The 57,385-nt window shown below is 64.2% G+C and carries 50 protein-coding genes and 2 tRNA genes (1 of these 52 running past the window's edge); 27 read left to right on the top strand and 25 right to left on the bottom strand.

The features are described from left to right. Positions 1–2,057, bottom strand: the 5' portion of a protein-coding gene (locus BXE_RS15290; protein ID WP_011489180.1) for a helix-turn-helix domain-containing protein. It extends 1,798 nt beyond the left edge of the window; the window shows 2,057 of its 3,855 coding nt (coding positions 1–2,057); the start codon lies at positions 2,055–2,057; the stop codon falls past the left edge of the window. A 263-nt stretch (positions 2,058–2,320) separates the two neighbouring features. Between BXE_RS15290 and BXE_RS15295 the strand changes: the two genes are divergently transcribed. Continuing rightward, complete coding sequence (locus BXE_RS15295; protein WP_011489181.1) at positions 2,321–5,200, top strand: valine--tRNA ligase; 2,880 nt, start codon at positions 2,321–2,323, stop codon at positions 5,198–5,200. Between the two features lie 73 nt (positions 5,201–5,273). Beyond that, entirely contained in the window at positions 5,274–6,155 is an 882-nt protein-coding gene (galU, locus tag BXE_RS15300; protein ID WP_011489182.1) for a UTP--glucose-1-phosphate uridylyltransferase GalU, read from the top strand. A gap of 142 nt (positions 6,156–6,297) precedes the next feature. On the opposite strand, the gene BXE_RS15305 is transcribed toward galU, so the two are convergent. From BXE_RS15305 to BXE_RS15320, 4 genes are all read right to left on the bottom strand, one after another. Then, the gene (locus tag BXE_RS15305; protein ID WP_038458668.1) at positions 6,298–6,525 is read right to left on the bottom strand and encodes a sulfurtransferase TusA family protein; all 228 of its coding nucleotides are present in this window, start codon (positions 6,523–6,525) and stop codon (positions 6,298–6,300) included. Positions 6,526–6,632: 107 nt separating this feature from the next. Further along, positions 6,633–7,676, bottom strand: a complete 1,044-nt coding sequence (locus BXE_RS15310) for a Gfo/Idh/MocA family oxidoreductase (protein ID WP_011489184.1) — start codon at positions 7,674–7,676, stop codon at positions 6,633–6,635. Continuing rightward, positions 7,676–8,704, bottom strand: a complete 1,029-nt coding sequence (gene iolG, locus BXE_RS15315) for an inositol 2-dehydrogenase (protein WP_011489185.1) — start codon at positions 8,702–8,704, stop codon at positions 7,676–7,678. Before iolG ends, BXE_RS15310 begins: the two co-directional genes overlap by 1 nt. Next, positions 8,697–9,578, bottom strand: a complete 882-nt coding sequence (locus BXE_RS15320) for a MurR/RpiR family transcriptional regulator (RefSeq protein ID WP_038457609.1) — start codon at positions 9,576–9,578, stop codon at positions 8,697–8,699. Before BXE_RS15320 ends, iolG begins: the two co-directional genes overlap by 8 nt. A 277-nt stretch (positions 9,579–9,855) precedes the next feature. Here BXE_RS15320 and BXE_RS15325 point away from each other — a divergent pair, with 277 nt between their 5' ends. From BXE_RS15325 to iolB, 7 genes are all read left to right on the top strand, one after another. After that, complete coding sequence (locus BXE_RS15325; protein WP_011489187.1) at positions 9,856–10,902, top strand: sugar ABC transporter substrate-binding protein; 1,047 nt, start codon at positions 9,856–9,858, stop codon at positions 10,900–10,902. 148 nt (positions 10,903–11,050) lie between these two features. Beyond that, positions 11,051–12,208: an ABC transporter permease gene (locus BXE_RS15330; protein WP_011489188.1), complete on the top strand. Its 1,158-nt coding sequence runs from the start codon at positions 11,051–11,053 to the stop codon at positions 12,206–12,208. Positions 12,209–12,221: 13 nt separating this feature from the next. Further along, positions 12,222–13,058 (top strand): ATP-binding cassette domain-containing protein, encoded by an 837-nt coding sequence (locus BXE_RS15335; protein WP_011489189.1) that lies wholly within the window; start codon positions 12,222–12,224, stop codon positions 13,056–13,058. 64 nt (positions 13,059–13,122) lie between these two features. Then, positions 13,123–15,165, top strand: a complete 2,043-nt coding sequence (gene iolC, locus BXE_RS15340) for a bifunctional 5-dehydro-2-deoxygluconokinase/5-dehydro-2-deoxyphosphogluconate aldolase (RefSeq protein WP_011489190.1) — start codon at positions 13,123–13,125, stop codon at positions 15,163–15,165. Next, on the top strand, positions 15,162–17,141 hold the full coding sequence (gene iolD, locus BXE_RS15345; protein WP_011489191.1) for a 3D-(3,5/4)-trihydroxycyclohexane-1,2-dione acylhydrolase (decyclizing): 1,980 nt from the start codon (positions 15,162–15,164) through the stop codon (positions 17,139–17,141). The genes iolC and iolD overlap by 4 nt, the downstream gene beginning before the upstream one ends. A 10-nt stretch (positions 17,142–17,151) precedes the next feature. Beyond that, positions 17,152–18,078 carry a myo-inosose-2 dehydratase gene (gene iolE, locus BXE_RS15350; RefSeq protein ID WP_011489192.1) on the top strand — a complete coding sequence of 309 codons (927 nt, stop codon included), beginning with the start codon at positions 17,152–17,154 and terminating at the stop codon, positions 18,076–18,078. Beyond that, the gene (gene iolB / locus BXE_RS15355; RefSeq protein WP_011489193.1) at positions 18,075–18,875 is read left to right on the top strand and encodes a 5-deoxy-glucuronate isomerase; all 801 of its coding nucleotides are present in this window, start codon (positions 18,075–18,077) and stop codon (positions 18,873–18,875) included. Before iolE ends, iolB begins: the two co-directional genes overlap by 4 nt. A gap of 57 nt (positions 18,876–18,932) precedes the next feature. Here iolB and BXE_RS15360 read toward each other — a convergent pair whose 3' ends face one another. The 10 genes from BXE_RS15360 to BXE_RS43355 form a co-directional block, all read right to left on the bottom strand. Further along, a complete protein-coding gene (locus BXE_RS15360) occupies positions 18,933–21,314 on the bottom strand; it encodes a hypothetical protein (RefSeq protein WP_011489194.1) in 2,382 nt (793 codons plus the stop codon). A 368-nt stretch (positions 21,315–21,682) separates the two neighbouring features. Then, positions 21,683–22,396 (bottom strand): ABC transporter ATP-binding protein, encoded by a 714-nt coding sequence (locus tag BXE_RS15365; protein ID WP_011489195.1) that lies wholly within the window; start codon positions 22,394–22,396, stop codon positions 21,683–21,685. Beyond that, on the bottom strand, positions 22,393–23,145 hold the full coding sequence (locus BXE_RS15370; RefSeq protein WP_011489196.1) for an ABC transporter ATP-binding protein: 753 nt from the start codon (positions 23,143–23,145) through the stop codon (positions 22,393–22,395). The genes BXE_RS15365 and BXE_RS15370 overlap by 4 nt, the downstream gene beginning before the upstream one ends. Continuing rightward, positions 23,142–24,428, bottom strand: coding sequence for a branched-chain amino acid ABC transporter permease (locus BXE_RS15375; RefSeq protein WP_011489197.1), 1,287 nt, complete (start codon positions 24,426–24,428; stop codon positions 23,142–23,144). Before BXE_RS15375 ends, BXE_RS15370 begins: the two co-directional genes overlap by 4 nt. Continuing rightward, positions 24,421–25,359: a branched-chain amino acid ABC transporter permease gene (locus BXE_RS15380; RefSeq protein WP_011489198.1), complete on the bottom strand. Its 939-nt coding sequence runs from the start codon at positions 25,357–25,359 to the stop codon at positions 24,421–24,423. The genes BXE_RS15375 and BXE_RS15380 overlap by 8 nt, the downstream gene beginning before the upstream one ends. 4 nt (positions 25,360–25,363) lie before the next feature. Beyond that, entirely contained in the window at positions 25,364–25,813 is a 450-nt protein-coding gene (locus tag BXE_RS15385; protein ID WP_011489199.1) for an acyl-CoA thioesterase, read from the bottom strand. A 55-nt stretch (positions 25,814–25,868) separates the two neighbouring features. Next, complete coding sequence (locus BXE_RS15390) at positions 25,869–27,017, bottom strand: iron-containing alcohol dehydrogenase (RefSeq protein ID WP_011489200.1); 1,149 nt, start codon at positions 27,015–27,017, stop codon at positions 25,869–25,871. 56 nt (positions 27,018–27,073) lie between these two features. Beyond that, positions 27,074–27,604 (bottom strand): NUDIX domain-containing protein, encoded by a 531-nt coding sequence (locus BXE_RS15395; RefSeq protein WP_011489201.1) that lies wholly within the window; start codon positions 27,602–27,604, stop codon positions 27,074–27,076. A gap of 82 nt (positions 27,605–27,686) precedes the next feature. Then, complete coding sequence (locus BXE_RS15400) at positions 27,687–28,718, bottom strand: threonine aldolase family protein (protein WP_011489202.1); 1,032 nt, start codon at positions 28,716–28,718, stop codon at positions 27,687–27,689. A gap of 144 nt (positions 28,719–28,862) precedes the next feature. Then, positions 28,863–30,377 carry a YbfB/YjiJ family MFS transporter gene (locus BXE_RS43355; protein WP_011489203.1) on the bottom strand — a complete coding sequence of 505 codons (1,515 nt, stop codon included), beginning with the start codon at positions 30,375–30,377 and terminating at the stop codon, positions 28,863–28,865. Positions 30,378–30,491: 114 nt separating this feature from the next. Between BXE_RS43355 and BXE_RS15415 the strand changes: the two genes are divergently transcribed. Continuing rightward, positions 30,492–31,409 (top strand): LysR family transcriptional regulator, encoded by a 918-nt coding sequence (locus tag BXE_RS15415; protein WP_011489204.1) that lies wholly within the window; start codon positions 30,492–30,494, stop codon positions 31,407–31,409. A 65-nt stretch (positions 31,410–31,474) separates the two neighbouring features. On the opposite strand, the gene alaS is transcribed toward BXE_RS15415, so the two are convergent. Further along, positions 31,475–34,099 (bottom strand): alanine--tRNA ligase, encoded by a 2,625-nt coding sequence (gene alaS / locus BXE_RS15420; protein WP_011489205.1) that lies wholly within the window; start codon positions 34,097–34,099, stop codon positions 31,475–31,477. 295 nt (positions 34,100–34,394) lie between these two features. Here alaS and BXE_RS15425 point away from each other — a divergent pair, with 295 nt between their 5' ends. Next, a complete protein-coding gene (locus BXE_RS15425) occupies positions 34,395–35,615 on the top strand; it encodes a CaiB/BaiF CoA transferase family protein (protein ID WP_011489206.1) in 1,221 nt (406 codons plus the stop codon). Positions 35,616–35,641: 26 nt separating this feature from the next. Here BXE_RS15425 and BXE_RS15430 read toward each other — a convergent pair whose 3' ends face one another. Together BXE_RS15430 and ggt are read right to left on the bottom strand one after the other, a co-directional pair. Further along, positions 35,642–36,205 carry an RBBP9/YdeN family alpha/beta hydrolase gene (locus BXE_RS15430; protein WP_011489207.1) on the bottom strand — a complete coding sequence of 188 codons (564 nt, stop codon included), beginning with the start codon at positions 36,203–36,205 and terminating at the stop codon, positions 35,642–35,644. An 88-nt stretch (positions 36,206–36,293) separates the two neighbouring features. Next, on the bottom strand, positions 36,294–38,048 hold the full coding sequence (gene ggt, locus BXE_RS15435; RefSeq protein ID WP_011489208.1) for a gamma-glutamyltransferase: 1,755 nt from the start codon (positions 38,046–38,048) through the stop codon (positions 36,294–36,296). 363 nt (positions 38,049–38,411) lie between these two features. Between ggt and BXE_RS15440 the strand changes: the two genes are divergently transcribed. Further along, complete coding sequence (locus BXE_RS15440) at positions 38,412–40,121, top strand: glutamine--tRNA ligase/YqeY domain fusion protein (RefSeq protein WP_011489209.1); 1,710 nt, start codon at positions 38,412–38,414, stop codon at positions 40,119–40,121. A 296-nt stretch (positions 40,122–40,417) separates the two neighbouring features. After that, on the top strand, positions 40,418–41,296 hold the full coding sequence (locus BXE_RS15445) for a transporter substrate-binding domain-containing protein (RefSeq protein ID WP_011489210.1): 879 nt from the start codon (positions 40,418–40,420) through the stop codon (positions 41,294–41,296). 36 nt (positions 41,297–41,332) lie between these two features. On the opposite strand, the gene BXE_RS15450 is transcribed toward BXE_RS15445, so the two are convergent. After that, complete coding sequence (locus BXE_RS15450) at positions 41,333–41,782, bottom strand: NUDIX hydrolase (protein WP_011489211.1); 450 nt, start codon at positions 41,780–41,782, stop codon at positions 41,333–41,335. A gap of 106 nt (positions 41,783–41,888) precedes the next feature. After that, entirely contained in the window at positions 41,889–42,278 is a 390-nt protein-coding gene (locus tag BXE_RS15455; protein ID WP_011489212.1) for an RT0821/Lpp0805 family surface protein, read from the bottom strand. Positions 42,279–42,579: 301 nt separating this feature from the next. Here BXE_RS15455 and BXE_RS15460 point away from each other — a divergent pair, with 301 nt between their 5' ends. Further along, a complete protein-coding gene (locus tag BXE_RS15460) occupies positions 42,580–42,819 on the top strand; it encodes a hypothetical protein (protein ID WP_011489213.1) in 240 nt (79 codons plus the stop codon). Between the two features lie 2 nt (positions 42,820–42,821). Next, positions 42,822–42,971, top strand: coding sequence for a hypothetical protein (locus BXE_RS46550; protein ID WP_158340943.1), 150 nt, complete (start codon positions 42,822–42,824; stop codon positions 42,969–42,971). A gap of 18 nt (positions 42,972–42,989) precedes the next feature. Here the strand turns inward: BXE_RS46550 and BXE_RS15465 are convergent, their stop codons facing one another. After that, positions 42,990–44,375, bottom strand: coding sequence for a cytochrome-c peroxidase (locus tag BXE_RS15465; protein WP_011489214.1), 1,386 nt, complete (start codon positions 44,373–44,375; stop codon positions 42,990–42,992). 248 nt (positions 44,376–44,623) lie between these two features. On the opposite strand from BXE_RS15465, the gene BXE_RS15470 reads away from it, so the two are divergent. Both BXE_RS15470 and BXE_RS15475 read left to right on the top strand, forming a co-directional pair. Further along, complete coding sequence (locus BXE_RS15470) at positions 44,624–46,201, top strand: acid phosphatase (RefSeq protein ID WP_011489215.1); 1,578 nt, start codon at positions 44,624–44,626, stop codon at positions 46,199–46,201. Positions 46,202–46,440: 239 nt separating this feature from the next. Beyond that, on the top strand, positions 46,441–46,824 hold the full coding sequence (locus tag BXE_RS15475; RefSeq protein ID WP_011489216.1) for a DUF427 domain-containing protein: 384 nt from the start codon (positions 46,441–46,443) through the stop codon (positions 46,822–46,824). 105 nt (positions 46,825–46,929) lie between these two features. Here the strand turns inward: BXE_RS15475 and BXE_RS15480 are convergent. Beyond that, a tRNA-Arg gene (locus BXE_RS15480) sits at positions 46,930–47,003 on the bottom strand. 293 nt (positions 47,004–47,296) lie between these two features. Next, positions 47,297–48,127 (bottom strand): undecaprenyl-diphosphate phosphatase, encoded by an 831-nt coding sequence (locus tag BXE_RS15485; RefSeq protein WP_007181041.1) that lies wholly within the window; start codon positions 48,125–48,127, stop codon positions 47,297–47,299. A 653-nt stretch (positions 48,128–48,780) separates the two neighbouring features. On the opposite strand from BXE_RS15485, the gene BXE_RS15490 reads away from it, so the two are divergent. The 3 genes from BXE_RS15490 (at position 48,781) to BXE_RS15500 (ending at position 51,205) form a co-directional block, all read left to right on the top strand. After that, positions 48,781–49,701, top strand: a complete 921-nt coding sequence (locus BXE_RS15490) for an aldose 1-epimerase (RefSeq protein WP_011489218.1) — start codon at positions 48,781–48,783, stop codon at positions 49,699–49,701. A 252-nt stretch (positions 49,702–49,953) separates the two neighbouring features. After that, a complete protein-coding gene (locus tag BXE_RS15495) occupies positions 49,954–50,670 on the top strand; it encodes a peptidoglycan DD-metalloendopeptidase family protein (protein WP_011489219.1) in 717 nt (238 codons plus the stop codon). 208 nt (positions 50,671–50,878) lie between these two features. Then, positions 50,879–51,205 (top strand): hypothetical protein, encoded by a 327-nt coding sequence (locus BXE_RS15500; protein ID WP_011489220.1) that lies wholly within the window; start codon positions 50,879–50,881, stop codon positions 51,203–51,205. 867 nt (positions 51,206–52,072) lie between these two features. Here BXE_RS15500 and BXE_RS15505 read toward each other — a convergent pair. Beyond that, positions 52,073–52,801 (bottom strand): pentapeptide repeat-containing protein, encoded by a 729-nt coding sequence (locus tag BXE_RS15505; protein ID WP_011489221.1) that lies wholly within the window; start codon positions 52,799–52,801, stop codon positions 52,073–52,075. A 107-nt stretch (positions 52,802–52,908) separates the two neighbouring features. On the opposite strand from BXE_RS15505, the gene BXE_RS15510 reads away from it, so the two are divergent. After that, the gene (locus BXE_RS15510) at positions 52,909–53,217 is read left to right on the top strand and encodes a DUF2288 domain-containing protein (protein WP_038457599.1); all 309 of its coding nucleotides are present in this window, start codon (positions 52,909–52,911) and stop codon (positions 53,215–53,217) included. Then, positions 53,214–54,581, top strand: coding sequence for an MATE family efflux transporter (locus tag BXE_RS15515; protein ID WP_011489223.1), 1,368 nt, complete (start codon positions 53,214–53,216; stop codon positions 54,579–54,581). Before BXE_RS15510 ends, BXE_RS15515 begins: the two co-directional genes overlap by 4 nt. 199 nt (positions 54,582–54,780) lie before the next feature. Here BXE_RS15515 and BXE_RS46555 read toward each other — a convergent pair whose 3' ends face one another. Then, positions 54,781–54,951 (bottom strand): hypothetical protein, encoded by a 171-nt coding sequence (locus tag BXE_RS46555; protein WP_167540876.1) that lies wholly within the window; start codon positions 54,949–54,951, stop codon positions 54,781–54,783. A 180-nt stretch (positions 54,952–55,131) separates the two neighbouring features. On the opposite strand from BXE_RS46555, the gene BXE_RS46560 reads away from it, so the two are divergent. The 5 genes from BXE_RS46560 (at position 55,132) to BXE_RS15540 (ending at position 57,019) form a co-directional block, all read left to right on the top strand. Continuing rightward, positions 55,132–55,305: a hypothetical protein gene (locus BXE_RS46560; protein WP_167540877.1), complete on the top strand. Its 174-nt coding sequence runs from the start codon at positions 55,132–55,134 to the stop codon at positions 55,303–55,305. A gap of 502 nt (positions 55,306–55,807) precedes the next feature. Next, entirely contained in the window at positions 55,808–55,966 is a 159-nt protein-coding gene (locus tag BXE_RS44305) for a DUF3309 family protein (protein WP_007181032.1), read from the top strand. Positions 55,967–56,059: 93 nt separating this feature from the next. Further along, positions 56,060–56,136 (top strand) — tRNA-Pro (locus tag BXE_RS15530). Between the two features lie 321 nt (positions 56,137–56,457). After that, complete coding sequence (locus BXE_RS15535) at positions 56,458–56,733, top strand: hypothetical protein (protein WP_038457595.1); 276 nt, start codon at positions 56,458–56,460, stop codon at positions 56,731–56,733. After that, a complete protein-coding gene (locus tag BXE_RS15540; protein WP_011489228.1) occupies positions 56,726–57,019 on the top strand; it encodes a hypothetical protein in 294 nt (97 codons plus the stop codon). Before BXE_RS15535 ends, BXE_RS15540 begins: the two co-directional genes overlap by 8 nt. Positions 57,020–57,385 lie beyond the last annotated feature (366 nt).

The following is a 57,385-nucleotide window of genomic DNA, read 5'->3' on the forward strand; positions in this document are numbered from 1 at the left end:
AGGCGGACGGGGTATTGCGGTTTCAAATCAGCCCCTTTGTTAAACACCCGCCAACTGTCTGTGTCCCGGTCAAAACGGGCGTGATAAGCCTTTCCGCCAAGTTCGATATACCGGTCACCTTTGGCATCCACCAGGATGCCTCGGGTCGGCCCCGGGCGGAGATCTTTCAGCGAAACGCCAGGGTCGGCATAGCTCGCCATCGACCCATAGGGGCTGTCCCCAACGCTCTGGTGCGCAACCAGACTGGTCGGATCCACCGCGGGGCCGGCCTCGGCAACGGTCTGCTCGCGCAGCGCCTGTTCCGCTGCCTGCGCGTCGCGGCTCAAGGTCCGTTCTGCCTGCAGCCCCTCGATCAGGCCTTTACCCGCTGCCTGAACCAGACCTTTGCCGGCAGTGGCGCCGCCCTCTCCAGCCAGGTTGGCCGCCTCGGCATCCCGTGCTGCCGCAGAGACCGCTTTGCCTGCAAGACCGATTTCTCTGGCAATACCCCAGCCTTCCCCACCCAGCATGCCGAGGAGGGCCGAACCATAATCGAGCCCCATGCGGACGTTCTCCGGCAAGGTGGAGGGTTGCAGATCCGCCAGCGGGGCTAAAGGCGTCAGACCGAGAAGCACACGCTCGACGCCTTCCAGTACTTGCCCGGCCGTCCTTTCCGCGCGCGCCGCAGGGGTGATTGAATAGTCTTTGTAAGTGACGTCCTGGAGGACGGCGTTGTACCGGTCGCTGAGATCGCGCACGTAGTCGGCGCTCACCGGCGGCAGGTTGCCGAGAATGTCCGTATATTTTTTGGCCGCGCCCACTGAATGCGCATTGAGTGGGCCGCTGACCTGATCATGCCAGGTATCCAGCTTGTCCCGCAATTGCGGCGAGTCGTGCATGCGCTGCGTAAAAGCCAGAACGACTCTATCTTTCAACTCGTCCTGGCCGGGGTTGATCTGAAAAAGTTGACGGCCAATCAGTTCGTAGCGCTTTGCGGGATCTGTCTGCAGTTGTGCTTCGTGCAGGATGCGGTCCACTTCGCCGTTGGCCTCTTTCCAATGCGCCTGTTCCACGCGCTGGCGTTTGCCGACTTCCACTGAGATTCGCCCCTGCAGTCTGCTTTTGAGGTCGCTGGCTTCGGCGAACAGGTCCTCCCGTTCGCCGGCGTCCTCTGCCTGGAGAAATTCTTCGCGTAATTTCTCCAGGCTGCCGACACGCTCCCGGTCCTCCTTATTCAGATAAGCTTCGCCCACGGGCGGGTTGAACTGCCCCAGCACCCGCTCGACAGGATCGTTGCGAACGCGGTTGGCCTCTTCACGAACGGCGCTCTCCAGCCCGGCCAACTTCTCGTCGATCGCGTAGCGTTTGTCGTTGCCGGTTTCAAGCTGGTAGGCCGCGCCCAACGTCGCAAGAACCCCGCCGTAGAACTGACGTTCGCTATCCGGCAACTCGGCGAGCATCCCTTGCAGACGCGTTTGTTTTTCCTGGAACTGGATGACCTGAGGCGGGTATCCGGTCATTTCCTGCTGGACGCCCGCTTCGATTTGCTGCGCAATCCGGGAGTTGGCCTCGCTGCTGCGGTGAGCGTAGCCATCCACCGTGTCGTACTGCCGGTTGAGCTCCTTGAATTCTTCCGTGCTGGCGCCGGGCAGCACGCCCGTGGGTTGCGTGGTCCGCTGTACATTGGCGGCCCCGGCGGAAAGCATCCTGCTCGAGCCGTCGAGTCCCTTGCTTGCCGTGGCACGGACACGCGCGCGTTCGGCCCTCGCCGAAACGGATTCATTCGATAAAACATCCGCGGCACCGGCTCTCGGAGTCGCCTGCCCCGATCGTGCGATATGCGCCGGCAGCGCCTCGCCGGATGTATGGCGCGAGCTTAGAGCGGCCAATGTGGGACGTGTTACCCGACGCCCGGATGCATCGTTCTTTCGCGGCGTTGCCTGTGGCGCTACCGGCGACGCGATAGCGGGATCCTGCAACGCATTGTCTACTGGCCTGGGTTTATCGGTGTCTTTGCTGGTTTGATCAAAATCGTCCCGGACCGGACTGGTCGAACCGCTCGCTGGGGATATCGTCATTTTTCCATACTCCGCGTAAGGGAAAGAATGGCAGCAGGAATGAGGCGAGGCACGATGCCGCCAGACCCATTCCAGCACGGCCGGAGTCCGCAGATGCGGTACCCGGCTATATCGCCCTGACGGTCGCGCGCGCCCAATACACGACGGCAGAAGGCCGAAGCCGCCGGCGTGCCGGCGAGCGGCGTCTCCACAGCAAAAATCCCCGGCCGCGGAGCGCCGCTTATAATCAGGCATTCCTTGCATTCACCAGCCGAATCGACACAATGAGCGAGACCCCGAGCGACACCACCTCCACGCTTGCCAAAAGCTTCGAGCCCCAGACCATCGAAGCCCACTGGGGCCCCGAATGGGAAAAGCGCGCTTACGCGACGCCCGTCATCCAGGAAAACCGGAAAGACTTCTCCATCCAGCTGCCGCCGCCGAACGTCACGGGCACCCTCCACATGGGCCACGCGTTCAACCAGACGATCATGGACGGCCTCACCCGCTACCACCGCATGCTCGGCGAAAACACCCTGTGGGTGCCGGGCACGGACCACGCGGGTATCGCCACGCAGATCGTGGTCGAGCGGCAACTGGACGCGCAAGGCGTCTCGCGCCACGACCTCGGCCGCGAAAAGTTCGTCGAACGCGTGTGGGAATGGAAGCAGCAATCCGGCTCGACCATCACGAACCAGGTGCGGCGCCTCGGCGCCTCGATCGACTGGTCGCGCGAATACTTCACGATGGACGACAAGATGTCGGCCGCCGTGCGCGACGTGTTCGTCCGCCTGTATGAACAAGGCCTGATCTATCGCGGCAAGCGCCTCGTGAACTGGGACCCGGCGCTGCTCACCGCCGTCTCCGACCTCGAAGTGGTCAGCGAGGAAGAAAACGGCTCGCTCTGGCACATCCAGTACCCGCTCACGGACGGCTCGGGCCATCTGACGGTCGCCACCACGCGTCCGGAAACCATGCTCGGCGACACCGCCGTGATGGTCCACCCGGAAGACGGGCGCTACGCGCATCTGATCGGCAAGACAGTCACGCTGCCGCTGTCGGGCCGAGAAGTGCCGATCATCGCGGATGATTATGTAGACCGCGAATTCGGCACCGGCGTCGTCAAGGTCACGCCCGCGCACGATTTCAACGACTACCAGGTCGGCCTGCGCCACAAGCTGCCGCAAATCGAAATCCTCACGCTCGACGCGAAGATCAACGACAACGCGCCGGAGCAATACCGCGGCCTCGACCGCTTCGAAGCCCGCAAGCAGGTGGTGGCCGACCTCGAAGCGCTCGGCGTGCTCGAATCGGTCAAGCCGCACAAGCTGATGGTGCCGCGCGGCGACCGCACGGGCGTCGTGATCGAGCCGATGCTGACGGACCAATGGTTCGTCGCCATGAGCAAGCCGGCGCCGGAAGGCACCTTCAATCCGGGCAAATCGATCGCCGAAACGGCACTCGACGTGGTGCGCAGCGGCGAAATCAGGTTCGTGCCGGAAAACTGGACCACCACTTACTACCAGTGGCTCGAGAACATTCAGGACTGGTGCATCTCGCGCCAGCTCTGGTGGGGTCATCAGATCCCGGCGTGGTACGGCGAAAACGGCGAAATCTTCGTGGCGAAAACCGAAGAAGACGCGCGCGCCAAGGCCACGGCAGCCGGCTACACGGGCGCCCTCAAGCGCGACGAAGACGTGCTGGACACGTGGTTCTCGTCTGCTCTGGTGCCGTTCTCGTCGCTCGGCTGGCCGAATGAAACGCTGGAGCTCAAGCACTTCCTGCCTTCTTCGGTGCTGGTCACCGGCTTCGACATCATCTTCTTCTGGGTCGCGCGCATGGTCATGATGACCACGCACTTCACCGGCAAGGTGCCGTTCGACACGGTGTACGTGCACGGTCTCGTGCGCGACGCCGAAGGCCAGAAAATGTCGAAGAGCAAGGGCAATACGCTCGACCCGATCGATATCGTCGACGGCATCGACCTCGACGCGCTGGTCGCCAAGCGCACCACCGGCCTGATGAATCCGAAGCAGGCCGCGTCGATCGAAAAGAAGACCCGCAAGGAATTCCCCGACGGCATTCCGGCATTCGGCACCGACGCATTGCGCTTCACGATGGCCTCGATGGCCACGCTCGGACGCAACGTCAACTTCGATCTCGCGCGCTGCGAAGGCTACCGCAACTTCTGCAACAAGCTGTGGAATGCCACCCGTTTCGTGCTGATGAACTGCGAAGGCCACGATTGCGGCTTCGGCAAACCGGAACAATGCGGCGAATGCGGTCCGGACGGACACCTGCATTTTTCGCAGGCCGACTTCTGGATCGTCTCGCGTCTGCAGCGCGTGGAAGCGGAAATCGCCAGGGGCTTCGCCGACTATCGTTTTGACAATGTGGCCAACGCCCTATACAAGTTCGTATGGGACGAATACTGTGACTGGTATCTCGAACTCGCCAAGGTTCAGATCCAGACGGGTCAGCCGAACCAGCAGCGCGCAACACGCCGCACGCTGCTGCGCGTGCTCGAGACGGTGCTGCGTCTGGCGCATCCGGTGATCCCGTTCATCACCGAAGCGCTGTGGCAGAAAGTAGCGCCGTTGGCCGGGCGTTATCCCGAAGGCAAAGCCGAGGGCGAAGCGTCCATCATGGTGCAGCCGTACCCCGTTGCCGAACCGTCGAAGATCGATGAAGACGCGGAGCAATGGGCGGCCGACCTGAAAGCGGTGATCGATGCGTGCCGGAATCTGCGCGGCGAAATGAACCTGTCGCCGGCAGTCAAGGTGCCGTTGCTCGCTGCCGGCAACGCGGAGCGTCTGCGCACGTTTGCTCCGTACGCACAGGCATTGGCCCGTTTGTCCGAAGTGCAGATCATTGCCGACGAGGCAGCGCTGGATGCGCAGGCGGATGGCGCGCCAATTGCTATCGTAGGGAATGACAAGCTCGTGCTGAAGGTGGAAATCGACGTGGCAGTCGAGCGCGAGCGGTTGTCGAAGGAGATTGCGCGGTTGAGCACGGAAATCATCAAGTGCAACGGCAAATTGCAGAATGAAAGTTTCGTTGCAAAGGCGCCGCCGGCAGTCGTTGAGCAGGAGCAGAAAAGACTGGCTGAATTCGAAGCCACCCTGGGCAAGCTGAAGGCCCAGTTGGTGCGTTTGCCGGTCTGATCGACGCTCCGTGCCCGCCCCCTGAGAGGCGGGCAAGGACCGATAGCTAATCCAGAGGATTCAGGGTAATCACATGCTAAAAGTTACAAAGGCAGTTTTTCCGGTAGCAGGTCTTGGCACCCGGTTCCTCCCTGCCACGAAGGCGAGCCCGAAAGAGATGCTGCCGATCGTCGACAAGCCGCTGATCCAGTACGCGGTCGAAGAGGCAATGGCGGCCGGCATCACCGAAATGATCTTCGTCACGGGCCGCAGCAAGCGCGCGATCGAGGACCACTTCGACAAATCTTACGAAATCGAAGCCGAGTTGCAGGCGCGCGGCAAGGACAAGCTGCTGGAACTCGTGCGCAGCATCAAGCCGAGCCATGTGGACTGTTTCTACGTGCGTCAGCCGGAAGCGTTGGGCCTGGGCCACGCGGTGCTGTGCGCCGAAAAGCTGGTGGGCGACAACCCGTTTGCCGTGATTCTCGCGGACGACCTGCTGTACGGCACGCCGCCTGTCATGGCGCAGATGATCGAGGTGTTCGATCACTATCACAGCTCGGTGATCGGCGTCGAAGAGATCCCGGCGCAGGAAACCAAGTCGTACGGCATCGTCGACGGCAAGGAGTGGGAAGATTCGATCATCAAGATGTCGGGCATCGTCGAAAAGCCGGAGCCGAACGTGGCGCCGTCGAATCTTGGTGTGGTGGGCCGCTATGTGCTCAAGCCGCGCATCTTCGAACATCTGCGTGCGCTGAAGCCGGGCGCAGGCGGTGAATTGCAGCTGACGGACGCAATTCAATCGCTGCTCGCCGACGAACAGGTGCTGGCGTACAAGTATCACGGCACGCGTTTCGACTGCGGCAGCAAGCTGGGTTATCTGAAGGCGACGGTTGAATTCGCGCTGCGTCACCCGGAAGTGGCTGCGGATTTCGAAGAATATCTGCGCACGCGTTCGCCGGTACTGGAAGGCTGAACGGGGTTTTGACGCTCGCCTGCCGGTAGCGTCGAGCTGAAGTAGAAAGGCGCTGTGCCCTGCTTTCGCAGGCACAGCGCCTTTTTTTTGTTGCTCAAGGACGCGCGATTGCGCGACTGGAATGCGCGCCGGCGCACCGGATTCAGCGGCGTTTCATCAGGAAGGTGAAAACCTTGTCCTGGGCCGAGGCTTCGACGATTTCATTGCCGGTCTGCTTCGCGAACGCGGCGAAATCGCGCTGTGAACCGGGATCGGTGGCCAGCACCTTGAGAATCTGACCGCTTTCCATGTCGGCGAGCGCCTTCTTGGCGCGCAAAATAGGCAGCGGGCACATCAGCCCGCGCGCATCGACTTCCTTGTGAACCTGAATTTGCATCGACGATGACCTTCGGGGACGGGGCGTCGTTCGCGACGCCGGACGGAGACTTCGATTCTACCGCAGGCGAAGAACCCACGTGTCGGGCGTCGCGGGCACTGCTACACCATCACAGCCTGCCCGGTCAACAACGACTCCCTCAACGCCACCGCAATCCGCGTCGCCTCTAACGCATCAGCAAGCGAAGCCCCGGCCCGAGCGGCGGAAGACGCCACCCCATCCCGCACGGCCACCACAAATGCCCGCGCCTCGAACAGAAACGCGTCCTCGAAGCGATCGAAAAAATTCGCCGTGCATTCGTTCCGGATCCCGGTGGCATCGTAAATCTCGACGCGGTTCGCACGCGGATTATGGCCAATAGCCAGCGCCCCGGCCGTACCCATCACTTCGCTATGCGTATCATTGCCGTGCGCCTGCGTCCGCGACGCGTAAAACACGGCCAGCTTGCCATCTTCGAACTCGCAGATCGCCACGCCGTTATCGACATCGCCGAATTCACGCAGGCCTTCATGCATCACTGCCGCACCCGCTGCAAACACCCGTTTCGCGCGCGGCTTGCCGAGCAGCCAGCGCGCCACATCGATATCGTGCACGGTGCAATCGAGAAAGATGCCGCCCGAGGTCGCCGCAAAGCGCACAAAAAAACCGTCACGATCGTTCTGATCCGCAGTCTGCGAGCGCACGAGAAAAGGCCGCCCGATCTTCCCCGCTGCAATCCTGTCGAACGCGTCCTTGTAGCTCGGATCGAAGCGCCGCATGAACCCGATCGTGGCCTGCAGATGCGGATACCGCGCGGCCTCCGCCAGCACGCGCTCGCATTCCGCAAGATCCAGCGACAAGGGCTTCTCGCAGAACACATGCTTGCCCGCGCGCAACGCGTCGACGATCTGCTGCGCATGCAGCGAAGACGGCGTGACCAGCCAGACCGCGTCCACCTCGCGATCGGCGAGCAACGCCGCGTAGTCGTCGTACAGACGCGGCGCGGGCAATGCCTCACGCGCCCACTCGCGCTCCTCCTCCACCGGACTGCAAGCCGCCACGACCGACGCGCCCGGCACGCGATACGCCAGATTCTCCGCGTGCCGCTTGCCGAGACGGCCGAGCCCAACCACGCCCACCCGAAGCCGTGCCGCAGCCGTCGTCATCACGACGCTTCCCCGAGTTTGACCGCTCGCCCCTCGCGCCACGAGCGGCTCGCGGCTTCGGCGAGTTCGAGCGCTTTCAGACCGTCCGCCACGGTTGTGCGCACGGGCTTGCCATGCGTCACCGCATCGAAGAAATGCGCGATTTCATGTGCGTAGGCGGCCCGATAACGTTCGAGGAAAAACGCTTCGGGCACGTCGCTCGACACTTCGGTTTTCGAATAGGCCGTGACCTCCGTAGGCCGCACATTGCCCGCCTGCAGCATGCCGGTGCTGCCCAGCACTTCGAAGCGCTGGTCATAGCCGTACGCGGCGCGGCGCGCGGTATTGATCTGGCACAGGCGGCCGCGCTTCGTGCGGATCGTCACCGCGGTCGAATCGATATCGCCGGCCTCGGCGATCGCCGGGTCGCTCAGACAACTGCCGGTGGCATGCAGCGTGTCGGCTTCGTCGTCGAGAATCCAGCGGAAGATGTCGAAGTCGTGAATCAGCATGTCCTTGAAGATGCCGCCCGAATGCCGGATGTAGTCGACCGGCGGCGCACCCGGATCGCGGCTCGTCACCACCAGCATTTCCGGCGTGCCGATCTCGCCGGCGTCGAGACGCGCTTTGAGCGCCGAAAACGTGGGATCGAAACGCCGCTGAAAACCGATCATGCACACCACGCCCGCACGCCCGACCGCTTCCGCGCAAGCCTGCGCTCGCGCCAGCGTCAGATCGACCGGCTTCTCGCAGAACACGTGCTTCTTCTGCGCGGCGGATTGCACGATCAGATCCGCATGCGTGTCCGTGCTCGAACAGATCACGGTCGCACCGATCGAGGCATCGCCCATTGCGCCGTCGATATCCGCGACCTGCGCGCCGTGCTCGGCAGCGAGCGCCGCAGCAGCCTCGCGATTCACGTCGACCACATACTTGAGCCGCACGCCCGGCTGGCGCGCGAGATTCGCCGCATGAATCCTGCCGATGCGCCCCGCGCCGAATACCGCCACGTCGATCGTGTTTGTCGCCTGATTTGCCCCATCAGTCATCGTATCCTCCAGTGTCTTTGGATTCTTCAACATTCAATTCGAGCTTGTACGCCAGCGCGATGAACAACGCCTGGCACAAACAGATCGTGCTGGTCAGCGAGCGGAACGCGAACGCGCTGCCCTCTTTCACATACAGCTGCGTGGTCGCATAACGGGCGAGCGGCGATAGTTGGCTATCCGTAATAACCAGCGTCCTCGCCTGATGATGATGCGCAACCCGCAGGCAATACTGCGTTTCCTTTCCATAAGGCGCGAAGCTGATCGCAATCACGACATCACCCTTCTTCACGCTGCGGATCTGTTCGCGGTACATGCCGCCGAAACCGGACACCAGATGCACGCGCTTGGGCGTGTGCTGCAATGCATAGACGATATAGCTCGCCACCGGAAACGAGCGCCGCACGCCGATCACGTAGATGTTGTCGGCCTGCTGCAGCATCTTTACCGCGGCGTCGAACTGCTTGTCGTCGAGCCCTGCTTCGAGTTCTTCGAGACCGCCGCGCGAAGCCGCAATGAATTCGCGCGCCACCGAACCGCCCGACAGCGCGCCCGGCTTTTCGTCGATCAGCTTGCGAATGCGCTGCTGATAACTCGGCGACGAACTGCCCTGTCCGGTGTAAGCCTGACGAAATACCGCCTGCAGATCGGAGAAGCCGGAAAAGCCGAAGCGCTGCGCAAAACGCACCACGGCGGATGGATGCACGCCGCAGCTCGCGGCGATGTCGCTGGTGCGATCCACCATCACGCTGGAGCGGTGCTGTTCGATGTAGGTCGCGACATTCTTCAATTGACGCGGCAACGCATCGTAGTTTTCCGCGATGCGCTGCATCAATTCTTCGACGCTTGGCAATTCTTCTGTGCTCTCTTCCGCCATGACTCTCTCTCGGGTGCTTTATTGCAGTGCGTCAGCCTTTGTGGATGCTCGCCACACGCCGTCCTGACGCTGCCGATTATAGGCAGCAGACCCGCCAAATGGAACGTATTTTCCAATTTTATTTGTAATGAAATTTTCATTGCAACGCCTCGGAAGATGACCTAATCTTGGTCGTGAGCGATGGTGCTTCAGGTGGAAACACCCGGCTTGTATGCGGATAGAAAGCCGCCGGCCAGACGCTCCCTTCAAAAACGACATACCGAGAAAGGTGGAGACAATGAGACTTTGCAAGGGCAAGGCTACGCTCAGGATTCTGGTGACGGCATTGACGTTGGCGACGGGATTCGGCGCGGCCTCCGCCGCCCGCGCGGCCGACGCTCACTTCGTACTGATCAGCCACGCGCCGGATTCGGATTCGTGGTGGAACACCATCAAGAACGCCATCAAACAGGCCGACGAAGACTTCAACGTCGAGACCGACTACCGCAATCCGCCGAACGGCGACATCGCCGACATGGCGCGTCTGGTCGAACAGGCCGCCGCGCGCAACTACGACGGCGTGATCGTCACCATCGCCGATTTCGACGTGCTGAAAAGCTCGATCAGCAAGGTCACCGCGAAGAAGATCCCGCTCGTCACGATCAACTCCGGCACGGAGGAACAGAGCGCGCAACTCGGCGCCATCATGCACGTGGGCCAACCCGAATATGTAGCGGGCAAAGCCGCCGGCGAAAAAGCCAAGGCAGCGGGCGTGAAGTCGTTCCTGTGCGTGAATCACCTCGCCACCAACACCGTGTCGTTCGACCGTTGCCGCGGTTTTGCGGAGGCGATCGGCGTCGACTACAAGTCGTCCACCATCGACTCCGGCCAGGACCCGACCGAAATTCAATCGAAGGTCAGCGCGTATCTGCGCAATCACCCGAACACCGGCGCGATCCTGACGCTCGGACCGACCCCGGCTTCGGCCACGCTGAAAGCGGTCACGCAAATGGGTCTGGCGGGCAAGATCTACTTCTGCACGTTCGACTTCTCCGACGACATCGCCAAAGCCATCCAGAACGGCACGATCCAGTTCGCGATCGACCAGCAGCCGTACCTGCAAGGCTATATCCCGGTGGCCGTGCTGGCGATCGTGAAGAAAGAGCACACCACCGACCCGGTGAAGATCCGCCAGATCCTGGAGGCGAATCCGAAGTTCAAGGCACGGCTCGCCACCTACGGCCTCGCGCCGTCTTATGGCCCGAAGAATATCCGCTCCGGTCCGGGCTTCATCACCAAGGAAAACCTCGACAAGGTCATCAAGTACGCGGGGCAGTACCGCTGATTCTTTTCTCTAGCTAGTCACGCGCACGGCGGGCACCATTTCCACCGTTTCAATACCGGGCCGCCCGCCGCCACCGCGCATTTCACCGGCTGCCGCTCTCGCCATTCATCTGCGAGAGGCAGGCATAACCGGGTTCCAAGGAGCCATCATGGGTGTAGCCGGCAAACACTTCCCACCGCACGTCAAGACGAATACCGCCGAGGCCGCGCCATCGCTGCCCGATTCGGATGAACGGCTGCGCAAGGAATCCAGGTTCGGCCATGTGCTGAACCGCCCCGAATTCGCCGCGATTTCCGGCGCGGTACTGGTGTTTCTCGTTTTCGCGCTGACGGCCGGCAACTCCGGCATGTTCAATCTCGACGGCGTGATGAACTGGTCGCAAGTGTCGGCGTATCTCGGCATTCTCGCCGTGGGCGCATGTCTGTTGATGATCGCGGGTGAGTTCGATCTCTCGATCGGGTCGATGATCGGTTTCGCCGGCATGATGGTGGCGATTCCGTCGGTCTATTTTCACTGGCCGATTTCTCTCGCCATTCTGTTCGCGTTCGCCGGCTCCATGCTGCTCGGCGCGCTGAACGGCTATCTGGTCATGCGCACGCGCCTGCCCTCGTTCATCGTCACGCTCGCGTTTCTGTTCATCTTGCGCGGCCTCACGCTCGCGCTGTCGATCATGTTCGCGGATCGCACCATCGTCTCGGGCGTAGGCGATCTCGCGCAGCAGGACTGGCTCGCGGATACGCTGTTTCACGGCGTCGCGCTGCGCGGTCTCTTTCTGATGCTCGCGCAACACGGCATCGGCACCCTGCTCGATAACGGCCACGCGCTCGTGCCGGGCATTCCGAAGGTGATTCTGTGGTGGCTCGGCCTCGCCGCAGTCTGCGCGTTCGTGCTGGCAAAAACACGCGCCGGCAACTGGATTCTGGCTGTGGGCGGCGACGCCAACGCAGCCAAGAACGTGGGCGTGCCGGTGCGCCGCGTGAAGATTTCGCTGTTCGTGCTGACCGCGTTCTGCTCGTGCCTGTTCGCGGTGCTGCAAGTGTGCGACATCGGTTCGGCCGCGGCCGACCGGGGCTTGCAGAAAGAGTTCGAAGCGATCATCGCCGCGGTGATCGGCGGCACCTTGCTGACGGGCGGCTACGGGTCGGTGGTCGGCGCGTGTTTCGGCGCGTTGATCTTCGGCGTCGTGCAGATCGGCATTACCTACACGAACGTCAGCTCCGACTGGTTCCGCGTGTTCCTCGGCGTGATGCTGCTGATCGCGGTGCTGTTCAATCACTATGTGCGCCGCCGCGTCTCGCAGGCGTAACGGGGAGACGACCATGTCCGATACGAATACCGTCACGAATGCCGTGCACGACGCAAGCGCTGCGCAGGACGACGTGATCCTCGCGCTCGAAAACGTCAACAAATACTTCGGCAAGGTGATCGCGCTAAGCGGCGTGACCTTGCGGCTGAAACGCGGCGAAGTGCACTGCCTGCTCGGCGACAACGGCGCAGGCAAATCGACGCTGATCAAAACCCTCGCCGGCGTGCATCAGCCCTCTTCCGGCCAGTATCTGGTAGATGGCAAACCGGTGCTGTTCGAGTCGCCGAAAGACGCGCTCGACCTCGGCATCGCCACCGTCTATCAGGACCTGGCATTAGTGCCGCTGCTCTCCGTGGCGCGCAACTTCTTCATGGGGCGCGAGCCGCAAAAGAAACTGTTCGGCTTCCTGAGCGTCATGGATCTCGAGACCAGCGCCACCACCGCGCGCGACAAGCTCGCGGAAATGGGCATCAACGTGCGCGACGCGCACCAGCCGATCGGCACCATGTCCGGCGGAGAGAAGCAGTGTCTCGCGATTGCGCGGGCGATTCATTTCGGCGCGCGCGTGCTGATTCTCGACGAACCGACCGCCGCGCTCGGCGTGAAGCAGAGCTTCAACGTGCTGAAACTGATCCATAAGGCGCGCGCGAAAGGCATCTCGGTGATCTTCATCACGCACAACGTGCATCACGCGTATCCGATCGGCGACTCGTTCACCGTGCTCAATCGCGGCAAATCGCTCGGCACGTTCACCAAGGAAACCATCAGCAAGGACGAGGTGCTCGACATGATGGCCGGCGGCGCCGAGATGCAGAAGATGATCGGCGAACTCGAAGGCGCGACGATCTGATTCATTCGCGCGACGAACCGGCGCCGCTGCGCCGGCTGTCGCGCTCAGCCATTCAGGAAACTTCATGGATCATTCCAGCACATCCAGCGCAATCATGTCCGCCCCGGCCCCGGCGGCCAGCCGCTTCGCGCCGGGCCGCAGCCGCGACATCGTCTGCCTCGGCCGGCTCGCCGTGGATCTGTACGCGCAGCAGGTCGGCGCGCGGCTCGAAGACGTGTCGAGCTTCGCGAAGTATCTCGGCGGATCGTCGGCGAATATCGCGTTCGGCTGCGCGCGGCTCGGTCTCGCGTCGTCGATGCTGGCGCGCGTCGGCAACGATCACATGGGCCGCTTTCTCACCGAGACGCTCACCAAAGAGGGCTGCGACGTCAGCCACGTGCGCATCGACCGGGAACGCCTGACCGCCCTCGTGCTGCTCGGCCTGAAAGACCGCGACACGTTCCCGCTGATCTTCTACCGCGAGAACTGCGCGGACATGGCAGTCGATGAAGCGGATTTCGACGAGGCCTTCATTGCATCGTCGAAAGCGCTGCTGATTACCGGCACGCACTTTTCCACCGAGCAGGTGAACCGCACGAGCCGCCGCGCGCTCGATTACGCACGCCGCAACCAGGTGCGCACCGTGCTCGATATCGACTATCGCCCGGTGCTTTGGGGTCTTACCGGCAAAGCGGACGGTGAAACGCGCTTCGTGGCGAGCGAAGGCGTCACCGCGCACTTGCAGCGCATTCTGCCGCTGTTCGATCTGGTGATCGGCACCGAGGAGGAATTCCGCATTGCCGGCGGCAAGACCGAACTGGTCGATGCGCTCGCGATGGTGCGCGCCGTCACGCCGGCCACGCTCGTGCTCAAGCGCGGGCCGCTGGGCTGCCAGATCATCGACGGCCAGGTGCCCGCCTCGCTCGACAATGTGCCGATTCACGGCGGCGTGGAAGTGGAAGTGCTGAACGTGCTCGGTGCGGGCGACGCATTTGCTTCCGGCTTTCTCTCCGGATGGTTGCGCGATCAACCGCTCGAAGCCTGCGCGCGCGCGGCGAACGCGAGCGGCGCGCTGGTCGTCTCGCGGCACGGCTGCGCGCCCGCCATGCCGACGCCCGCCGAACTCGACTACTTCCTGCGCGAAGCGAAAGCCGATCCGCAGCGCATGCGCCGCCCGGATCGGGACGCGGCACTCGCGCGGCTGCATCGCGTCTCGCCGGCCCGCAAACAGTGGGACGAAGTGCTCGGTTTCGCCTTCGACCACCGCAACCAGTTCTTCGAACTCGCGCAGCAGACCGGCGCCGACGAAGCGCGCATAGCGCGCCTGAAAGGCCTGTTCGTCGAAGCCGTCGCGCAAACCGAGAGCGCGTTGGGTCTGCAAAACCGCATCGGCGTGCTGATCGACGACCGTTACGGCCAGGACGCGCTGAACGCGGCCACTGGCCGTGGCTGGTGGATCGGCCGGCCGGTGGAGTTGCCGGGTTCGGTGCCGCTCGTGTTCGATCATGGCCGTTCGATCGGCACCACGCTGATCCCGTGGCCGCAGGAGCATATCGCCAAGTGTCTCGTGCAGTTTCATCCCGACGAACCCATCGAACAGCGCCTCGAACAGGAAGCGCAGTTGCGCGCGCTCTACGACGCGACGCAAGCGAGCGGCCACGAGCTGCTGCTCGAAGTGATTCCGCCGAAACATGCGCATTTGCCGCAAGCACCGGACGTTGTGTACCGCGCGTTGAAGCGCCTGTACAACATCGGCATCTACCCCGAATGGTGGAAGCTCGAACCAATGGACGCCGCGCAATGGCGCAGCGTCGACGCGCTGATCGCGGAGCGCGACCCCTATTGCCGGGGCGTGGTCCTGCTCGGTTTGTCGGCGGGCGTCGAACAGTTGAACGAAGGTTTCCGCGCGGCCGCGCAATCGGCGACATGCCGCGGCTTCACGGTCGGGCGCACCATCTTCCATGAGCCAAGTCATGCATGGCTCGCCGGAGAAATCGGCGACGACGAACTGATCGCGCGCGTGCGCCGCACCTTCGAAACATTGATCGCTTCGTGGCGTGCAACGCGTGGCGCGGGCGCCGCGCAACCCGGCACGCCGAACCCTGTCCATCAGGAGCAAGCCGCATGAATCAGCGCGTATTGCATCATGACGCGGCGTCCGCCAACGACGCCAGCAACGCCCGTGTGGGCGCGGGCTCCGGCGGCACGGTGCGCCTGACGTCCGCGCAGGCGCTGGTCCGCTATCTCGCCGCGCAACAGGTCGCAACCGGGGACGGCCACGGCACCGAGCCGCTGTTCGGCGGCGTGTTCGCCATCTTCGGCCACGGCAACGTGGCGGGGATCGGTGAGGCGCTGTATCAGCACCGCGACGAACTGCCGACCCTGCGAGCCCACAACGAACAGGCGATGGCGCACAGCGCGATCGCCTACGCGAAAGCGCATTTCCGCCGCCGCATGATGGCCGTCACGACGTCGATCGGACCGGGCGCTACCAACCTCGTCACTGCGGCGGCGCTCGCGCACGTGAACCGTTTGCCGGTGCTGCTGCTGCCCGGCGACATCTTCGTTTCGCGCGCGCCGGATCCGGTATTGCAGCAGGTCGAGGACTTCCACGACGGCGGCGTGTCCGCCAACGACGCGCTCAAACCGGTGTCGCGCTACTTCGACCGCATCGTGCATCCGGCGCAATTGCTCAGCGCGCTGCCGCGCGCCGTGCGCGTGCTGACCGACGCCGCCTTGTGCGGTCCCGTGACGCTCGCGTTGCCGCAAGACGTGCAGGCGCAGGCATGGGATTTCCCGCTCGACTTCTTCAAGCCGCGCGTCGTCACGTTTTATGCACCCGCGCCGCGCGCCGATGAAATCGAGGCCGCCTTTGCGCGCTTGCGCCAGGCCAAACGGCCGTTGATCGTCGCGGGCGGCGGCGTGCTCTACGGCCACGCCACCGACGCCCTGCACCGTTTCGCGACCACGCACGGCGTGCCGGTCGCGGAGACGCAGGCCGGCAAAGGCTCGCTCGCCTGGAACGATCCGTTGAACGTGGGCGCGCTGGGCGTGACGGGCTCGCCCGCTGCGAACGCGCTTGCGCACGACGCCGATTGCGTGCTGGCCATCGGCACCCGCCTGCAGGACTTCACTACCGGCTCGAACACGTTGTTCACGCAAGCCGGGGTGATCGCGATCAATGCCAATGCGTTCGACGGTCTCAAGCATCGCGCGCTGGTGGTCGAAGCCGACGCGCGGCTGGCGCTCGATGCCCTTGCCGAACCCCTGCAAGGCTGGCACGCGGAGCGCACGTGGACCGCGCGCGCGCACAAGCTCGCGGCGAGTTGGCGCGATACGGTGAGCACGCTTACCCATGCGCCGCAACGCGATACCGTGCTGCCTTACGAAGGCGATGTAATCGGCGCGATACAGCGGTCGAGCGTCAGTTCGCCGGCAAACGATATCGTCGTGTGCGCGGCCGGCACGCTGCCCGCCGAGTTGCACAAACTCTGGCGCGCCGGCAAACCGGGCGCGTATCACGTCGAGTACGGCTATTCGTGCATGGGCTACGAGATTGCCGGCGGCCTTGGCGTGAAGCTCGCCCGCCCCGCGCGCGAAGTGATCGTGATGGTCGGCGACGGCAGCTATCTGATGATGAACAGCGAGATCGCGACTTCGGTGATGATCGGCGCGAAGCTGATCGTGGTGGTGCTCGACAATCGCGGCTATGGCTGCATCAACCGCTTGCAGCAGGCCTGCGGCGGCGCGCCGTTCAACAACCTGCTCGAAGACTGCAAGCAAGGCCCGCTCGGCGCGCCGACAATCGATTTCGCCGCGCATGCGCGTGCTCTCGGCGCGCAGGCCGAACACGTCGCGAATATCGCGGAACTCGATACGGCTTTGCAACGCGCCCGTGCGGCGGATCGCACTTACGTCATCAGCATCGATACCGACGCCGCGCGCACCACCGACGACGGCGGCTGGTGGTGGGAAGTGGCCGTGCCGGAAGTCTCGGCGCGCCCCGCCGTACGTGACGCCCGTGCGAAATACGAATCGCAACTCGCGGCACGCGCCGAACCGGCCGGCGTGACGCGCAACACCGGCCCCACCGACAACGAATGAGGACGCCCGCATGACTGCTTTCGACGTACGTATCGGCATCAATCCGTTATCGTGGATGAACGACGATCTGCCTTCGCTCGGCGGCGAAACGCCGCTCGAGGTGGCGTTGACGGAAGGCCGCCAGATTGGCTATCAAGGCTTCGAACTCGGCAACAAGTTTCCGCGCGAGCCGCAGGCATTGAAAGCGCTGCTCGCGCAGTACGATCTCGCGCTGGTATCGGGCTGGTATTCCGGGCGGCTCGCGCGGCGCAGCGTGGAAGAAGAAATCGCCGCTGTCGGCCCACACCTGGAGCTGCTCGCGCAGAACGGCGCGACAGCGATGGTGTATGGCGAAGTCGCCGATTCGATTCAGGGCGCAGCGCAGCCGCTTTATCAACGGCCGCGTTTTTTCAGCGACGCGCAATGGGCCGCCTATGCGGCGCGCGTGGACGAATTCGCGCGCTATACGCTGAGCCGCGGCGTGCGGCTCGCGTACCATCATCACATGGGCGCTTATGTCGAGACACCGGCCGATGTCGATCAACTGATGTCACGCACCGGCGAGGCCGTCGGCCTGCTGTTCGACGCGGGACACATCACGTTTGCCGGCGGCGATCCGCTCGCCGTGCTCGACAAACATATCGGGCGGGTTTGCCACGTGCACTGCAAGGACGTGCGCCCCGCTGTGATGAAGCTCGCGCGCAATCGCAACTGGAGTTTTCTCGACGCAGTCATCGCCGGCGCCTTCACAGTGCCCGGAGACGGCGCTGTCAATTTCGCGGCGATCATCGAACGATTGAAGCGCCACGGTTATCGCGGCTGGCTGGTGGTGGAAGCCGAACAGGACCCGGTCGTGGCGCCTTCGTTCGAGTATGCACAGAAAGGCTACCAGACGTTGCGCGCGCTGGTGGATGCGCCGCTCGACGCGGCTGACAGGAGCAGGCAGGAGGCAGCATGAGCTTATTGGTGAAGGCGCAGCGCGAAGGCCAGACAATCGCGCGAGTGACACCGGCGTCGGCATGCTGGCGGTATGTGGGATTTGCCGCTTACCGCCTCGGTACGGCCGAGGTCGTGCACGTGCACGAACCCTCGCGTGAAGTGTGTATCGTCGTGCTCACCGGCACGGTGGATATCGAAACCGCGGACACCACGTGGCGTTCGCTCGGTTCGCGCGACAGCGTGTTCGAAGACGCCGCGCCGTACGCGGTGTATCTGCCGCCGAACGTTCGGGCGACGGTTCGCGCCTGTCGTGATGCCGAGATCGGCGTGGCGAGCGCACCAGCGAGAGGCGGGTATCCCGCGAGACTGATCGAGCCCGCTTCGATGAAACGCTCCACACGCGGCAAAGGCCTGAATACGCGATACGTATGCGATATTCTTCCGCAAACCGAACCAGCCGAGTCGCTGCTGGTGGTCGAGGTCCGAACGCCCGGCGGCCACGCTTCGAGCTACCCGCCGCATAAGCATGACACCGACAACGTCCCGCAGGAAAGCTCGCTCGAAGAGACTTACTATCACCGGCTCGATCCGCCGCAAGGGTTTGCGTTTCAGCGCGTGTACACGGATATGCGCGACATCGACGAGTCGATGGCCGTGGAAGATCATGACGTCGTCATGGTGCCGCGTGGGTATCACCCGGTGGTCGTGCCGTACGGTTACGACTCGTACTATCTGAACGTGATGGCCGGCGGCAAGCGGGTCTGGCATTTCCGCAACGATCCGGCGCATGAGTGGATCATCAATAAGGACGCTTGAATTCAAGGCCTGCGCGATATATCGACATGGCATCGCGCGGGCTTCAAACAGGCCGCGCTACTTCCTGACGGCCAGATCGACATTCAGGCCGCCGTCCTCGCCCATTCTCACCGTTCCCTTCGACACGTCCTTGCGATAAGCGTACAGATCGAACTTCATCACGCCGGGATTCGAACTGTCCTTGATGAACGTGCGCGTGTTCGTCACCAGCGAATTGAACATCTTCACGTCGCCGGACTCGATCCACACGAAGCTCCTGCCCGCGCCCGAAGGCGGCCTCGCGGCGGCGATGTTGCCGTCGCGCTTGAACTTCAGCACGAGACCTTCGTCCGTGACGGTCGCGCTCGCGAGACGCCCTTGCAGAACCGGCGGCGGAAACACCGTGTACTGATCGAACACCAGCTCGTTGCCCTTTAGCGCGACACCCTTGCGCGTGAACGGCGTAAGCGAAGCGAGCGGAATATCCAGCGCGCGCAGCAGGCCGGCCTGCGGCACGCCCAGCACTTTTACGGAAGCCGGTTCATACACGAGATGCCGCTCGTCTTTGGCGACGATCGTGCCGCTCATCGTGGTGGGTAGCCACACGCCGGGAAAGTGATTCCACAGCTTGATGCCGCCCGTCACTTCGAGCTTGCCATCCACCGGCTTCAACTGAAGATCGTTCAGCGAGCGCGGCTCGTAATCGAGCAGATAGTCGTTGAAAAGCGCGGCCATTGCGGGCCACGGCTCCACGACCTCGCCGCCGATGATATGGATATCGTACTGATCGGGATCGTCCAGATCGACCGGTTGCCCCGGCTTTTTCGGCACCATCTGCGCATCGAGCGAACGCACGTGAAAACCGATGCGCCCCGCCACGTAGAAGTCGACGTTCTCGACGTGAATCAGCGGCGCGGGGCCCGGAGAATGGCGTTCGTCGCTGAACGCTGAACCGGGGGTCGACATGCGTCGCCCGGAAAACGCCGCGCGCGTGCCGACCGGAATCGCGCGTGCCGCCGACGCGGTTTGCACGGACTGCGGCACGCGTTGCCACACGAGCCGCGCCTGCGCGAGCGCGGCCTGCTGGGCGCGAATGAAGCTGTCGTTAAAGCGCGCGCTTGCACTGCCGGTTTGCAGCGGCGAGTCTTTGTCTTTGTCCTTGTCCGCGCTGGCTAGCGTCGTATATGACGGCAGATGCACGTCCAGCGCACCCGCTTCGTCGAAGGTGAAATAGCCGGCTGCCATCTGAGCGCGGTAGTGGTACAGGTCCAGCACGAACGGCGCCTGGTTGTCGATCGGCGTGAGCGCCATGTCGATGTTCATCGGCATCGAACGCATGAATTTGACGTCGCCGCCTTGCACCAGCATGCCGCGCGCGGGCATCGTCGCGGGCCAGACGATGTTGGGCACGCTGCCGTCGTCGAGCGTGAAGCGCACGCCCGCCGCGCTCGTGCCGATCTGCGTGATCGTCATGTGCAATGCGGGCGGCGGCGTGAGTTTGGCCACCTGCATTACAACGTCGTCGCCGTCCAGACGCGCGATCGGCGTGTCCACTTTCAGCAGGTCGGCCATCTTCACGTGCGCGGCCTGCATCAGCCTGTCGGCGCCGACGCCGGCCACTTCGACATGATCCGCATGAAACACGAGCTCGGCGGCGTTGCGCATGGACAGCGATCCGCTCAGCACGATCGGCACCCATGTTTCGCGATGCATCTCGCCGGTAATGCGCAAGTTGCCGCCGTCCTGCGGCACGACGCGCATATTGCGCAGCGGCGAGCCCTGATACTGGAACAGGTAGCGGTTGAAGATCGCCGTGAGTTTGGCGCTGTCGAGCGTGACCTGGCCGCGGTGGACGTTGATCGTCACGCTGGTCGGATCGTCGAAGACGATCGGCTGGCCGGGATGCGCCGGCGTCAGTGTCGCCGCCATGTCGTGAATCATGAAGCCGATGTCGCCGGTCACGCGGAAGTCGACGTCGCGTGCGAACATCAGCGAACCATCGATGCCGGAATCGCGCAGCGTCAGCGGACGGCTGCGCTTTTCGGTCATGCCGCTCGCCGATGGCACGCGCGCCGCGATGCTTTGTTCGGCGGCCAGTTGTTTGGCCTTGGCGAGTTCGAGGGCGGGACGTGTGGAAGCTGGTTGGGCGGCGAGCGCGGGGGCCGGCGAGGCGTTGGCGTTGGCGTTGGCGTTGGCGTTCGCATTTGCCCGACTGTCGCCGCTGCTGACTTTGTCGCTCGCCGCGTCGCCTGCCCTGCCCGCCTCATTTGACGGCGCGGATGTCGCATCGCCGCCAGCCGAACTGGCATCGGCGCAGGCGCACATCAGCAACGCGGCCATCAACAGCGCGGCGCCCACGCCGGTCCGCGAACGCCAGGCGCGCTTCTGCCTTGAATCTCGTGAATCCGGCGGCAGCGGCTCAAGCGCCGACACCTCGTTGAATGCGCGTGCGTCTCTCATGATGTCTCCTCCTGAAGCCGCGACGCATCTCTCGCGCGCCGGGCACGGCATGGTGAGTCGCGCATACGGGGGCTTTAAACAGCAAGCCGCTGTCGCGCGTCTTCTACCCGATTGTCTTTATTTGTCAGCGCGCTGCCGACAAGATTTCTGGAGGACGCTCACCAAACGATCAAGCGTTTGAATCGCCGCGGCGGGTCGTTGGAAAGCCCGCGTGCATGCGGCCTGAGAGGTACGTCGGTGGATGGGATTCAAACGGCATCACCGATGCCATTCAAGCTCCGCGCGCACGATGCATTCAGCAGGACAGCAAAACGATCGTCCATCGCCATGCGGCACTGCAATAAAAACGCTGGTAATACGTGTGGCGCTCAACCGACACCGAGCCATTCCCGCATCACATCGGTCCGCTGCAGGAACGACGCGAGCGCGCCGTCGAACACGACTTCGCCATGCCCCATCACGGCGACGCGGCTGGCAATATCCTGTGCGATCACAAGGCGCTGTTCGATCAGCAGCATCGCCACGCCGCGATCGCGCAGCGTCCGCAAGCATCGGGAGACCTGCTCCATCACGAGACTCGCGAGCCCCTCGCCGGGTTCGTCGATGACAAGCAGATCGGGGTCGCCCAGCAGCGCCCGCGCGAGCGTCAGCATCTGCTGCTCGCCGCCCGAGAGCGCGCCGGCACGCGTGCGCCTGCGCTCGCGCAGCACGGGGAACAGCGTGTAGGCGTCGTCGAAGGTGAAACGCGGCGCGCGGCCGCGATCACCAGGCGCGACACCGAGTTGCAGATTCTCGTGGACGCTCAGCGCGGGAAACACATCGCGATGTTCCGGCACATAGCCGATCCCGAGACGCGCGATCTCGAAGGTGCGCAGACCGCCGAGCGCGCGGCCCGCGAAACGCAGTTCACCTTCGCTGCGCACGAGGCCCATGATCGCGCGCGCAAGCGTGGAGCGGCCCGAGCCGTTGCGGCCGACCAGCGCCAGCACCTCGCCCGCCTCGATGCCCAGCGTGACGCCGTGCAGCGCCTGGCTCGCGCCGTACCACGCGTTCAACCCGCGAATGTCGAGCAGGGCGCTCATGTTCCGAACCCTTCGCCGAGATACGCGGCGCGCACCGCCGCGTCCGCGCGGATCGCCGCCGGCGTGCCGCTAGCGATGATGCGCCCCTGCACGAGAACCGAAATACGATCGGCGATCGCGAACACCGCGTCCATGTCGTGCTCGACCATCAGCAGCGTCCGGCCCGCCGTGGTCTCGCGAATCAGTTCGATGGCATGCGCCGCTTCCGCGCGATTCATGCCGGCGGTCGGCTCGTCGAGCAGCAAGGTATGCGCGCCGCCCGCGAGCGCGATGCCCAGATCGAGCGCGCGTTGCTCGGCGTAGCTGAGCGTGCCGGCGAGGACTTGGCGGCGCGCGCTCAGGCCCACCGCGTCGAGCACCTGTGCAGCACGCGCATCGACCGTGCGCGAACCGCTGAAACGCTGCCACCATCGCGTGCGGTCGCGCTCCGCCAGTTGTGCCGCGCAGCGCAGATTGTCGAACACGCTGAGCCGCGCGAACACGCTGGTGCTCTGGAAGCTGCGCGCGAGCCCGCGGCGCGCGATCGCGGTCGGCGCAAGGCGTGTGATCTCGGCCCCGAACAGATCGATGCGCCCGGCGTTCGGCCGCGCACCGCCGGCAATCAGATTGAAGAGCGTCGACTTGCCAGCGCCGTTCGGTCCGATCAGCGCGTGACGTTCGCCGGGCTGGACCGCGAGATCGACGCCGCGCAGAACCTGCGTCGAGCCGAAGCGTTTTTTGATGCCATAGAGTGCGAGTGCCGGGATCATCGCGCGTCTCCGGCGCTGTGCGTGGCGCTTGAGCGCATGGCTGCGAGGTGCGCTTGCGCTCGAATCGCGTAATGCGCCGAGAGTCCTCCGAGCGCGGCCAGCAACAGGATTGCGAGTGCGAGCGGCGACGCGCCCATCCCCGTCAGCGCGCCCATGCCGACCCAAGCCGCGCCGTCGTCCGCGCCGAATTGCGCGGCGTAGGCCCATTGCATCGCGAGCACGACGGCCGCCGTCCACAGCAGCGCGGCGGCCGCGCCCCACAGATAAGCCACGCGGCACCGGCGCCAGCCATATGCGGCCACACGCGCCGTATGACGCTGCACGAAGCCCGCGAGGCCATCCGGTGACATCACCACGACCACGATGAAGAAGAGTCCCAGATAGAACAACCAGGCCCGCGTGACGCTCGCCACCGCGACACTGAAAAACGTCAGCACGACCGCGCCCGCGACCGGCCCGAAAAACGCCGCCGTGCCGCCGATCACCGTGGCGATCAACACCGCGCCCGAGCGCATCATGCCGACGCTTTCCGTCGACACCAGTTCCACGTTGATCAGCGCCAGCGTCCCCGAGATACCCGCGAAAAATGCCGACACCACCACCACGCCATAGCGGATGCGGCGCGGGTAGCAGCCTATTGCCGCCGCCCGCACCGGATTGTCCCGCACGGCGTTGGCAAGGCGCATGAAAGGCGTACGCGAGAGCGCGAACAGCGCCGCGCACGCGAGCAGGCACCACACGGCGATCAGCGCATAGGCCTCGCGCGCCGGGCCGAAGCTCCAGCCTGCCCACTGCGCGCCGCTCGCGCGATCGATCGCCACGCCCGCCTCGCCGCCGAACCAGTCGGGCAGCGTCCACGCGGCGGCCGCCACGAGTTCGCCCAGACCGAGTGTGATCATCGCGAAGGCCGTGCCGGCGCGCCGGGTGGAAATGAAACCGAACAGCACGCCGCACAGCGCGCCGCCGATACCGCCAACCAGCGGCAGCAGCACGAGCGGCACGCCGATCCGGTTGAACAGTTGCGCGGCCACGAGCGCGCCGAGGCCGGAGTAAGCGGCATGGCCGAACGACAACAGCCCCGTCTCGCCGAGCAGCAGATTGTAGGAAAGCGCGAACACGATCATCGCCGCGGTCTGCGCGAGATAGGCGAGCAGCCAGCTTTGCGGCCAGACGAATGGCGGCACGCCAAGGAACAGGATGAGCGCCAGCCACGGCGCGAGCACGCGCCAGAGCGCACGCGGTGCGGTCGCGGACAAAGCCGACGAGTCGGGCGCGTCACGCATGTTCGTCACGCCGCCCGAAAAGTCCGCGCGGGCGCAGTGCCAGCATTGCAACCAGCAGCAGATACGGGAGCAGCGGTGCGAGTTGCGCGAGCGTCAGCGCGTCCCATTCGGCCGGCAGGGATGTGCCGAAGATCGACAGCGCGTCGCCGAGCGACACGTTGCTCGCCACGGCCAGGGTCTGCACGCAGCCGACCAGCAGCGATGCCGCCAGCGCACCGCCCAGCGAACCCAGGCCGCCGATCACGACCACCACGAACACGATCGAGCCGAGCGACTCCGCCATCCCCGGTTCGATCACGAAGAGCGGCGCGCCGATCACGCCGGCCAACGCGGCAAGCGCCGTGCCGGCCGCGAACACGCCGGTGAACACGCGCGGCACGTTGTGGCCGAGCGCTTCGACGGCGCTCGCGTGCGTGAGCGCGGCGCGCACGATCAGCCCCGCCTTCGACACGCGCAGCACGCCGTAGAGCACACCCAGCATGGCGAGCGACACCACCATCATGAACGCCCGATAGCGCGCGAACGCCGCGCCGTAGACGGTGAAGAGCGGCCCGTCGAGCACGGCAGGCACGGTCGCGGAAAGCGCGCTCAAGCCCCAGCCGAGCTTGACCAGTTCGCCGAGCACATACGCCGCGCCGAAGGTCAGCAGCAATTCGGCGAGATGGCCATGCGCACGCACGCGCCGCAACAGCCAGCGCTCCAACGCCGCGCCGGCCAGCCCGACGACAAGCGGCGCAATCGCCAGCGCGCTCCAGAATCCCGCGCGCGCCGCCACCGAAAACCCGACGTAAGCGCCGAGCATGTAGAAGCTCGCGTGCGCGAAATTGAGCACGCCGAGCATGCTGAAAATCAGCGTCAGGCCCGCCGACAGCATGAACAGCAGCAGGCCGTAACTGACACCGTTGAGCAGATTGACGACGAACGACTGCACGCGCCTATTCCGCCTGCCTGGCGGTGCTCAACGGTTCGAGCGCCGCGCGCAGTTCGGTGGGCAGGCTCACGGGGCGCCGCGTGACACGGTCCACATACACATGCACGAAGTGTCCTTGTGCGGCGGGTTGGTCTTCGCCTTCCTTGAAGAGCCCCACTTCATAGCGCACGCTCGATGTGCCGAGCCGCACCACGCGCAAGCCCGCTTCGATCCGCTCGGGAAACACCAGCGGTGCGAAGTAGTTGCAATGCGTCTCGACCACCAGCCCGATCGTCGTGCCGTGCTCGAAATCGAGCACGCCGGTGCGGATCAGGTACTCGTTCACCACCGTGTCGAAGTAGCTGTAATAGACGACGTTATTGACGTGGCCGTAGACGTCGTTGTCCATCCAGCGCGTGGTGATCGGCAGGAAATGCGGATAAGCGGTGCGCGAAGCGGGTGCGGGTTTGTTCATGCCTGGCGTGAGTCCGTTTGAAGTTGTCGTGCGCGTTGCGCGGCTCTCGCTTGCTTCAGAGCGATTCGGTCAGCATGCGGCGGTAGTCGTCGGCGGTGGCTTCGCGTGGATTCGTGCGGTGACAATGATCGGCGAGCGCGCCCTGGATCACCTTGTCGAACATGCTTTCGTCGACGCCCATCTGCCTGAGACCGGTCGGCAAGCCGAGCCGCGCGGTCATGTCGAACAGTGCCTGCGCGAGATCCGCGTTGTCCGGCAAAGTCATTACGCGGCGCATTCTTGCATAACGGCGCTCAGCCACCACGCTGTCCGCTGTCTCGTTGAAGCGCAGCACCGCGGGCAACACAACCGCGTTCAGCGTGCCGTGATGCAGCGACGTTTTGCCGTTCACCGTCAAGCCGCCCAGCGGATGCGACAGCGAATGCACACAGCCAAGCCCTTTCTGGAACGCCATCGCGCCTTGCATCGAGGCGCTCATCATGTTCAGACGCGCGTCGCGATCGCTGCCGTCCGCCGTCGCGCGTTCGATGTTGGCCCACGCGCGCTCCAACCCGTCCAGCGCGATGCCGTCCGCGGGCGGATTGAAGGCCGGCGCGAGAAAAGTCTCGATGCAGTGCGCGATTGCGTCCATGCCGGTGGCCGCCGTCAAACCCGGCGGCAGGCCGAGCGTGAGCGCCGGATCGCATAACGCCGACTTGGGCAGCAGGTGCCACGAATGAAAGCCGAGCTTGCGGCCGTCGTTCAGGATCACGATCGCGCCGCGAGCGACTTCGCTGCCCGTGCCCGCCGTGGTGGGAACGGCGATCAGCGGCGCGGCCGCGGCCGTGATCTTCGGGCTGCCGCCTTCGATGGTCGCGTACTGCGTCAGCGCACCGGCATGCGTGGCCGCGATCGCTACGCCCTTGGCCAGATCGATCGACGACCCGCCGCCCACCGCGATCAGACCGTCGCAGCCTTCGCCGCGGTACGCCTGGGCGGCGGCGAGCACCATCGCCTCGGTCGGGTTCGAAGGCGTGTCGTCGAAGACCGGCACGGCGCCGGATTTCAGCGCGTCTAGCGCGCGCTGCGCGAGGCCGGCCGCGACGACGCCCTTGTCGGTGATGATCAAAGGCCGCTTGATGCCGACACGTCCGCATTCGGACGATAGCTGCGACAGCGCGTCGTAGCCGAGATGGATATGGGTCAGATAGAAAATATAGGCCATGCCGTGCTCCTCCCGAGCGCAAGCTCGTCGCCCTGCTGATTGGTCTGTCTGGTCTGCTACTGTCCCGGCCTCTCGACAAACTCGAACGGCAAGCCGCGCCGGCGCATCCACTCGCCGAGCGCCTGGCCGGTGCCCGCGCGCCACGGCCGCAATCTGGCCGGCTCGACCAGCCGGTATTCGAGCAATTCCGGCGACAGCGCCACCGTGCCATAGGCCTTCACGTGATACGCGATGATCAGTTCGTTCTTGCGGATGAATTCATACACGCCGATCAGCTCGACCGTCTCCGCGTGCAACGAGGTTTCCTCCAACACTTCGCGGGCAATGCCCTCTTCCGGCGTCTCGCCATTTTCGAGGAAGCCCGTAATCAGCGCGAACATGCCCTCCTGCCACGCGGCATTGCGCGCCAGCAGGATCTTGCCTTCATATTCGACGATCGCCGCGACCACCGGCAGCGGGTTGTTCCAGTGGACGTAGCCGCACGCCGTATCGGGACAGGTCTGGCGGATGCGGCCGCCTTCGTGCGCGGCATCGGCGCGCTCGATCAGCGGTGTGGAACAGCGTGGGCAGAATCGGTACTCGGTCATGGTGAGAGGGATGTCCCGTTTGTTTTGTGTGATCCTGCCTGTTCGCGCACGGCTGCGGGTGTGCAGCGTGCGGTTTGCGATCTCACGCCGCGCACAACTCCCGCACCTCGGCGGCGAACCGTTCGACCGTTTCCGGCTGCGTATCCCACGCGCACATCAGCCGGCAACCGCCCGCGCCGATGAATTCGTAGAACTTCCAGCCGCGCGCACGCATTGCCCTGGCGGCTTGCGCGGGCAATTGCGCGAAGACCGCGTTCGATTCTCTGGGAAACATGATGCTCACGCCCGGAATTTCCTGCAACCGCGTTTGCAGCAATTGCGCCATTGCGTTCGCATGACGCGCGTTGCGCAACCACACGTCGTTATCGAGCAGACCGAGCCAGGGCGCGGAAATGAAGCGCATCTTCGAGGCCAGCTGGCCGGCCTGTTTCAGGCGGTAGGCGAAATCGGCGGCGAGCGCGCGGTCGAAGAACACCACCGCTTCACCGACCGGCAAGCCGTTCTTGGTGCCGCCGAAACACAGCACGTCCACGCCCGCGCGCCACGTGATCTCCGACGGATGCACGTCGAGCGCGGCGACCGCGTTGGCGAAACGCGCGCCGTCCATATGCACTTTCAGGTGACGCCGCTTGGCGATCGCCGCGATCGCGCGCACTTCTTCGACGCTGTACACGGTGCCGACTTCCGTCGACTGGGTCAGCGTGACGACTTTCGGCTTCGGGTAATGGATGTCGGCGCGGCGTGTGACGATGGCTTCGATCGCATCCGGTGTGAGTTTGCCGCCGACGCCCGGCGCCGTCAGCAGTTTCGAGCCGCCCGAGAAGAATTCGGGTCCGCCGCATTCGTCGGTTTCGATGTGCGCGAGATCGTGGCAGATCACCGAGTGATACGACTGGCACAGCGACGCGAGCGCCAGCGAATTGGCGGCCGTGCCGTTGAATACGAAGAACACTTCGCAGTCGGTCTGGAACAGCTCGCGCAGACGGTCGCAGACCTGGTTGGTCCAGGAGTCGTCGCCGTAGGCCGGTTCGTGGCCGCTGTTGTTGGCGGCGATCAGCGCTTCGAGCGCTTCGGGACAGATGCCGGCGTAGTTGTCGGACGCGAAATGTTGCATGGCTGGCGGCGCGCCCGGCGACAGGCGCGCTGAGATGACGGGAAAGCGGTCATTTTAGTGCGCCGTTCGGTTATTTGTTTTTTTGGGGGCGGGCCGCCGGTGGCGGTTGCGTTGCTATGCGCTCGGTCTGCGTTCGGTCTGCGCTCAATCGCAGGTGCAATCGGACATGCCGCGGCCACGGCCAGGCGGCAGGCGCGCGACGACGGCGAGCCCCGCCGCGCCCGCCAGCAATGCGGCCGCCGCCAGCCACAGCGCCGGCGAAAACGATCCGCTCTGCGCGGCGATCGGCGCGGCGACCAGCGGACCGGCGATCTGTCCGACGCCATAGGCCGCCGTCGCATAACCCATCAGCGCGGCAGCGTTGTTGCCGCGCAGCCGCCTCGCCTCGCGCATCGCGAACAGGGTGATCGCGGTGAACGGCAGGCCGATCAGGATGCTGCCGAGCGAAAAGCCGCCCGCCGTCGGCCAGACGATACCGAGGGCGATGCCGGCCGCCTGCAGCACATAGCAGCCGGCGAGCAGCGCACGGTTGTCCCAATGCGCCGGCAAACGCGCCGCCAGCAGCGCGCCGACGATCAGCGCCGCGCCGAACATCGGCCAGAACAGGTCGGGCCAGGATGAGCCGGGCAGCGCATGGCGCGCGATCACCGGCAGGAAAGTCGCGGTGATGATGTAGCCGAAACCGGGGATGCCGTAGAGGAGGACTAGCCAGAAGGCATCGGCGGGGTTCGTGGTGGCGGGGTTCGTGGTGGCGGCGGGCGTCGTGCCAGCGCTGGTCGTGGCGGCGGTGTGGGTCCTGGCGGCGCCGCTAATGTCGACGCTTGTCGTGGCGGCGTGGGCGTGGGCGTGGGCGTGGGCGGTAGCGGTAGCGGTAGCGGCGGTGGCGGTGGCGGTGGCGGTGGCGTGGGCGGTGGGGGCGGTGGGGGCGGCGGTGGCGTGGGCTGCGGCGACACTCCTGATGCCCGCGCCCTTGGTGACAGCCGGCCTATCTGCATCCTCCCTGGTGGCGGCCGGCGCGGTATCGGAGCCCGCCACGCGACCACCGTCCCCATTTCCGCGACCGCTAAACACCGGCCAAACCGCAATCGACAGAACCGCGCCAACGAGCCCAAAACCGACCCACCCAATCGCGGGCCCATACCCATCCGCGACCGTGACCAACAAGCCCGTTCCGACGATCCCCGCGCCCGGCCCCGTATAGATCACCCCGCTCCACTCAGGCGCGCCGAGTTCGGCAAGCCGCCGCAAGCCCCACTGCGACGCGAAAACGAACGTCATCGCACTGACCGCCCCGGCTACGAAGCGCACGGCGGCCCATACCCAGAACTGCCCCGTCACGCCCATCGCCAGCGTCAGCAGCACTGTCGCGGCGAGCCCCGCGCGCACCATGCGCGCCGGTTCGATCCGCAGCGCCGCACAGGCGACCGCGCCGACGAAATACCCGGCGTAATTGAACGACGCGAGCCAGCCGCCATGCTGAATGTCGATCTGCGGCTGGCCGAATGCGCTGCCGTGAAGCATCAGCGGCAGGAGCGGCGTGAACGCAAATCGCCCGATGCCGAGCGCAACCGCCAGCGTGACCATGCAGGCAAGCGCGGCGCGGCGGGCGGCGTGGCGGCCGGCAAGGCTACCGTGGGCGAGGGAGGCTAACTGGTTCATGAGCAGGCGGCGGTGGATTCAGTCAACGAATGGGAGAGCTGAATTCATGGTAGCTTGACCTTTCGATCACGAAAAATGAATAATTCGGATACCACCCATCGCCAGGAGAGAATTATGGATCTGGCCGCCTTGACCATTTTTCGCGCGGTCGTGCGGGAAAACGGGGTGACGCGCGCTGCTGCCAAGCTCAATCGCGTGCAATCGAACGTCACCACGCGCATCAAGCAACTCGAAGAGCAACTGGGCACCGACCTGTTCATCCGCGACGGCCGCCGTCTCGTGCTGACGCCCGCCGGCGAGACGCTGCTGCCCTACGCCGAGCGCCTGCTCGCGCTCGCGGACGAAGCGCGTCATGCGGTACGCGAGGACCGCCCGAGCGGGCGCCTGCGCTTGGGCACGATGGAAAGCGTCGCGGCAACGCGTCTTCCCGCGCTGCTCGCGCGCTATCACCAGCAGTGGCCCGCGGTCGCGCTGGAACTCGAGACCGGCACGACCGGCAAGCTGATCGAACGGGTGCGTGAATTCGAAGTGGATGCCGCGTTGGTGGCGACGCCGTTGGACCCCGCGGTGCTCGGCGAAATTTTCGAATGGGTGCCGGTATTCACGGAGGAACTGGTCATGCTGACGCCTCGCGGGCACCGGCCGATTCACGACGTTCAGGACATTGCGCTGTCGACGCTGGTCGCGTTCGAGCGCGGCTGCGCTTACCGGGCTTATATCGAGAAGTGGTATCTGGAGCACGGCGTGAGGCCGGCGCGCGTGCTGGAGTTGGGCTCCTATCATGCGATCGTGGCTTGCGTGGCCGCTGGCGCGGGCGTGGCGGTGGCGCCACGCTCGGTGCTGGATCTGCAGGCCGACGCCAGCAATATCGCGGTGCATGAGCTACCCGATATCGGCATGGTCGAGACGCTGCTCGTCTGGCGGCGCGGGCATTTTTCGTCCGCGCTGAATGCGTTGAAGCAGGCGATGGTGGCACCGGAAAATGCCGCGAATTTGCCCGAACTCGCGGCTACGGCTGAAGGGTCTTCCTGATCTGATCTCAGGCCACGCGGCGCGCCCACACTGCCGGCGCCCCGCGTGGCCCGATCATGCCCGAATCAAAGCTGGCTTTCGACCCAGCCCTTGACGCCGGCCAGTGCCGCCGGCAGATTCGCCGGCTCGGTGCCGCCAGCCTGCGCCATATCCGGACGGCCACCGCCCTTGCCGCCAACTTGCTGCGCCACGAAGTTAACCAGCTCGCCCGCCTTGACCTTCCTGCTTGCGTCCGCCGTGACGCCGGCAATCAGGCTCACCTTGCCGCCTTCGACCGAAGCCAGCACGATCGCCGCACTCTTGAGCTTGTCCTTCAGCTTGTCGACGGTTTCACGCAGCGTCTTCACGTCCGCGCCTTCGAGCGTGGCCGCCAGCACGTGCACGCCGCCGACTTCGATCGCCTGACCGGCCAGTTCGTCGCCCTGGCTCGACGCCATTTTCGACTTCAGCGCGCTCAGTTCCTTTTCCAGCGACTTCACCTGGTCCTGCACCTGCACGATGCGCTGCGTCAGCTCCGAAGGCTGCGCCTTCAACACAGCGGCAGCCGCGTTGATGCGCGCGTCGAGATCCTGCACGAAGCGCACGGCGTTGTCGCCCGTAATCGCTTCCACGCGCCGGATGCCCGCCGCCACGCCGCCTTCCATCACGATCTTGAAGAGGCCGATGTCGCCGGTGCGATGCACGTGCGTACCGCCGCACAATTCGCGTGAAAAGCCCAGATCGAGCACGCGGACTTCGTCGCCGTACTTCTCGCCGAACAGCGCCATTGCGCCGCCCTTCACTGCCTCGTCGAACGACATGACGCGCACGATGCCCGGCGCGTTCGCCAGCACCTCGGCGTTGACGATTTCCTCGACACGGCGGATCTGCTCGTCGGTCAACGGCGCGTTGTGCGCGAAGTCGAAACGGGTCTTGTCCGCGTCCACGAGCGATCCCTTCTGCTGCACGTGGGTGCCGAGCACTTCGCGCAACGCCTTGTGCATCAGGTGCGTGGCCGAGTGGTTGCGAGCCGTGCGGGCGCGGCGCACCGCGTCGATTTCCGCCTTGACGACGTCGCCCACTTTCAGCGTGCCCTGTTCGAGCGTGCCGTGATGACCGACCACGTCGGCCTGCACCTTCAGCGTATCGCTCACCGCGAAGCGCACGCTCGCGTTGGCCAGCACGCCCTGGTCGCCGACCTGGCCGCCCGACTCCGCATAGAACGGCGTGTGATCCAGCACGACGACGGCCTGCTGCCCCTGGCTTGCCTGCTGCACCGAAGCGCCCTCCACATACAACGCGATCACCTTCGCGTCGTCGAAAACGACTTCGTCGTAACCGTGGAACGTGGTCTTCTCGCCCGAGTATTCGAGCCCTTGCGCCATCTTGAACTTGCCTGCCGCGCGAGCCTGTTCGCGCTGACGCGTCATGGCCTCGTCGAAGGCGGCTTCGTCGACCGTCACTTCGCGCTCGCGGCACACGTCTGCCGTCAGGTCCAGCGGGAAGCCATATGTGTCGTGCAGCTTGAATGCGAGTTCGCCGTCGAGCGTCTTGCTGCTCCCGGCTTCGAGCTCGGCGAGCGCGCCTTCGAGGATCGACATGCCGTGTTCGATGGTTTCAAAGAAGCGCTCTTCTTCCTGACGCAGCACGTCGGTCACGCGTTGTTCAGCTTCCTTCAGTTCCGGATACGCGGCGCCCATTTGCGCGACGAGGTCGGCCACCATGCGGTGGAAGAACGAGCCCTTCTTGCCCAGCTTGTAGCCGTGACGGATTGCGCGGCGCACGATACGGCGCAGCACGTAGCCGCGGCCTTCGTTGCCCGGAATCACACCGTCGACGATCAGGAACGAGCACGCGCGGATGTGGTCGGCAATCACCTTCAGCGAGTTGTTGGTCAGATCGCTCACGCCGGTTTCACGCGCGGCCGCCTTGATGAGCGCCTGGAACAGGTCGATCTCATAGTTGCTGTGCACGTGCTGCAGCACCGCGGCGATACGCTCCAGACCCATGCCGGTGTCGACGCACTGCTTGGGCAGCGGCGTCATGTTGCCTTGCGCGTCGCGATTGAACTGCATGAACACGAGATTCCAGATCTCGATGTAGCGGTCGCCGTCTTCTTCAGGAGACCCCGGGGGGCCGCCCCACACGTCCGGGCCGTGGTCGTAGAAGATTTCCGAGCACGGGCCGCACGGGCCGGTGTCGGCCATCTGCCAGAAGTTGTCCGACGCGTAGCGCGCGCCCTTGTTGTCGCCGATGCGGATGATGCGCTCGACCGGCACGCCCACTTCTTTCGCCCAGATGTCGTGCGCTTCGTCGTCTTCGTGATAGACGGTGACCCAGAGCTTGTCTTTCGGCAACTGGTACACGCCCGTGAGCAGTTCCCACGCGTAGTGGATCGCGTCGCGCTTGAAGTAGTCGCCGAACGAGAAGTTGCCCAGCATTTCGAAGAACGTGTGGTGACGCGCGGTGTAGCCGACGTTTTCCAGGTCGTTGTGCTTGCCGCCGGCGCGCACGCTGCGCTGCGCGGTCGTGGCGCGCGAATACGGACGCGACTCCGCGCCGAGGAACACATCTTTGAACTGCACCATTCCCGAATTGGTGAAGAGCAGTGTCGGGTCGTTGCCGGGCACAAGGCTCGACGAGCGAACGATCGTATGGCCCTTCGATTCGAAGAACTTGAGGAATTTCTCGCGGATTTCGGCGGCTTTCATAGCGTGCGGGGGACGGGTTTGCCAGTTCCCTGGCTGTTACCGGCGGCATCGTGAGATGCGCCAACTGTTTGTTTCTTAAACGACTGATTATACGGGATCGGCGCCCTCGCGCGGCAGCGCGCCCTGCATGGTTGGCCGTTCGGCCCGGTTTGGCCGGGCCGCGCCGTTGATTCCGTAGAGCGTTGTTTGTCCTATGTCGTTCGGCTGACTGCGCCCGCGTGCCGGAATCGCTTAAGATTGCCCCCATTCGCGGCGTCTTGCGCGCCGCCTCGCTACCCAGGAGACATCTACGAACATGGGCGCTCTCAGTCATATCCGCGTGCTGGATCTCACACGCGTGCTCGCCGGCCCCTGGTGCGCGCAGACTCTCGCCGACTTCGGCGCCGACGTCATCAAGATAGAACGCCCGCAAGTCGGCGACGATACCCGCCACTGGGGGCCGCCGTACCTCAAGACACCGGACGGCGCGGATACGCACGAGGCCGCGTACTACCTCGCGGCGAACCGCAACAAGCGCTCGGTCACCGTGGACATCGCGTCGCCCGAAGGCCAGCGGATCATCCGTGAACTGGCCGCGCAGAGCGACGTGGTGCTGGAGAACTACAAGGTCGGCCAGTTGAAGAAGTATGGTCTGGACTACGCATCACTCAAGGAAGTGAAGCCCGACCTCATCTACTGCTCGGTGACCGGCTTCGGGCAGACCGGGCCGTATGCCCAACGCGCCGGCTACGACTTCATCGTGCAAGGCATTGGCGGCTTCATGAGCATTACGGGCGAGCGCGACGGCCAGCCGGGCGGCGGCCCGCAGAAGGCCGGCGTGGCGATCGCCGACCTCATGACCGGCATGTATTCGACCATTGCCGTGCTCACCGCCCTCACGCACCGCGACCGCACGGGCGAAGGCCAGTACATCGACATGGCGCTGCTCGACGTGCAGGTGGCGATGCTGGCCAACATGAACTCAAACTACCTGACGAGCGGCCAGCCGCCGGTACGCTGGGGCAATGCGCATCCCAACATCGTGCCGTACCAGACTTTCCAGACGAGCGACGGCTGGATCATCGTCGCGGTCGGCAACGACGGCCAGTTCCGCAAATTCGTCGAAGTGGGCGGCCGCCCGGAACTGGCAAACGACGAGCGCTTCGCCACCAACCCGGCGCGCGTGCGGCATCGTGACATCCTCGTGCCGATTCTCGCGGACATGGTCCGCCTGCAGGGCAAGCAGCAATGGATCGCCGCGCTCGAAGCGGCAGGCGTGCCGTGCGGGCCGATCAACGATCTCGGTGAAGTGTTCGAGAACGAGCAGGTGGTCGCGCGCGGGTTGCAGGTCGATCTGCCGCATCCGTCGGGCGCCACCGTCAAGCTGGTGCGCAATCCGATCAGGATGAGCGGCACGCCGCCCGAAGCGCTGGCGCACCCACCCACGCTCGGAGAACACACCGCGAGCATCTTGCGCGACGTGCTCGGCTACGACGAAGCGAAGATCGCGGCGTTGCGCGCGCAGTCGGTGATCTGAGCGGGCCGGCGGCGCGGTTCAGGCCGTCAGGCCGCCGCGCCGAACGACGCCAGCCACTTGCGCCCTTCGTCCCAATCGCCAAGCCCGCTGTCCGCATTGATATGGCCGCGCGCGCCCATATCGATCCAGCGGCTGCCCCACGCATTCGCACAGGTCTGTGAAAACGGCACGCCGCCGTAAGGGTCGTCGCTGCTGGACACGACAAGGGTCGGAAACGGCAGGCGCGTGAGCGGCACAGGTGCGAAACCGCTCACGTCCTGCGGGAAATGGGCTCCAGTGGGATCGGGCAGAGCAACCAGCAACGCGCCCGCCACCTTCGCAAGCTGCGCGGCGCTCGCGTATTGCGACGCCCAGAAGGCCACCGTCAGGCAGCCGAGGCTATGCGCGGCGAACACCACGGGCACATCGGCGGCGGCTACGGCCTCGTCGAGCGTGCGGCACCAGGCGTCGCGTTCGGGGTGATCCCAGTCCGGCATCTGCACCCGTTCGAAGGACGGATTCAGTGCTTCCCAGCGCGTCTGCCAGTGGCCGGCGCCCGAATTCTGGTAGCCCGGCAACACCAGCGTTCTCAATCGTTCCTGTACGCTCATCGCGTTCCCCGTCATTGGTCGTTGTTCGCAGTTTATTGTTTTCGCCCGCGGTTTTGGCCTGCGGTTTTGGCCCACCCCGCCGGCCCCTTCAATGCATCACGCGCGCCACGCCCACGCCGCGAGGGTCCGCCGCCGGTTCGGGCGTCGCGCCCTCGATGCGGATCATCTGCACGTCACCGTTGAACGACTGCCCTTCGAGCGTGTAGCCCTTCGCTTGCAACTGCTCGGCCAGTTCCCCCGTGATCGGACGATACGGCTCGAAATAGATCGTCTTCTGCGGCAACAACTGATGGTGAAAGCGCATTGCGGCGAGCGCGTCGGCGGGCGGCAGATTGAAGTCGTACAGGTCGGTCATCACCTGGAAAATCGACGTCAGGATGCGCGAGCCGCCTGGCGTGCCGATCACGAGCGACACCTTGTCGTCCTTCAACAGAATGGTCGGCGTCATCGAGGATAGCGGGCGGCGGCCGGGCGCCACCGTGTTGACTTCGGCGCTGCCCGCACCCGACGGGCTCGCACCGGCCGGTTTGGTGACGAAGTCGTCCATCGCATCGTTCAACAGGAAACCGCCGCCGTCCACCACCACGCCTGAACCGAAGTCTCCATTTAACGTGTACGTGTTCGACACGGCATTACCCCACTTGTCGACCACCGAAAAATGGGTGGTTTGCGCTTTCTCCGGTGCGGCGTCGCCGAGGCCCGGCGTAACCGGCGCCGCGCCCGGTACTTCGTCGGGTTTGACTTCGTCGGCGCGTTGCGCGAGGTAGGCGTCGTCGATCAGTTTGTCGACCGGCACCTTGAACGAATCCGGATCGGCCAGGTATTGCTGCCGGTCACCGAACACGCGGTCCTCGATCTGGGCGATCAGATGGATATACGGCACGGAATTGAGGTCGAGTCCGTCGAACGCCTGCTTCAGATCCGCTTTCATCTTCAGCATCTGGATCAGCCCGATGCCGCCCGAACTCGGCGGCGGCGCGGTGACGACCCGATAGCCGTTCCAGTCGGCGGTGAGCGGCTGGCGCCACACGGCCTTGTACTGGATCAGGTCCTGCTTCGTGACGAGGCCGTGGCCGTACATCTGCTGGGCGATCAGGTCCGCGGTGCGGCCCTCGTAGAATTCGCGCCCGCCGTCGCTCGCAATACGAGACAGCGTCTGTGCGAGTTCCGGCTGGCGGTATGTCACGCCCGCCTTCAGGCCCGAAAAATAGGCGTCGAAATTGGTCTTGCCGGCGAAGCTCTTCGCCGCTGCGTCGCGGCGCTGCTGCAACCACGGCTCGACCTGGAAGCCCTCGGTCGCATAGCGGATCGCGGGCGCCAGCACCTGCTTCCACTTCAGCTTGCCGAAACGCCGCTGCGCCTCCCACATGCCCTCCACCGTTCCCGGCACGGCTACCGCGCGATGGCCGACGGCGCTCATGCCCGGCAGCAGATTGCCCTTGTCGTCGAGGTACATGTCGCGGGTCGCCTGCTGCGGCGCGCGCTCGCGATAGTCGAGGAAGTACGGTTTGCCGTCCACGAACATGGTCATGAACCCGCCACCGCCGAGGTTGCCCGCGTCCGGACAGGTCACGGCCAGCGTGAAGGCGATCGCGACCGCGGCATCGACTGCGTTGCCGCCGGCCGCGAAAATCTGCTGCGCCGTGTCCGCGCTGTAGCGGTCCGGCACGGCCACCGCCGACGCGTCGAATACGGCCTTGGGCAGCGGCGTTTTCGCGAGCGCGGCCGTGGGCGCGAGCGCGCCGCCGGTGAACGCGGCAAGCATTGCCGACACCGTCAGGATCCGGGCGAAACGAAGCGAAGTGAAAGGCGCGCGAAGCGCGCCGTGTGTCGGGACAGACATCCGAGAAACTCCGGCAACTGAGGGCGCCATGTTGCACGAACCGCGGGACTTCGCGCAAGGCGGCAAAGGACTGTGCGGCCTGAGTACGGGAGGCACGCGACCCGGTGCGGCGCCGGAAAGCCCAGCGCGGCATGACGCGCGCGAGCGGACGAGGCCGCGCCGCCCGCATCGTATTTCGGCCGCGAACGCAGCAACAAACCGTTTTACCTCCTGTTACAGCGGCGGTCCGGCCGCGGAATTTGCCTCAAAACCGCTCAAACGTTGGCGGCATGCCGCACTCGCCTGCCGCGACGGGGCTCGTCAGGTAGAATTGACGGATAAGAGGGCGCATTGCGCGCCCCCGACAGACTTTCACCATCTCGCATGAATACCGAACGCAACGACGCGCCAGCGGCATCCAATTTCATCCGCAACATCATTGACGAAGACAACCGCACCGGCAAGTGGGGCCAGCGCGTCGAAACGCGCTTTCCGCCCGAGCCGAACGGCTATCTGCATATCGGTCACGCCAAGAGCATCTGCCTGAACTTCGGCGTGGCGCGCAGCTACGGCGGCGTGTGCCATCTGCGCTTTGACGACACCAACCCGGAAAAGGAAAGCGTCGAATACGTCGACTCGATCATCGACGCCGTGCGCTGGCTCGGCTTCGAGTGGGAAAAAGACGGCAAGGAACAGCTCTACTACGCGAGCGACTACTACGACAAGCTGTACGAATTCGCCGAACTGCTGATCCAGCGCGGCAAGGCGTACGTGGACAGCCAGTCGGCCGAGGAAATGCGCGCGAACCGCGGTTCGGCCACGGAAGTCGGCACACCCTCGCCGTTTCGCGAACGTTCGGTGCAGGAGAACCTCGACCTGTTCCGCCGCATGAAAGCCGGCGAGTTCAAGGAAGGCGAGCACGTGCTGCGCGCGAAGATCGACATGTCGTCGCCGAACTTCAACATGCGCGATCCGGTCATCTACCGGATCCGCTTCGCGCATCACTACCGTACCGGCGACAAATGGTGCGTGTACCCCATGTACGACTACACGCACTGCATTTCGGACGCGCTGGAAAACATCACGCATTCGCTGTGCACGCTCGAGTTCGAAGATCATCGTCCGCTGTACGACTGGATCCTGAACGAGCTCGCGGAAGCCGGCATTTTCACGCGCCCGCTGCCGCAGCAAATCGAATTCTCGCGCCTGAACCTGACCTATGCGATCACCAGCAAGCGCAAGCTGCTGCAACTCGTGACCGAAGGCCATGTAGACGGCTGGGACGATCCGCGTATGCCGACCATCGTCGGCGTGCGGCGGCGCGGCTTCACGCCGGAATCGATCCAGTTGTTCTGCGAGCGTATCGGCATCACCAAGGTCGATTCGTGGATCGACATGAGCGTGTTCGAAGGCGCGCTGCGCGACGATCTGGACGAGAAAGCACCGCGCACCGCCGCCGTCCTCGATCCGGTCAAACTGATCATCGACAACTTCCCGGAAGGCGTAACGGAGCCGTGCAATGCGCCGGTCCACCCGCATCATCCGGAAATGGGCGTGCGGGAGTTTCCGATTTCGCGCGAGCTGTGGATCGAACGCGACGACTACAACGAAACGCCGCCGAAGGGCTACTTCCGCCTGTTCCCGGGCAACAAGGTTCGCCTGCGCTACGGCTACGTGATCGAATGCATTGGCGCGGACAAGGACGAGAACGGCAACATCGTCGCGGTTCACTGCAACTACTTCCCGGACAGCAAATCGGGCACCGAAGGCGCGAACAACTACAAGGTCAAGGGCAACATCCACTGGGTCAGCGCGGCAGCCGCATGCCCGGCCGAAGTGCGTATCTACGACCGTCTGTTCAAGGAACCGCAACCGGACGCCGGCGGCCGCGACTTCCTCGAAGCGCTGAATCCCGATTCGAAGCGCGTGGTCAACGCGTACCTGGAACCGGGCGCGCGCGAGGCGCTGCCGGAGCAACGCTATCAGTTCGAGCGCCACGGCTACTTCGTTGCCGATCGCGTCGATTCGAAACCGGGCAAGCCCGTATTCAATCGCATCGTCAGCCTGCGCGATAGTTGGGGCAAGCCGGCGTAAGCCGGAGCGCGAGCATTTGTCGCGCAGTCGACGTTGAAAGTCGACGTTGAATACGGCGTGCGTCCTATCGGAAAGATGCACGCCGTTTCGTTGCACCATGTTCCATCGACAGTGACGGCGCAGTGTTCGCGAGCGCCAGTCCCGGAGGTCCGATGAAAGTTGCAGCCCATCGCAGGGCAAGTATCGAGCTCACAACACCGGCTGCAACGCGGCCCGCAGCAAGGCGCGCATCGGGCATCGGCGCGCGTGCCACGTGCGGCGGCGCACGCGGTGCGCGTAGTGCGCGTGGCGCACTCATGGCGCTGGCCGCGTTCGGTGCGGTATCGCTGGCCGGCTCCGTACATGCGGATGAACTCACCGGCACGCTGAAGAAAATTCACGACGACGGCGTAGTCGTGCTCGGCGTGCGGGAAGCGTCGATTCCCTTTTCCTACTTCGACGGCAAGGGCACGGTCGGCTACTCGCAGACCATCGCGCTGCAAATCGTCGACGAGATCAAGAAAACGCTCGGCATGCCGCAACTGAAGGTGCACGAGATCACCGTCACCTCGTCCAACCGTACGCCGATGCTGCTCAACAACCAGATCGATCTGGAATGCGGCTCGACCACGCACACGGTGGAACGCGAAAGTGTGGCCGCGTTCTCCGACAGTTTCTTCCAGTACGCCGTGCGCATGATCGCGCGCAAAAGCAGCGGCATTACGGACTTTCAGGACCTGGCCGGCAAAACGGTCGTGACGACGGCGGGCACCTCGGACGAACGCCTGCTGCGCCGTCTGAACACCGACAAGCATTTGAACATGCGCATCACCAGTGCGCGGGATCACCTCGAAGCCTTTGGCGCGGTCAAGGACGACCGGGCGGTAGCCTTCGTGATGGACGAGCCGATTGTGTACGGCTTCAAATCAACCGATCCGCGCCCCGACGATTTCGTGGTGACCGGCACGCCGCTTGGCTATGAAGTCTATGCGTGCATGTTCCGCAAGGGCGACGAGCCGTTTCGCAACCTCGTGAACGGCGTGATCGCGCGCGGCCAGACTTCCGGTGAAGCGGAACGTCTGTACAGGCAATGGTTCACGCAGCCCATTCCGCCGCACGGCATCAATCTGAATTTTCCGCTCTCGGAACAGAATCGCGCCCTGTTCGCGCATCCCAACGACCGCGCACTCGACTGAGCCAGCAGGCGGCCGATGCGGTCGCCGGCTTTGCCGTCATAGCGACCGATGCAATTCCGCGAGCGACAGCGTGGTCTGAAAGAGCCGCGCGAGACTGCGGCTCGCATACCTGTCGACTTCATCCGGCGCGCTCCAGCGGTAGGCGTCCATTTCCGGAATCAGCGTGCCGTCGGAGCGGCGTGGAAAGAGCGACGTGCAGGTGCACACGCTCAGGTCGAGTTCGTCGGCAGTGGCACGCGCGCCGAACAGATGCAGATCCTTGTCGCGCCGGTAGACGAACAGGCCAAGATCTTTGAGACGCGCGGGCTCGATGGCGATACCGGTCTCCTCGACCATCTCGCGCAGCGCCGTGACATGCGGCGCCTCGCCTGCTTCGCCGTGCCCTTTCGGAATGTCCCAGTGCGATGTCTCGGTGGCGTGTGCAAGCAGCACGCGCCCGTCCGGGTCAAGCAACACGATGCCGCACGAGATGACCCGCGCGTTCACTGCGACTCCGCTTCACGCGAGCGCGGACACCAGCGCGAGCGCACACGCAGGGCGTCGAGCCGCGCCGGCAGCAAGCGGACGCGCGCCGCCATGACCGCCTGCATGTTCAATGCTTCTTCTGCAATTGCCAGGTGCCGCTGCCCTGCTTGCAGAATTGCGGGCGCAGGTTCATGGATTGTCCCTTGGCACTCAGCACGACGCCGACGTCACGGCAGGTGCGTTCGCCGTCTTTGGCCGTGCTCGCGACCGTTATCGCCGCGTCGATCTTCACGCTGTTGCCGGTGCCTTCGTTGACCCAGTTCGTGGTTTCGCCGTCCTGCTTGCCGTTCAGTGCGGAGACGACCGCCTTTTTCACCGAGTCGATGTCGCGCTGTTTCATGTAGCTGAGCGGCGTGTCGTTCAGAAAGCCGAGGTTCGCTGCCTGCGCGCCGATCGCGCCGGCCAGCAACAGGCTACCGGCGCTCAGGTGACACAGGACACGGGTTCGCATCGACATGAAGGGTTCTCCTCGAAAGTGTTCGGACGGTCTCGAGCGCACTCGCGGCGTCTCGTGATCTGGACCCCAAAAGCATAGCATGTCGCCTTCGCGGCGACCGTGAGAAACGGCTGAGCCGTGCGTTGGGACAAGCGCCCGTGAGCCGGGCATGCGTAGCGCGCCGCTCGCCGAATCATGCGCCGGCGCAGATGGGGCGACCACAGCCCATTTTAGGACGCATCCCATTCCGGGCAACAGGAAGCTTTCTTAAGATGGCCTGTCGCGCTTCCGCAGCGATCAAACACGCTCAAGACCTCTCGCCATGCATATCCTGCCCGCCCTGGAACTCTTTGCCGTCGCGCTGGCGCTGCTTTGTGTCGCGCTCGTGCCGGTGGCTATCCGTCGCGACCCGGGACTCGCGCGGCGCATTGTGCGGATGGACGCGTTGCCTCGCGCTCGCTGGCCCAATCTGCTGATGCGCGGCGGCGTTGCTTGTCTGCTGTTGTCTTTCGCCTGGCTGCTGCTTGGCTGCTACTACTTGCTGGCGAGTGTAGGAGATTGAGCATGGCGCGAACGGCGGCGGATCATGCCGGCGCTGGTAGCCCTCGCACCACCTTCATTCCGGCCTTGCTTCATTTCGCCGATTCGTTTTCACTGCTCTTCGCAGCTGCTTCATTTCGCCGCTCCAGTTCCTCGCTCTATTCCGCAGCCTGAATCTTCACTTGATTTCCCTCATTTCGCGGCCGCTACATTCGCCAATCCGCCACCTGCCTTGTATCCATCCGTCAGCGTATTCAGAAACGCGACCACGTCCTTGATTTCGGCTTCGTCGAACACCGGCTTGTCGCCCGGCTTGCGGTCGAACGGTGGGTCGGTATTCAGATTGGCCCAGTACTTCTGCGGCAGATCGTCGAACTTCTGCACCTTGCCTTTGGACACCGGATAGAACTTCCCGGGGTTCGTGTCGCGCTCCGCATAGAAGCGCACCACCTGATCGAGCGAATGGTAGATGCCGTTGTGAAAGAAGCTCTTTTTCAATGCCACGTTGCGTAGTGTCGGTGTGCGGAAAATGCCGCAAAACTCGGCACGTCCCTTCAGATCGGTGCGCTCCGGGCCGCACGCGCCGAGGTCATAGAAATGCGGATCGCGATTCACGGGCAGTGCACGATTGCGCGGCACGCCGATCGCGATCAGACCAAAGTCGCTGAACTGCGGCGGCGCGCCGTCCCTGGTACGTTGGCTGATGTGGCAACTCGCGCAATTGCCTTTCTGTTCGTCGTTGAAGAGTTGCAGGCCGCGCAGCTCGGCTTGCGTCAACTGCGCGTTGCCCGCGAGATACGCGTCGTATTTGCTGGTGTACGGATAGAAGATCTCGGGTGTCTGCTCGAAGGTTTCGAGCGCTTGCAGGACGGCCTTGAAGGTGGCGTCGTCGCTATCGAAAACGTGTTCGCCGAAGGCCGCGCGGAAAGCGTCGGCGTACGGCGCGGCCTTGACCGCCGCGGCGACCCTGGCCGGCGTGCTGCCCATCTCGAACGACGAGAGCAGCGGAATGCGCGCCTGGTCAGCACCACGGTCGACGCGGCCGTCCCATGTCAGCCCGCCGGTCGGTCCTGCGTCCACGCTTTCGTCGCCTTCGTCATCCGACTCGTGATAGTGCTCGGCGAACGCCGGCACCGATTGCAGATACTTCAGCGTCGGCGCGGCACGCAGGCCGGTGCGGTGCATATCGCTGCCGCCCAGTTGAACCGATAACACATTGGCCGGCGAAAACGCATGCTCCGGACTGTGGCACGACGCACAAGCGAGCTTGCCCGAACCGGAGAGCGACGCATCGAAAAACAGCTGCTTGCCGAGCGCTGTCATTTGCCGCACGGATTCGTAGACCTGCGCGCGTGTCTGGCCCGCTTGGGCAGCGGCCGGCGCCGCCGAAGCCGTCACCGCCGCCGGCGCGGACGAATGCGCCGCGCCGGCGGCCGCGCTCGCCGCTTCACTCGCGGCAGCCGCCGTACCGGGCGCACCCGCATCGCAAGCGGCGAGGCTCATGGTCATGGCCGTCAGCGCGAACGCCGCCGCGAGGCGCACGCGCCTGGCACAACGCGGCGTCTCGACCCCAGCCATTATTTTCCGAATCCCCGAGAGAGCTGGCCGCATATGAAAGATGTGAGTTTGCGATGGTGAAGTTCGCGAGCGTATTTCATTAGCATGTCGTTTAAATGACATGTAGCCGACGTAATTTCTATACAAGAAGCAATTCGTAATTAATTACATCTTTCTGTCAAATTGCCTGGCCAAACTTTCGCTGGCGGCCGTCCGTGTAAGGAGTGCACGCGGCCCGTCCCCAACGCGAGAGAGAGAAACCACATCAAATGAACAAGAAACTGATCTGCGCGACGCCTGTGGCGATCGCAGCAGCGCTTAGCCTGTATGCCTGCGGCGGCAGTGAAGTCACGCAGCCGGACATCACCTCGATCAAGACGGTCGTGGTGATCTACGCGGAAAACCGCAGCTTCGACAACCTGTACGGCAACTTCCCGGGCGCGAACGGTTTGCAGAACGTGACGGCGGCAAGCGCCACGCAGGTCGACCGCAACGGCACGCCGCTCGCGACGCTGCCGCAGGTCTGGAACGGCCTCACGCAAACCGGTGTGACGCCGGTGGTCACCCAGGCCATGACGGCGAATCTGCCGAACAGCCCGTTCGCGATCGACGACCCGAAGGGCTTCAACACGCCGATCACGGCCACCACGCGCGACCTGTATCACCGCTTCTACGAGAACCAGATGCAGATCAACGGCGGCAAGAACGACAAGTTCGCCGCGTGGGCGGATTCGGGCGGTCTCGTGATGGGCCACTACACGCTCGATGCCGACAAGCTGCCGCTGTGGAAGATCGCGCAGCAGTACACGCTGGCCGACAACTTCTTCATGGGCGCGTTCGGCGGCTCGTTCCTGAACCACCAGTGGCTCGTGTGCGCGTGCACGCCGACCTATCCGAACGCGGACAAGAGCCCGGCGGCCGGTTCGATCTCGTCGGTGGAAAGCGACGGCGTCACGCTGAAGGTCGCGGGCAACTCGCCGGCTTCGGCGCTGAGCGGCCCGCCGAAATACGTGAATTCGGGCAACCTCACGCCTGACTTCTTCGCGATCAACACGATGCAGCCGCCGTATCAGCCGAGCGGCAACAAGGCGGCAGCGGGCGGCGACGCGAATCTCGCCGATCCGACCCAGGCCACTACCCTGCCGGCGCAGACGCAGCAGCACATCGGCGATCTGCTGAACAACGCGAAGGTGTCGTGGGCGTGGTACGGCGGCGCGTGGGGCGCGGCGGTATCGGCGGCGCAGAACGGCACGTCGAATGTGATCTACGGAGCGAATCTGACGGCGCCGAACTTCCAGCCGCATCATCAGCCGTTCAACTACTTCGCCGATCTTGCGCCGGGCACCGCGAACCGCTCGCAGCATCTGCTCGACGGCGGCCTGGCAGGCTCGGAGTTCATCAAGGCGATCGACACCGGCACGCTGCCGCAAGTGTCGTTTTACAAGCCGCAGGGCAACCTTAACGAACACCCTGGCTACACCGACGTGGCTTCCGGCGACCAGCACATTGCCGACGTGATTTCGCATCTGCAGAAGAGCCCGCAGTGGAACAACATGCTGGTCGTCGTGACATACGACGAGAACGGCGGCTTCTGGGATCACGTGGCGCCGCCGAAGGCCGACCGCTGGGGTCCGGGTACGCGCATCCCGGCGCTGATCATCTCGCCGTACGCGAAGAAGGGTTATGTCGACCACACGCAGTACGACACCACCTCGATCCTGCGCTTCATCACGCACCGCTTCTCGCTGCCGACGCTGCCGGGTATCGCGGCGCGCGACGCGGCGCTCGTGAGCAACGGCAGCAAGCCGATGGGCGATCTCACGGGCGCGTTGGACATCCGGCCGTAAGGCAACGCGCGTTCGGAATCGGGCGGTCGGCGTTGAGCGTCGGGCAACAACACTCCGCCTGAGGAGAAGGTTTCGACGGGGCAGCTTCGGCTGCCCTTTTTTATGCCGCCGCACGGCGTCCGACGCATTTTCACGAGCGGCGTATGCTTCGATCCATGACGCGATCGTCTCGTCGACGGCGGCTCGACACCGTCCGTCAGACATTGCAGGCTTGTTCACCCATTCAGGAGTTCGACAGCATGGCTGAAAAAACCATCAAGGTGCCCGGTCCCGATCATCCGATCACGGTCGAACCGGCGAGCGCGCGCGTGGTCGTGACCGTCGCCGGCAAGGTGATCGCCGATACGCAGAAGGCGCTGGTGCTGCGCGAAGCGTCGTATCCGGCGGTGTATTACATTCCGCGCGACGACGTGGAGATGGCACTGTTGCAACGCACCGATCACGCGACCTATTGCCCGTACAAGGGTGATTGCGCGTACTACAGCATTCCGCTCGGCGGCGAGCGGACGGTGAACGCGGTGTGGACTTATGAGTCGCCGTACGCCGCGGTGAAGGAGATCGCGCAACATCTTGCGTTCTATCCGGACCGCGTCGATTCGATCGATGTGAAACCGGCAGCCTGAGCGTAGTTGCCTGGCAAGGGGTGCGCGGCGCCCGCTGAGGGCCCTCGCGAGCTACAGCAGGCCACGCGGCGTTGCGTGGCCTTGCTCATTCGCAAACGGGAAAAGTACGGCAGGAGGGACTCGAACCCCCCACCCTCGGCTTAGAAGGCCGATGCTCTATCCAGCTGAGCTACTGCCGTAATGACGTGAGGCGATGCAACAAAGCACAGCGTGCATCGCCCGCAATGAGAACCCGCTCTCGGGCATTGAACCCCGTGTATCAGCCAGGCCACAAGGTCGCGGACACCGAAATTCTAACTGACCGGGCCGGAGACGGGAAATCTACACCCGCGCCGGACAGACTACGCGAACCGGCCCGAACGCCGCCGCCAGTCACAGTCATAAAACAAACGGGCCCGGCAGCTTGAGCCGGGCCCGGATTATAACCGATCGCTCCCTGCCCGCCAGCACGCAACGGACATGGCGAACCCGATCAGACCGGTTGCGGATGCAGCAGGAACCAGCCCAGGAACACAATCCCGGCAATCACGCAGTACACGCCGAACGAAGCCAGACGTCCGCGGCCTTCGAAATAGCGCATCAGGAAACGCACGCTGAGATACGCGGCGATCGCGGTCAGCACACCACCGAGCAGCGCGTCCGCGAGTTGGCCCGGCGCATGGAACAGCTTGGGCAGTTCGAGCACGCCCGCCGCGAAGATGATTGGCGTGCCGAGCAGGAACGAGAACTCCGCCGCCTTCTCCGCCGTCAGGCCGGCCGCATTGCCGGCGATCATCGTCAGACCGCTACGCGAGAAGCCCGGGATCAACGCGCCGATCTGCGCGAGACCAACGAAAAACGCCTGCCGGAAAGTCAGCTTCTCCGGCGCCTGATGCGCACGCGTGCGTTGCAGACGGTCGCCGAACCACAGCAGCACACCGTTGACGATCAGCGCAATCGCGACGATCCGCAAATCGTGAAAAATCCTTTCGAGCCGCTTTTCCAGCAGCAGTCCGACGAGACCCGCCGGAATCGTGCCGATGATCAGCGCCCACATCATGTGCGCGTCGTCGTTACGGCGGCCACCGAACGACGCGAAGAAACCGCGCACCAGCGCGCACCAGCGCTTGCGGAAGTACCACAGCAGCGCGAACGCCGTGCCGAGATGCAGTGCGACGAGGAACGGCAGCAATTGCGGCGCGTGTTTGTCGATATGCATACCGAACAATGCGGGCACGAGCAGCGTATGGCCGAGGCTGCTCACCGGAAACAGTTCGGTGACGCCTTGCAGCACGCTCAGGAAAATGAGAAACGACAGGTTCACGCGGCAGGTCCTTGTAAGGATAATGTCGGGGAATAGCGCGCCAGACAAGGAATCTGCGGACGCGTCAAAAGCGCACCGATTATGCCTGGCTGCAATGCCAGCGCCAAGCGTTTGAGCCGCGATCGAGGAAATATTGTGCGCCGCGTCACAACTCGAAACCGTTGTTACGCGGCGGAAAAAGAATAGGCGCCGTGACTGGCGGCCTTATGAGATCTGCGGAACGACGTGCCTGATGGGACGCTCAGCAGGCGGGCCGCCTGCTGGGCACTCTTCGATGAGCGGGCCGCGCAATATGGCGGCTGCGGATCAGCGTTCGAGCTTGTAAAAAAAGTAGACCGTGCTTGCCGCGAACATGCCGAATAAAGCCACACCCATTGCCATTGCGAGATCCATACAGCCTCCTGAGCCGGTCTCGCCCGGTCGTCGAAGAAACCGGGCAGTCAGACGAATTATCAGAAGGATGGCCTTCCGGCGACACCCGCAATTTCCCCAGAAGGGTTTCCCCGTAGCGGAAAGCAGCGCAAAATCATTCTTCTCGCGGCTCGACGCGCGGCGATTTCCGACCTTCACCGGCGACCCGCAGCGCCGCGGTTGCAGCGCCTGCGGGTCGCCGCCCGTCCGCCTTCAACCTCTTACTGATCAGCCCATCGACCATGCCCCTCTCCCCGCAACAGGACATTCTCGAGATCGACCAGGACGCCTCCGTCCTCCGTTTCGCGCCGCAAGCCGGCGGCCGTCTTATGTCGTGGACGATCGACGGCGAAGCGGTCATCCATTGGCCGGAGCACGCCGACTGGAGCCAGCCCGCGCGGATTCGCGGCGGCAATCCGCTGCTGTTCCCGTTCCTCGGCCGGCATAGGGTGGACGGCAAGATCGGCTACTGGCGCGACGCCAAAGGCACGGTGCGCGAACTGCCGATGCACGGCTTCGCCCGCGACCTGCCGTTCGAAGCCCACGCCGACGTGCACGGCGCCGGCCTGCGCATGATCCTGACCGACAGCACGGCAACCCGCCACGGCTATCCGTTCGGCTTCCGGCTCGAGACCGCTTACTGTCTCGCGGATGCGCGCACGCTCGACGTCACCTTCACCACCACCAATACCGGCGACTCGCGGTTGCCCTCGCGCCTGCCCTATTACGCCGGCCATCACTTCTATTTCACGCTGCCGCACACGCAGCGCGCCGCGACCTCGCTGGAGTTGCCGCGCACCGAGCGGCGCCATCAGCAGGACGACGGGTCGATCAGCGCCGCCGAGCCTGGCGAAGCGCGCTATACGCTCGACGAGGCGCGCATTCAAGATCGCTTCCACTGCCTCGCGGGCGCGCCGGATCGACCCGTGCGGCTCGTCGCGCCGGGTCTTGACCGGATCGTCACGATCGACCTGCAGCGGCCCGACTCGATCCCCTGGTACGCCGTGACAACGTGGACCGAAGCGGCGGAATCGGACTTCTATTGTGTCGAACCGTGGCTCGGCCTGCCGGACGCGATTCACAATGGCATGGGTTTGCGCTGGCTCGAACCGGGACAAACCGAGGTCGCGGCGCTGCGCATCAGCGTCGACAAGCTGGGTTGATCGCGGGACCAACGGGCAGATTCGCCGCCGGACTTGAAGCGGGGTGTTGCCATCGGGTTCGCCGCGGGTTCGTCGCGGGTTCGTCGCGGGTTCGTCGCGGGTGGCGTCGCATTTCGTCGCACCTCGTCCTGCGCGAGCCTGCCGCTCAGCCCGCTTTTCGCGTGCTGCGGCGCAAAACCGTTAGAATCGGACGCTTTGTATCCACCTGCCGCGTGATCGGGATCGGCGCGCGGCAGCGCTTTGCGAGGTCCAATGCTCAGTAGAAGAAGAATGATGAAACGGCTCGCCTGCGCGTCGTTGGTGGCACTGCTCGCCGCGTGCGGGTCAGCGCCGGTGGGACCGGGCTTTTATCGGGTGGAACGGGGCGATACGCTGTCGAAGATCGCGCGCAGCAACCGGCAATCGGTGCAAAGCATCGTGCGCTGGAACAATCTGACCAATCCGGACAGCATCGAGGTCGGCCAGGTCCTGCGCGTCGCGCCGCCGGGCGGTGCTGCGTCGACCAGTGGCGCCGTGCGCAGCAGCGGCAACGCAAGCAGCAGCGCTTCGGCGGCGCCGCGGCCAGCGCCCGCGGACAGCGCGCCGTCCGCGCCGCCGGCGTCGACGATTTCGCTGGTATGGCCGGCCGACGGCACGGTCATCCGGCGTTTCGACGGCAGCAGTTCGAAGGGCATCGATATCTCGGCGGCGGCGGGCACGCCCGTGGTCGCCGCGGCGCCCGGTACGGTGGTCTACGCGGGCAATGGCCTGCGCGGCTACGGCAATCTGCTGATCATCAAACACAACGCCGAGTATCTGACCGCCTATGCGCACAACCGCGTGCTGCTGGTGAAGGAAGGCCAGTCGGTCACGCGCGGCGAAAAAATTGCCGAGATGGGCGACACGGATACCGACCGCGTGATGCTGCACTTCGAACTGCGTTATCAGGGCCGTTCGATCGATCCGTCACGGGCGCTGCCGCCTCGCTAAAGCTTGTCATCGAAGCATGAACCGGCGGCGGCCCGCCAGCCCCGAGCGGGCTGGCGCCGTCCATGTCCGCTCATGAAGCGCGCGCCGTTCCATGTCTGGCACGCGCCGTGCAATGCGGCCTTGGGAACCCGGCGTGCTATAAAGCGCCCAATCAGGACATGACGTGGCCTCGGTGCACGTCCCTCTCCGTCACTTGTAAGGAACCTCTATGAAGAGCGCATGTGCGTCCGTCGCGACGGCTGCGGCGATCGGTCTCGGCCTGCTGACGCTCGGCGGCCTTGGCGGCTGCTCCAGCACCACCACCATGACCTACCTGCCGAGCGGCGACACGGGCTTTGCCATCAACTGCAGCGGCAGCGACGCGAGTTCGAGCTGGGCGGAGTGCTACAAACGCGCGGGTGAAGTCTGCGGCAACTACGGCTATGACGTCGTTTCGAAAGATGTCGACAACGGTGCGACATCGGGCGGCACGGTGGGTGGCATTTTCGGCGCCAACGTGAAGAACCGGTCGATGGTGGTTCGCTGCAAGCAATAAAGCCAACGCGACCACGGCGCGGCGCCGCGCGCACGCGCGACCGCGCGGCCTAACGGTGGCGCCAGCGTCCCGAGCGCGGGTCGATACGCGCGGCGAAGGCAAGCAGCACGCCGAGCGCGATCGGCCAGATGCCAAGGAAGATGAATAACCCGGTCATGCTCGGAGAAGGAAGAGTAAGTTTTCATGATCCGCCGCACATGTGAATTCGCGGTGACCCGCGCATGAATCCGGCGAAAAAAAGCCCGGCACGAGGCCGGGCTAACGGGGGTTCGGCGCATATCGGCAAAGGACCGGTTCACCATGCGCCAGAACGAAATCTAACAACCCCCTTTTACAAGCGCAATATATTAATTGCGCATGTAATGTGACGCGGCGTACGGATTGCGCGCCACGTGAACAGAAGCAGTCGGAAATAAACAGGCTCGATACGCCCAGCGTTTCAACTGCAACGCCGGCAATGCCGCCATTCAAAACCCATCAATTGCCCGGCGCACCGCACGGCGCCACCATCTGTGTGAAAGCGCCGGGAAAAGCCTGAGGAAAGGCCGCTGGCTGATTTCGGCTAACCGGTCCAGCATGTTTCGGACGCTTTGCGTCTTGCGTAGCTTTAGTGCGCCAACGCACCCATTCTGGCAATTGACGGTAATCGACGGGTTTTGATGGGTATTGAGCAGATCGAATTAATGAGCCGATTTCTTCACAAAAATTCGCGAATAGCGAAAATAATAAAAAAATCTCGAATCCGCCGACGAATTGCGCGCCGGAAAATCCACTGGCATTAATTACCCGACCCGTTGAATCATAACTACGGGGATCAAATCGTTCAAGCTGGCCGAATAGCTAAAAGCGGCCGGCCAGAACGCGTGTCTACAGGACTCGCAAACCCAGCTCGGTGACGAGCACGGCCGCCTGGGCATGCGAGATCGTCGCGCCCTTGAAGAGCGCTGCGTCGACGAGCCGCACGCCGCTCAGGTCGGCTTCGCGCAGGTCCGCGCCGTCGAAGCGCGCGCCCTTCAGATGCGCGTCTTTCAGGCTGCCGCCGTCGAAGATCGCCTCGCGGAAATCGACTCCGGCAAGGTCGGCGTCGGAGAAATCCAGCTGATGCAGGGTGGCTTTGCGAAACGACAGGCCCCGCAAATGTGCGCCGACCAGCAGGCTTTCGACGAAGCTCAAACCCAGCGCCGCGCACGCTTCGAAATTGGCGCCGGTCAGCTTGCAACCGTGAAACGACGCCGAAGCGAGCTTGGCACGGCGCCAACTGGTGTTGTTCAGGTCGCTCGACTGGAACTGCGCGTCGACCAGATCGGCCGACCCGAAATCCGCCTCTCGGCCACGACAGCGAACCCAGCGGCTATGCGAGAGGTTCGCGCCAAAAAACGAAGTCTCGGCGATCGTGCAACGCTGGAACCCGGCGCCGCGCAGATCGAGCCGCGACAGGTCCACGCCCTCGAAATCGCAGTCGGTGAAATGCAGCGGCGCCTGATTGCCGGCGCCGCTCGCTGCGATGAGTTGCTCCACCTCGGCGCGCGTGAGCGTCGCGTCGGCCACGATCTGAGCTTGGGCGCCCGCAGCCGGCGCGGTTGAGTCGAAAGACATGGAGGTTAGAATCAGTTCCGGGAACCCCACAGCCTACCGGAACGCGCGCCGCGCTGGCGGCCCGCGCTGATGGTTTATAGTAACGGCCCCGTCAGAACATGCTTACGATGACTTCCAACGACGCCACCCACAGCCCGCTGTACGCCAAGCTCCTCGCCGAAACCGCCAGGATTGGCTGGCCCGAACTCGAACGCTTTTTTGCGCGCGGCATGCTGTTGCGCGTCGCGCGCGACCTCGATCTGGTGAGCGTTGCCGAAGCCATCGCCAGCGACGACACCACGCAGGTCGCGCAATGGCTGTCCGCGGGCCTCGTCGAGCGCGTCCAGGCGGAAACCGCCGCCGACTTCGCCGCGCGCGAGCCGGATCTCTGGGCGGTCGTCGTCTCGCCGTGGGTGTGCGTGCAGGAACGCAATTGAGCGACGCCGCGCGCGACGCGGACCCATCGGCAGCGGCGCCCGCCGTTCCGGTGCGCTGGCACCGCCGGGTGCTGGCGCTGGCTTTTCCCATCGTCCTCGCCAATCTGACGCAGCCGATTCTCGGCGCCGTCGACACGGCCGTCGCCGGTCATCTGGACGGCGCGTCGTATCTCGGCGGCGTGGCGCTCGGCGGCCTCTTTTTCAACTTCGTGTTCTGGGGCTTCGGCTTCCTGCGCATGGGCACCACCGGTCTGGTCGCGCAGGCGCACGGCGCGAACGACCAGGCCGGCTTGCGCAACAACGTCGTACGCGCGCTGCTGCTGGCGGCCGCGATCGGCGGCGCGGTGCTGGCGCTGCAAATGCCGCTGATCGATTACGCGTTGCGCGTGATCGGCGGTAGCGACGCGGTGCAGCGCAACGCGCGGCTCTATTGCCACGCGCGCATCTGGGCCGCCCCGCTCGCGCTCGGCAATTACGTCGTGCTCGGCTGGCTGCTCGGCACGCAGCAGGTGCGGCTCGCATTGCTCTCGCAGGTGTTCATCAACAGTGTGAACATCGTGGCGGTGCTGCTATACGTGTACGTGTTCGATTGGAGCGTGGCCGGCATCGGCGCGGCCACGGCCACCGCCGACGCGCTCGGCTTCGTGCTCGGCGCCGCGCTGTTGTGGTACGGCAGGCCGCGCGGCCTGCCCGCGCTGAATCGCGCCGCGTTGTTCGACGCCGCCGCCCTCAGGCGGCTGGTGGTGCTCAACCGCGACATTTTCATACGCACGGTGTGTCTGCTTTCGTCGTTCGGCTGGTTTGCGCATCTGGGCGCGCGGCAAGGCGACGCCACGCTCGCCGCCAACGCGCTGCTGCTCAATTTTCAGACCTTCATGGCCTACGGACTCGACGGCTTCGCGCACGCCGCCGAAGCGCTGGTCGGCGCGGCGATCGGCGCGCGCGACCGGCATGCGTTCACGCAGGCGATCAAGGTGACGGCGCTGTGGTCCACGCTCGGCGCACTGGGGTTCTCGCTGGTGTATTGGAGCGCGGGCTCGTGGATCGTCGAGCGTCTGACGGATCAGGCCGCCGTGCGCGCCGCCGCCGAGATGTATCTGCCGTGGGCCGCGCTCTCGCCGGTGGTGTCCGTGTGGGGCTTTCTGCTCGACGGCGTGTTCATCGGCGCGACCCGCACGCGCGAACTGATGACCTCGATGGTGGTGTCGTTTGCGCTGTTCGTGGCGGCCTCGTGGGCCTTGCTGGCGCTCTACGGCAACCACGGCTTGTGGGCCGCGATGCTGCTGTTCATGGCGCTGCGCGGTCTCACGCTTGGCCGCTATGTGCCCGCCGTCGTACGCGGCATGGCCGGCGCGGCGGCGTAGGCGCCTGGCGTTTCGCATCGCGGCAGCCGGTTACGGCTTGAAACAAGCGCACACATATGCGCCGCAACGCTCGCCCTAGAATGACTTCAGCCCGCGCTCTCCGCGCGAACAGTCTGCGCGGGTCAGAGGTGCCGGCGTGCCCGCGCCGGTGCTTCGCCTCTGCTCTCCGGTCCGGGCGCCGTCTCTTTCCGCTCGACGCTCAAGGCGTGACCGGTGCCGGCACCATCGCGGGCGGCCGGGTGTCGGTGGGCACGCCGTGATAGTCGGCGGGGTCGCGCGGCGGCGGACCGCCGTGGTGGCCGGACGGGTCGTTCGCACAACCGGCGAGGCCGGCAATCAGCAGCAGTGCAATCATCGGAACGCGGATCATAAACAGTGGTCTCCCGAAGCAGAATCGAATGCGGTAGCCGGCCGGTGCGCCGGCTACCGCGAGCGCCGAGAGTCTACCCGCAAAGCGCATCCCGCGATGCCGCGGCGGGCAGCGCGCGCCTCCCATTTTGTCGCGCGTGACCTACTATAAAGCCACGGCCGCGTGTCAAAGGAGATTGTCATGGACGCTGAAACGATCGCGGGTCTGGTCGGACTCGCAGTAGGCCTGCTCGTGCTCCTCGCACTGTCGATTTTTGAAGCGAGAACGTACCGGCGTGAACACGACGGCGAAGGCATGATGCACCACTGGCTGACGCATCAGCATATGCCGCACTGGATGCGTCGCCGGCACTGAACACGAAGCTGACCGCCTGGCGATGATGCAGGCGGCGGTTTCATCGTGGCAGGCGCGTGTCGAACAAACCGGCGCGCACGAGGCGAGCGCGGTGATTACGCATTGGCGCGTTGGCGCGTTGACGCATTGACGCATTGACGCATTGACGCATTGACGCATTGACGCGTTGAGGCGTTGAGGCGTTGAGGCGTTGAGGCGTTGAAGCGTTGAAGCGTTGAAGCGTTGAAGCGTTGAAGCATTGCGCGGTGACGGTGGTTGCCTGTCCGCCAGCGCCGCGCGAGATTTTTTCTGCCTGCCATTTCCCGCCAATACATCGGGTTCTTCACAGCGCCCTTGCGCGCATTGGCCGCCCCTCTTCGCTCCTCCCCCTTACCGTCCCTCAGGCACACGCATTGCTGCTTCTCAGTCAGCAAGGAACGCGCAGGCTGCGCGTGGAGCGTCCCGGCGCAAGTGCGCCGAACCAACCAGACTAACCGGCGAGAGCCGGACAGGGAGAACCAGAATGACCATCGGAACCATACTGCTTATCGTGCTCATCCTCCTGCTGATCGGCGCGCTGCCTAGCTGGCCGTATAGCAGCGGCTGGGGCTACCGCCCGACCGGCGTGCTGGGCGTCGTGCTGATCATCGTGATCGTCCTGCTGCTGATGGGTCGCATATAACGCGGCCGAACTGCGCATTCCAGCGTTCGTTCCGGTCCGGCGCAAATCGTGATTGACTCTGGCACCCAATGCCACGTAGAATCTCGGATTCGTCGGAGCGTAGCGCAGCCTGGTAGCGCATCTGATTTGGGATCAGAGGGTCGAAGGTTCGAATCCTTTCGCTCCGACCAGTGTTTATAAGGGTTAGCCGGTTAGTAGCCGCTAACCCTTTTTCTATTTCTGCTGCTTGACCCCAACTTTGACCCCAACAGACCGGCGAGCTACCCCGGTTGAACCAACCGTTGGTCGATCACGCGGCGAGTAGGGTGTTGCAACTGACTGCAACCGGAATCCCTCTAAGTTGTTGTCGCTCCGATTGGTGGCGCTGTCGTTGCCGGGGCGATTGATAGGACATTGAAAATAATGTACCCTCGAAACGAACACCCACGGGCACCGCACTGAAATGACGCAACAAATCCACACACGCAAAAGTCGAAAGGATGGTCGTTAGCATGGCGATATTTGCGATTATCGGCCAAGGTGACGCAGGCTCGGAGAAGTTGCCGGGCAAGATTGAATCTGCATTTCCGGCCAATTTCCTAAAAATTCGAGACAACACGTGGTTAGTTGCCTCGAAAGCGACCGTACAGGAAGTCTCCGAGCAACTTGGAATAACCAAGGGAGAGAGCGGCGCTGCGGTCGTGTTGGGCGTGAGTACATACTTTGGTCGCGCGAACCCTAACATTTGGTCTTGGATCAAGGAAAAGTGGGAGGCAACCAGTGGCTGACCTTAACGAGACGCCGAAGGAATTTGCTGAGATTACCCCTCCGCGCGACCTTTATGCGACCTCGGACATTCGGTTTGTCATGCTTGAGATAGGAAAATTGACCTCTAGCGTTGATCGGTTGATTTCTGACGTGAAATCTCACGGCGACAAAATTGATCAAGTTCGGCATCAGGTTACCTTCGTCAAAGGTGGCCTGTATGTGCTAGCACCTGTAGTCGCTTTTATCAGCTATCTGTTTGCGAAATGGGACGTGCTGACCCTTCTGCTTAATGCAATTCGCAAATAAACCCATTCGCGTCTACTGCTGCTGTCCGCAATTTTGCTCCAATTAGTTGCACTGGCATTGCGCGCACACTTGGATGCAACCGGCTAGGTTTGCAATTGGCTGCTTGTCGCTCACTCCACGTCAGCCCACGAGCGGCGGGTTACTACGTGCTGGACCGCGACCTTCGAGACGGCGAATTTCACGGCGATGGTTGAGACAGACTGGCCTTCAGCCCACATCGAACGGATCTCGCGCACCGAATCTGGGTTCAGCTTCGCCGTGCGCCTGCCGCCTGTGCTGCTGGATCGGGCGCGGACACGGGCCTTCGCTGCGGGGTCTGCCGGTGCTGGCAGTGGTGCGCCCGTACCGGCTTGGGGCTGAACTCAA

This window comes from Paraburkholderia xenovorans LB400, from assembly GCF_000013645.1.
In the GTDB taxonomy this organism is placed as follows: Bacteria; Pseudomonadota; Gammaproteobacteria; order Burkholderiales; family Burkholderiaceae; genus Paraburkholderia; species Paraburkholderia xenovorans.

Bases quoted from the DNA above. Each gene is read 5' to 3' on its own strand.
- BXE_RS15295 (WP_011489181.1), top strand. From the start codon at position 2,321: ATGAGCGAGACCCCGAGCGACACCACCTCCACGCTTGCCAAAAGCTTC.
- galU (WP_011489182.1), top strand. From the start codon at position 5,274: ATGCTAAAAGTTACAAAGGCAGTTTTTCCGGTAGCAGGTCTTGGCACC.
- BXE_RS15310 (WP_011489184.1), bottom strand. From the start codon at position 7,676: ATGACGACGGCTGCGGCACGGCTTCGGGTGGGCGTGGTTGGGCTCGGC.
- iolG (WP_011489185.1), bottom strand. From the start codon at position 8,704: ATGACTGATGGGGCAAATCAGGCGACAAACACGATCGACGTGGCGGTA.
- BXE_RS15320 (WP_038457609.1), bottom strand. From the start codon at position 9,578: ATGGCGGAAGAGAGCACAGAAGAATTGCCAAGCGTCGAAGAATTGATG.
- BXE_RS15325 (WP_011489187.1), top strand. From the start codon at position 9,856: ATGAGACTTTGCAAGGGCAAGGCTACGCTCAGGATTCTGGTGACGGCA.
- BXE_RS15330 (WP_011489188.1), top strand. From the start codon at position 11,051: ATGGGTGTAGCCGGCAAACACTTCCCACCGCACGTCAAGACGAATACC.
- BXE_RS15335 (WP_011489189.1), top strand. From the start codon at position 12,222: ATGTCCGATACGAATACCGTCACGAATGCCGTGCACGACGCAAGCGCT.
- iolC (WP_011489190.1), top strand. From the start codon at position 13,123: ATGGATCATTCCAGCACATCCAGCGCAATCATGTCCGCCCCGGCCCCG.
- iolD (WP_011489191.1), top strand. From the start codon at position 15,162: ATGAATCAGCGCGTATTGCATCATGACGCGGCGTCCGCCAACGACGCC.
- iolE (WP_011489192.1), top strand. From the start codon at position 17,152: ATGACTGCTTTCGACGTACGTATCGGCATCAATCCGTTATCGTGGATG.
- iolB (WP_011489193.1), top strand. From the start codon at position 18,075: ATGAGCTTATTGGTGAAGGCGCAGCGCGAAGGCCAGACAATCGCGCGA.
- BXE_RS15360 (WP_011489194.1), bottom strand. From the start codon at position 21,314: ATGAGAGACGCACGCGCATTCAACGAGGTGTCGGCGCTTGAGCCGCTG.
- BXE_RS15365 (WP_011489195.1), bottom strand. From the start codon at position 22,396: ATGAGCGCCCTGCTCGACATTCGCGGGTTGAACGCGTGGTACGGCGCG.
- BXE_RS15370 (WP_011489196.1), bottom strand. From the start codon at position 23,145: ATGATCCCGGCACTCGCACTCTATGGCATCAAAAAACGCTTCGGCTCG.
- BXE_RS15375 (WP_011489197.1), bottom strand. From the start codon at position 24,428: ATGCGTGACGCGCCCGACTCGTCGGCTTTGTCCGCGACCGCACCGCGT.
- BXE_RS15385 (WP_011489199.1), bottom strand. From the start codon at position 25,813: ATGAACAAACCCGCACCCGCTTCGCGCACCGCTTATCCGCATTTCCTG.
- BXE_RS15390 (WP_011489200.1), bottom strand. From the start codon at position 27,017: ATGGCCTATATTTTCTATCTGACCCATATCCATCTCGGCTACGACGCG.
- BXE_RS15395 (WP_011489201.1), bottom strand. From the start codon at position 27,604: ATGACCGAGTACCGATTCTGCCCACGCTGTTCCACACCGCTGATCGAG.
- BXE_RS15400 (WP_011489202.1), bottom strand. From the start codon at position 28,718: ATGCAACATTTCGCGTCCGACAACTACGCCGGCATCTGTCCCGAAGCG.
- BXE_RS43355 (WP_011489203.1), bottom strand. From the start codon at position 30,377: ATGAACCAGTTAGCCTCCCTCGCCCACGGTAGCCTTGCCGGCCGCCAC.
- BXE_RS15415 (WP_011489204.1), top strand. From the start codon at position 30,492: ATGGATCTGGCCGCCTTGACCATTTTTCGCGCGGTCGTGCGGGAAAAC.
- alaS (WP_011489205.1), bottom strand. From the start codon at position 34,099: ATGAAAGCCGCCGAAATCCGCGAGAAATTCCTCAAGTTCTTCGAATCG.
- BXE_RS15425 (WP_011489206.1), top strand. From the start codon at position 34,395: ATGGGCGCTCTCAGTCATATCCGCGTGCTGGATCTCACACGCGTGCTC.
- BXE_RS15430 (WP_011489207.1), bottom strand. From the start codon at position 36,205: ATGAGCGTACAGGAACGATTGAGAACGCTGGTGTTGCCGGGCTACCAG.
- ggt (WP_011489208.1), bottom strand. From the start codon at position 38,048: ATGTCTGTCCCGACACACGGCGCGCTTCGCGCGCCTTTCACTTCGCTT.
- BXE_RS15440 (WP_011489209.1), top strand. From the start codon at position 38,412: ATGAATACCGAACGCAACGACGCGCCAGCGGCATCCAATTTCATCCGC.
- BXE_RS15445 (WP_011489210.1), top strand. From the start codon at position 40,418: ATGGCGCTGGCCGCGTTCGGTGCGGTATCGCTGGCCGGCTCCGTACAT.
- BXE_RS15455 (WP_011489212.1), bottom strand. From the start codon at position 42,278: ATGTCGATGCGAACCCGTGTCCTGTGTCACCTGAGCGCCGGTAGCCTG.
- BXE_RS15460 (WP_011489213.1), top strand. From the start codon at position 42,580: ATGCATATCCTGCCCGCCCTGGAACTCTTTGCCGTCGCGCTGGCGCTG.
- BXE_RS46550 (WP_158340943.1), top strand. From the start codon at position 42,822: ATGGCGCGAACGGCGGCGGATCATGCCGGCGCTGGTAGCCCTCGCACC.
- BXE_RS15465 (WP_011489214.1), bottom strand. From the start codon at position 44,375: ATGGCTGGGGTCGAGACGCCGCGTTGTGCCAGGCGCGTGCGCCTCGCG.
- BXE_RS15470 (WP_011489215.1), top strand. From the start codon at position 44,624: ATGAACAAGAAACTGATCTGCGCGACGCCTGTGGCGATCGCAGCAGCG.
- BXE_RS15475 (WP_011489216.1), top strand. From the start codon at position 46,441: ATGGCTGAAAAAACCATCAAGGTGCCCGGTCCCGATCATCCGATCACG.
- BXE_RS15490 (WP_011489218.1), top strand. From the start codon at position 48,781: ATGCCCCTCTCCCCGCAACAGGACATTCTCGAGATCGACCAGGACGCC.
- BXE_RS15495 (WP_011489219.1), top strand. From the start codon at position 49,954: ATGCTCAGTAGAAGAAGAATGATGAAACGGCTCGCCTGCGCGTCGTTG.
- BXE_RS15500 (WP_011489220.1), top strand. From the start codon at position 50,879: ATGAAGAGCGCATGTGCGTCCGTCGCGACGGCTGCGGCGATCGGTCTC.
- BXE_RS15505 (WP_011489221.1), bottom strand. From the start codon at position 52,801: ATGTCTTTCGACTCAACCGCGCCGGCTGCGGGCGCCCAAGCTCAGATC.
- BXE_RS15510 (WP_038457599.1), top strand. From the start codon at position 52,909: ATGACTTCCAACGACGCCACCCACAGCCCGCTGTACGCCAAGCTCCTC.
- BXE_RS46555 (WP_167540876.1), bottom strand. From the start codon at position 54,951: ATGATCCGCGTTCCGATGATTGCACTGCTGCTGATTGCCGGCCTCGCC.
- BXE_RS46560 (WP_167540877.1), top strand. From the start codon at position 55,132: ATGGACGCTGAAACGATCGCGGGTCTGGTCGGACTCGCAGTAGGCCTG.
- BXE_RS44305 (WP_007181032.1), top strand. From the start codon at position 55,808: ATGACCATCGGAACCATACTGCTTATCGTGCTCATCCTCCTGCTGATC.
- BXE_RS15535 (WP_038457595.1), top strand. From the start codon at position 56,458: ATGGCGATATTTGCGATTATCGGCCAAGGTGACGCAGGCTCGGAGAAG.